The sequence below is a fragment of the Novosphingobium sp. SG751A genome (assembly GCF_013149295.1).
GTDB lineage: Bacteria > Pseudomonadota > Alphaproteobacteria > Sphingomonadales > Sphingomonadaceae > Novosphingobium.
Window position 1 is genome coordinate 1 of sequence record NZ_JABGCB010000022.1, and the last position, 57,671, is coordinate 57,671.

38 protein-coding genes (1 of these 38 running past the window's edge) are annotated in these 57,671 nt (G+C 63.1%); 19 read left to right on the plus strand and 19 right to left on the minus strand.

Features of this window, described 5'->3' with window-relative positions; translation table 11 throughout:
- Window positions 1-277: 277 nt before the first annotated feature.
- On the minus strand, window positions 278-517 hold the full coding sequence (locus FHW96_RS22120) for a hypothetical protein (RefSeq protein ID WP_172342743.1): 240 nt from the start codon (window positions 515-517) through the stop codon (window positions 278-280).
- Window positions 518-843: 326 nt separating this feature from the next.
- Here FHW96_RS22120 and FHW96_RS22125 point away from each other — a divergent pair, with 326 nt between their 5' ends.
- Window positions 844-2,919: an alpha-glucuronidase family glycosyl hydrolase gene (locus FHW96_RS22125; protein WP_253951153.1), complete on the plus strand. Its 2,076-nt coding sequence runs from the start codon at window positions 844-846 to the stop codon at window positions 2,917-2,919.
- 130 nt (window positions 2,920-3,049) lie between these two features.
- Here FHW96_RS22125 and FHW96_RS22130 read toward each other — a convergent pair whose 3' ends face one another.
- The gene (locus FHW96_RS22130) at window positions 3,050-6,001 is read right to left on the minus strand and encodes a TonB-dependent siderophore receptor (protein WP_172342744.1); all 2,952 of its coding nucleotides are present in this window, start codon (window positions 5,999-6,001) and stop codon (window positions 3,050-3,052) included.
- A 289-nt stretch (window positions 6,002-6,290) separates the two neighbouring features.
- Between FHW96_RS22130 and FHW96_RS22135 the strand changes: the two genes are divergently transcribed.
- Entirely contained in the window at window positions 6,291-7,553 is a 1,263-nt protein-coding gene (locus FHW96_RS22135; RefSeq protein ID WP_371815786.1) for an MFS transporter, read from the plus strand.
- Window positions 7,550-9,214 carry a glycoside hydrolase family 43 protein gene (locus FHW96_RS22140; RefSeq protein WP_172342745.1) on the plus strand — a complete coding sequence of 555 codons (1,665 nt, stop codon included), beginning with the start codon at window positions 7,550-7,552 and terminating at the stop codon, window positions 9,212-9,214. Before FHW96_RS22135 ends, FHW96_RS22140 begins: the two co-directional genes overlap by 4 nt.
- On the opposite strand, the gene FHW96_RS22145 is transcribed toward FHW96_RS22140, so the two are convergent.
- On the minus strand, window positions 9,169-10,215 hold the full coding sequence (locus tag FHW96_RS22145) for a LacI family DNA-binding transcriptional regulator (protein WP_172342746.1): 1,047 nt from the start codon (window positions 10,213-10,215) through the stop codon (window positions 9,169-9,171). The two genes, FHW96_RS22140 and FHW96_RS22145, sit on opposite strands and share 46 nt — an antisense overlap.
- An 81-nt stretch (window positions 10,216-10,296) precedes the next feature.
- Window positions 10,297-12,810, minus strand: a complete 2,514-nt coding sequence (locus FHW96_RS22150) for a glycoside hydrolase family 9 protein (protein ID WP_172342747.1) — start codon at window positions 12,808-12,810, stop codon at window positions 10,297-10,299.
- 182 nt (window positions 12,811-12,992) lie between these two features.
- Between FHW96_RS22150 and FHW96_RS22155 the strand changes: the two genes are divergently transcribed.
- The 7 genes from FHW96_RS22155 to FHW96_RS22185 all read left to right on the plus strand — a co-directional run bounded on the left by FHW96_RS22155 (window position 12,993) and on the right by FHW96_RS22185 (window position 21,827).
- Window positions 12,993-14,093, plus strand: coding sequence for a glycoside hydrolase family 43 protein (locus FHW96_RS22155; protein ID WP_371815787.1), 1,101 nt, complete (start codon window positions 12,993-12,995; stop codon window positions 14,091-14,093).
- A gap of 4 nt (window positions 14,094-14,097) precedes the next feature.
- Window positions 14,098-15,549, plus strand: a complete 1,452-nt coding sequence (xylB, locus tag FHW96_RS22160) for a xylulokinase (protein WP_172342749.1) — start codon at window positions 14,098-14,100, stop codon at window positions 15,547-15,549.
- Window positions 15,549-16,856, plus strand: coding sequence for a xylose isomerase (xylA, locus tag FHW96_RS22165; protein ID WP_172342750.1), 1,308 nt, complete (start codon window positions 15,549-15,551; stop codon window positions 16,854-16,856). Before xylB ends, xylA begins: the two co-directional genes overlap by 1 nt.
- Before the next feature lie 261 nt (window positions 16,857-17,117).
- Window positions 17,118-17,807 (plus strand): acetylxylan esterase, encoded by a 690-nt coding sequence (locus tag FHW96_RS22170; RefSeq protein WP_172342751.1) that lies wholly within the window; start codon window positions 17,118-17,120, stop codon window positions 17,805-17,807.
- Between the two features lie 31 nt (window positions 17,808-17,838).
- A complete protein-coding gene (locus FHW96_RS22175) occupies window positions 17,839-19,281 on the plus strand; it encodes a family 43 glycosylhydrolase (RefSeq protein ID WP_172342752.1) in 1,443 nt (480 codons plus the stop codon).
- A 50-nt stretch (window positions 19,282-19,331) separates the two neighbouring features.
- On the plus strand, window positions 19,332-21,020 hold the full coding sequence (locus FHW96_RS22180; RefSeq protein WP_172342753.1) for a carboxylesterase/lipase family protein: 1,689 nt from the start codon (window positions 19,332-19,334) through the stop codon (window positions 21,018-21,020).
- Between the two features lie 72 nt (window positions 21,021-21,092).
- Entirely contained in the window at window positions 21,093-21,827 is a 735-nt protein-coding gene (locus FHW96_RS22185; RefSeq protein ID WP_371815788.1) for a FadR/GntR family transcriptional regulator, read from the plus strand.
- A gap of 40 nt (window positions 21,828-21,867) precedes the next feature.
- Here FHW96_RS22185 and FHW96_RS22190 read toward each other — a convergent pair whose 3' ends face one another.
- Window positions 21,868-23,004 (minus strand): aldose epimerase family protein, encoded by a 1,137-nt coding sequence (locus FHW96_RS22190; protein ID WP_172342755.1) that lies wholly within the window; start codon window positions 23,002-23,004, stop codon window positions 21,868-21,870.
- A 188-nt stretch (window positions 23,005-23,192) separates the two neighbouring features.
- Here FHW96_RS22190 and FHW96_RS22195 point away from each other — a divergent pair, with 188 nt between their 5' ends.
- A complete protein-coding gene (locus FHW96_RS22195; RefSeq protein WP_172342756.1) occupies window positions 23,193-25,529 on the plus strand; it encodes a glycoside hydrolase N-terminal domain-containing protein in 2,337 nt (778 codons plus the stop codon).
- Window positions 25,530-25,605: 76 nt separating this feature from the next.
- On the opposite strand, the gene FHW96_RS22200 is transcribed toward FHW96_RS22195, so the two are convergent.
- From FHW96_RS22200 to FHW96_RS22210, 3 genes are all read right to left on the minus strand, one after another.
- Entirely contained in the window at window positions 25,606-28,269 is a 2,664-nt protein-coding gene (locus FHW96_RS22200; protein ID WP_371815789.1) for a glycoside hydrolase family 3 C-terminal domain-containing protein, read from the minus strand.
- 57 nt (window positions 28,270-28,326) lie between these two features.
- A complete protein-coding gene (locus tag FHW96_RS22205; protein ID WP_172342757.1) occupies window positions 28,327-29,871 on the minus strand; it encodes a tryptophan halogenase family protein in 1,545 nt (514 codons plus the stop codon).
- 73 nt (window positions 29,872-29,944) lie between these two features.
- Window positions 29,945-32,809 carry a TonB-dependent receptor gene (locus FHW96_RS22210; protein WP_172342758.1) on the minus strand — a complete coding sequence of 955 codons (2,865 nt, stop codon included), beginning with the start codon at window positions 32,807-32,809 and terminating at the stop codon, window positions 29,945-29,947.
- 370 nt (window positions 32,810-33,179) lie between these two features.
- On the opposite strand from FHW96_RS22210, the gene FHW96_RS22215 reads away from it, so the two are divergent.
- The 4 genes from FHW96_RS22215 (at window position 33,180) to FHW96_RS22230 (ending at window position 38,043) form a co-directional block, all read left to right on the plus strand.
- On the plus strand, window positions 33,180-33,863 hold the full coding sequence (locus FHW96_RS22215) for a SapC family protein (protein ID WP_172342759.1): 684 nt from the start codon (window positions 33,180-33,182) through the stop codon (window positions 33,861-33,863).
- Between the two features lie 2 nt (window positions 33,864-33,865).
- On the plus strand, window positions 33,866-34,888 hold the full coding sequence (locus FHW96_RS22220) for a cupin-like domain-containing protein (RefSeq protein WP_172342760.1): 1,023 nt from the start codon (window positions 33,866-33,868) through the stop codon (window positions 34,886-34,888).
- A gap of 177 nt (window positions 34,889-35,065) precedes the next feature.
- Entirely contained in the window at window positions 35,066-36,139 is a 1,074-nt protein-coding gene (locus FHW96_RS22225; RefSeq protein ID WP_172342761.1) for an alpha/beta hydrolase family protein, read from the plus strand.
- A 23-nt stretch (window positions 36,140-36,162) separates the two neighbouring features.
- Window positions 36,163-38,043, plus strand: coding sequence for an NPCBM/NEW2 domain-containing protein (locus FHW96_RS22230; protein ID WP_172342784.1), 1,881 nt, complete (start codon window positions 36,163-36,165; stop codon window positions 38,041-38,043).
- Window positions 38,044-38,175: 132 nt separating this feature from the next.
- Here the strand turns inward: FHW96_RS22230 and FHW96_RS22235 are convergent, their stop codons facing one another.
- The gene (locus FHW96_RS22235; RefSeq protein WP_172342785.1) at window positions 38,176-39,747 is read right to left on the minus strand and encodes an alpha-L-arabinofuranosidase C-terminal domain-containing protein; all 1,572 of its coding nucleotides are present in this window, start codon (window positions 39,745-39,747) and stop codon (window positions 38,176-38,178) included.
- Between the two features lie 319 nt (window positions 39,748-40,066).
- Here FHW96_RS22235 and FHW96_RS22240 point away from each other — a divergent pair, with 319 nt between their 5' ends.
- Window positions 40,067-41,119: a LacI family DNA-binding transcriptional regulator gene (locus tag FHW96_RS22240; RefSeq protein WP_172342762.1), complete on the plus strand. Its 1,053-nt coding sequence runs from the start codon at window positions 40,067-40,069 to the stop codon at window positions 41,117-41,119.
- 9 nt (window positions 41,120-41,128) lie between these two features.
- On the opposite strand, the gene FHW96_RS22245 is transcribed toward FHW96_RS22240, so the two are convergent.
- Entirely contained in the window at window positions 41,129-43,042 is a 1,914-nt protein-coding gene (locus tag FHW96_RS22245) for a sialate O-acetylesterase (RefSeq protein WP_253951150.1), read from the minus strand.
- A 443-nt stretch (window positions 43,043-43,485) separates the two neighbouring features.
- Between FHW96_RS22245 and FHW96_RS22250 the strand changes: the two genes are divergently transcribed.
- A complete protein-coding gene (locus tag FHW96_RS22250) occupies window positions 43,486-45,306 on the plus strand; it encodes a glycoside hydrolase family 127 protein (RefSeq protein WP_253951151.1) in 1,821 nt (606 codons plus the stop codon).
- Here the strand turns inward: FHW96_RS22250 and FHW96_RS22255 are convergent.
- From FHW96_RS22255 to FHW96_RS22280, 6 genes are all read right to left on the minus strand, one after another.
- Window positions 45,288-46,607, minus strand: coding sequence for an MFS transporter (locus FHW96_RS22255; protein WP_172342764.1), 1,320 nt, complete (start codon window positions 46,605-46,607; stop codon window positions 45,288-45,290). The two genes, FHW96_RS22250 and FHW96_RS22255, sit on opposite strands and share 19 nt — an antisense overlap.
- On the minus strand, window positions 46,604-47,527 hold the full coding sequence (locus tag FHW96_RS22260; protein WP_172342765.1) for a TauD/TfdA family dioxygenase: 924 nt from the start codon (window positions 47,525-47,527) through the stop codon (window positions 46,604-46,606). Before FHW96_RS22260 ends, FHW96_RS22255 begins: the two co-directional genes overlap by 4 nt.
- The gene (locus FHW96_RS22265) at window positions 47,524-49,152 is read right to left on the minus strand and encodes a thiamine pyrophosphate-requiring protein (RefSeq protein WP_172342766.1); all 1,629 of its coding nucleotides are present in this window, start codon (window positions 49,150-49,152) and stop codon (window positions 47,524-47,526) included. The genes FHW96_RS22260 and FHW96_RS22265 overlap by 4 nt, the downstream gene beginning before the upstream one ends.
- Entirely contained in the window at window positions 49,149-50,126 is a 978-nt protein-coding gene (locus FHW96_RS22270; protein WP_172342767.1) for a TauD/TfdA family dioxygenase, read from the minus strand. Before FHW96_RS22270 ends, FHW96_RS22265 begins: the two co-directional genes overlap by 4 nt.
- A gap of 74 nt (window positions 50,127-50,200) precedes the next feature.
- A complete protein-coding gene (locus tag FHW96_RS22275; protein WP_172342768.1) occupies window positions 50,201-52,636 on the minus strand; it encodes a TonB-dependent receptor in 2,436 nt (811 codons plus the stop codon).
- Between the two features lie 121 nt (window positions 52,637-52,757).
- Window positions 52,758-53,537 carry an IclR family transcriptional regulator gene (locus tag FHW96_RS22280; RefSeq protein ID WP_172342769.1) on the minus strand — a complete coding sequence of 260 codons (780 nt, stop codon included), beginning with the start codon at window positions 53,535-53,537 and terminating at the stop codon, window positions 52,758-52,760.
- A 98-nt stretch (window positions 53,538-53,635) separates the two neighbouring features.
- Here FHW96_RS22280 and FHW96_RS22285 point away from each other — a divergent pair, with 98 nt between their 5' ends.
- Window positions 53,636-54,025 carry a nuclear transport factor 2 family protein gene (locus tag FHW96_RS22285; RefSeq protein ID WP_172342770.1) on the plus strand — a complete coding sequence of 130 codons (390 nt, stop codon included), beginning with the start codon at window positions 53,636-53,638 and terminating at the stop codon, window positions 54,023-54,025.
- The gene (locus FHW96_RS22290) at window positions 54,022-55,371 is read left to right on the plus strand and encodes an MFS transporter (protein WP_172342771.1); all 1,350 of its coding nucleotides are present in this window, start codon (window positions 54,022-54,024) and stop codon (window positions 55,369-55,371) included. Before FHW96_RS22285 ends, FHW96_RS22290 begins: the two co-directional genes overlap by 4 nt.
- Here the strand turns inward: FHW96_RS22290 and FHW96_RS22295 are convergent.
- The 3 genes in view from FHW96_RS22295 to FHW96_RS22305 are tightly spaced (each overlapping or abutting the next) and all read right to left on the minus strand, a layout consistent with a single transcriptional unit that may run on beyond the window.
- The gene (locus tag FHW96_RS22295) at window positions 55,356-55,817 is read right to left on the minus strand and encodes a DUF3237 domain-containing protein (RefSeq protein ID WP_172342772.1); all 462 of its coding nucleotides are present in this window, start codon (window positions 55,815-55,817) and stop codon (window positions 55,356-55,358) included. The genes FHW96_RS22290 and FHW96_RS22295 overlap by 16 nt on opposite strands.
- The gene (locus FHW96_RS22300; RefSeq protein WP_172342773.1) at window positions 55,814-57,499 is read right to left on the minus strand and encodes a CocE/NonD family hydrolase; all 1,686 of its coding nucleotides are present in this window, start codon (window positions 57,497-57,499) and stop codon (window positions 55,814-55,816) included. The genes FHW96_RS22295 and FHW96_RS22300 overlap by 4 nt, the downstream gene beginning before the upstream one ends.
- Window positions 57,500-57,671 carry the final stretch of a DUF3237 family protein gene (locus FHW96_RS22305; RefSeq protein ID WP_172342774.1) on the minus strand. Its footprint extends 311 nt past the window's final position, so 172 of the gene's 483 nt are visible here — the last part of the coding sequence; its start codon lies beyond the right edge, outside the window; its stop codon occupies window positions 57,500-57,502. It lies immediately after the preceding gene.

Genomic DNA, 57,671 nt, shown 5'->3' on the forward strand with positions numbered 1-57,671 from the left:
AATGCTGCATCCAGAGGCCGGACAGACGAGAGCACCTGACTACGTGCCAGATCTCATTTAACGCTTGCTTCTTTTGGGGCGTCCACAGACGACATAGCTCTCGTCCGGCCTACCTTCCCCTATCAAACGCTCCGGTGTGCCGTCCATGTATCAGCCTGGGCTTCTTGGAAGAATAAACCGGTCCGGGCGCAAGAAGGAAGTCCTGCAGGCTGTTTGACAGCACCGAGATAAGCGTCGTCGAGCCGCCTCAGCCGGGCGTGGGGGACGGCAATCGCGCTCAGGAATTATAGATCGCCTGCCGCGCTGCCGGGATCTGCGCCTTCAGATGATCCATGAAGATACGCACCCGATAGGGCATATCCTGACCGCTGTGCAGCACCCAGATGCTGGATTTATCGCCCGATGGTTCGACGCATTGATAATCGGCCAGCAAACGGACAAGGCGCCCGCAGGCAAGGTTGCGCCGCACGGTGATCGTGGGCAAACGGGCTATGCCCGCTCCTTCGACGGCGAACATCCCCCGCGGTCGGCCCCCCTCCGGCCGCATCTTTCACCGGTCTGGCAAGCGCTGAGATTTATTGGAACGGCATCCTGATCGGGAACAACGGGGTTCCGGGACCACCTCCCCCTCCCTGCAGATGCCATGGCGAAACAGCAATCCGGACGGTGGAAGAAGATGCTGGCAACCGCGCTATGATAGCGCTATCTAATGCCCGAGAGAGCAAAGCCTGACGGCATGGCCAAGGTCATGCGGCGTCATTTTGCTCATCCTCCTTGTTGAAACATGCAGGCTCTTTCATGATCCTTCGTATGCCCCTTGGCCTGAGCGCCGCCCTGTCCGCCATGACGCTGTCCGCCATGGCCATGCCCACCATCGCCCGCGCCGAAGACGGCCATCAGCTTTGGCTGCGCTATCCCCCGGCCACCAGCGCGCCCGACCGCGCAATTACGATTACCGCGCCTGATGCACAAGACAGGCCGCAGCTCAAACTGGCCATTGCCGAGTTGAAGCGCGGCCTTGCGCCGCAGGGCGCCCAAGGCCCGATCCGTCTGATAACGCCCGCCGAGGGTTCATGGCCCGCCCGCTATGACCGTCTGGGCGCCGAGGGTTTCGCCCTCTCCAGCCGCAAGATAGGCGCCCGCATAGACACACAGATCGCGGCCAAAACCGATCTGGGTCTGCTCTACGGCGTATTTCATTACCTGCGGCTTGCTCATAGCGAGGCGGATCTGGCCCGGCTGAATGTGGTTTCCTCGCCCCGGATCGCCCTGCGCGTGCTCGACCACTGGGACAATCTGGATGGCACGGTCGAACGCGGCTATGCCGGGTCCTCGATCTGGGACTGGTGGCGGCTGCCCGACTGGCGCGATCCGATCTATACCGAATATGCGCGGGCCAATGCCTCAGTCGGGATCAATGGCGCCGTGCTCAACAATGTCAACGCCAAGGCCGACAGCCTGACCGCGCCCTATATCGCCAAGGCGGCGGCGCTGGCCGATGTGTTCCGGCCATGGGGGATCAAGGTTTATCTCTCGGCGCGCTGGTCCGCGCCCATCGAACTGGGCGGGCTGAAGACGGCCGATCCGCTCGATCCGGCGGTGGCCGCATGGTGGCGGGCCAAGGCCGACGAAATCTATCGCGCCATCCCCGATTTCGGGGGTTTTCTGGTCAAGGCCAACAGCGAGGGGCAGCCCGGCCCGGCCGATTACCACCGCACCCATGCGCAGGGCGCCAATATGCTGGCCGATGCGCTGCGCCCCCATGGCGGGGTGGTGATGTGGCGCGCATTTGTCTATGCCCATGACAATCCGGAGGATCGCGCCAAACAGGCCTATAATGATTTCAAGCCGCTGGACGGCCAGTTTGCCGACAATGTGCTGGTGCAGGTCAAAAACGGCGCCATCGATTTCCAGCCGCGCGAACCGTTTCATCCGCTGTTTGGCGCCATGCCGCGCACCAATCTGATGATGGAAGTGCAGATTACCAAGGAGTATCTGGGCCAATCGACGCATCTGACCTACCTCGGCCCACTGTTTTCCGAAGCCTTGCAGGCCGATACAGGAGCCAAGGGCGCAGGCTCCACCGTGGCGCGGGTGGTGGATGGATCGCTTGATGCGCACCGTCTGACAGGCATTGCGGGCGTGGCCAATATAGGCGCGAACCGCGACTGGTCGGGCTCGATTTTCAATCAGGCGGACTGGTATGCCTTTGGCCGTCTGGCGTGGGATCCCGACCTTTCGCCCGAAAGCATCGCGCGCGAATGGGCGGCGCAGACCTTCTCGGCCGCGCCCAAGGTGGTGGACGCCATCACCGCAATCATGATGCCCTCGCGCGAGGTGGCGGTGGATTACATGACCCCGCTGGGTCTGGCCCATCAGATGAGCGTCTATGGCCATTACGGCCCCGGCCCATGGGTGAACACGCTGGCCCGGCCGGAATGGAACCCGGTCTATTACAATCGCGCCGATACGCAAGGCATCGGCTTTGACCGCACCGCATCGGGCAGCAAGGCCATCGCCCAATATGCGCCCGCCATCACGGCCAGACTGGCCCGGCCCGAAACCACCGATGACAGGGATCTGCTGTGGTTTCACCATCTGCCATGGACGTATCGCATGAAGGATGGGGCCACGCTTTGGGATGATCTGGTGCGCCAATATGATCGGGGCGTCGCCGGGGTGGAAACCATGCAGGTCCAATGGGATGCGCTGAAACCAGACGTGGATGCCGAAAGGTTTGAAAAAACCCGTGTGTTTCTGACCATCCAGCGCCGTGATGCGCAATTGTGGCGCGATGCCTCGATCGCCTATTGGCAATCGCTCAACCACCTGCTCCTGCCCGCGGGCAGCGCACCGCCCGCGCATGATCTGGACTGGTACAAGGCGCTGACCTTTCCCTACGCTCCGGGCAATCCCTAAACCCAAAAGGACGCCATGACGCAAAGGACGGCAAACCTTTACGCCATGGCGCCTTTTGGCGGGCGGAAACCGGCTCGCCCGCCGCGTGATCCGGCCCGAAGAGAGGAGGGGCAGGCCGGATATCGGATCGTCAGTATTTGAAACGCACGCCCGCGCGGAACACCCGCCCGATCTGGTCATAAAGCGCGGGATTGTTGAAGATGTAATTGCGTGCGGGCGAATGGTTGGTCACATTGTCCACCTTGAAATAGGCGGTGATCGCCTTGGTGATGTTCACCGATCCGCCCAGGTCCAGATAGAAGGCGCCCGGCATGAAATTCTGGTCGATGGTGGGGTTGTTGGCGGTCGAGACAGGGCAACTGCCGGCGCTGCACACCACGTAATTGTTGGCAAAGGTGCCGTCGCTGAACCAGCGCTCCTGCACCATCAGCGAGAACCTGTCATTGTCATAGCTTTGCACCGCCAGCCATTTCCAATGCGGCGTGTTGCCCAGATTGGACCCGGCGCTGTCGATGGGGATCGTGCCCGGCAGGCCGGTGTCGGTGATATAGTTGATGACATGGGTGGCCAGCGCGCGCAGCGTGAAATTGCCCGGCAGACCCAGCGGGTTGCGCCAGCGATAGCTGGCCTCGATGTCAAAGCCCTCAGTGCGGATCGAGGCGAGGTTGAAGGGCTGGACATTGATGTAATTCCCGCCCGCCGGATTGTTCAGGTTGAAGGAATTGCAGGTCTGGGGCAGCACGTTCTGATAGCAATATTGCACCATGTCATTGGCGCTGATCGAGGAGATCACGCCATTGAGCTTGAGCTTGTAATAGTCGAACGAGATGTTGAGCCCCGGCATCCACGACGGATTGGCCAGCGCCGCGCCAAAGGTGGTGTTGCGCGCGATTTCCGGCTTCAGATTGGGATTGCCCACCACGCTCTGAATCACCAGCGTGGTCGTGTTGTGGAAGGGATCGAAGAAATTGGGCAGCGTCGTGGTGACGGGCGCGGCAAACATTTCCGACAGGTTGGGCGCGCGCACATCGCGCGATGTCACCCCGCGCAGCCGCAGGCCATCGATGGGCAAATCCCATGTGCCGCCCACCTTCCACGCCGTGACCGTGCCCGATGTGCTGTAATTGGTGACGCGCACCGCGCCATTGACGCTGGCATGGCCCATGGCGTCGGAGTTGATGACCGGCAGGTTGGCCTCGAAAAAGCCTTCCTTCACGCTATAGGCGCCGCCGCCATTCTTGTAATTGCCCGCATACCAGTTGTTGCCCCCGGCCACCAGAACCGGATCGGCCGGATAATTGCCCCCGGCGGGCGTATTGGCAAAGCCCGCGCCATAGGGATCGGCGGCCACACGATAGAATTCATGGCGGAATTCGCCGCCAAAGGCGATGGAGAGCGGCCCCGCCCACAGTTCCACCGGCGAGCCGGAAAAGCTGATGCTGGCCACATCCTGCGTCTGGCGGGTGCGCTGATAGGGGCCATATTGCGGCACGACATAGGCCAGCGCCGCCGCCGAAGGCTGTCCGCCCAGAATGTTGAGCGGTTGGCACCCATTGGCCCGCGCCACCGGATCGCGGCATACAATCGCGCCATTCAGCGTGATCGCGTCAATCGCCTGATTGAAGCGCGAAGTCAGCAGGATGTTGCGCACGTCCACATCGCTGTAATTGGTGCCATGCTCGCCATAGATGTCGTATTTCCAGTCCTTGCCCGCCAGCGTGAAGGTCCCCTTGCCGCCCAGCACAAAGCGATACTGGCGCCTTTCGGTATAGACCTGCGTATTGCCCAGCGCGGCATTGCTGGTGCCAAAGCGGAAGCTGGTGATCCCGGCATTGGTGCAGGCATTCTGCACCAGCGCAGGCACGAAGGGGTTTGCGCACTGGATGGTCAGGCCCGGCTTGTTCATCCCGTTGACCGGCTGGTTATGGGTGTTCACCTTGCCGACATTGACGGTCAGATAGATCTCGTTGCGATTGTCGAGTTCAAAGCCCACCCGGCCATAGGTGTTCAAGCGCTCGATGCTGGATTGCAGCGAACGGCCAGTATCGACATTGCCCGACAGATCGCCGCCAAGGCAAAAGCCCGGATAGCAGCCCGACACCGTGCCCGCCGCATCACGCTGGGGCACGCCGCCCGAGCCGTATTGGAACTGAAACGGATTGCCGCGCGCGTCAAAGGCGATGCCCTGCAGCGGGCCCGCCGTGATCAGGCCGTATTTGGTGAAAGAGATCGACTGGGCCAGATCGCGCACCACATATTGCGGCGATCCGTCATTCAGCACACCGCGGTTGATCTGCGTCGTCTGGGCAAACCAGTCGCGGCCATTGGCCAGCCCGATGCCGAAATCCCCGCCGCCGATGCCGGCCTCATTGCTGTATTCCACGCTGCCGACCACGTGCAGGCGGTCCTGAAGAAAGCTGGTGCCTCCGGCCAGCTGCACCTGATATTGCGCATCATCGCCATAGGTGGTGATGCCGCCCTGCACATTGCCCTTCAGCCCCTTGAAATGCGCGTCGGTGATGAAATTGACCACGCCGCCCACCGCGTCCGAACCATAGGAGGCCGATGCGCCGCCATTGACCACATCGACCCGTTGGAGCAGCAATTGCGGAAACAGGCTGATATCAGGAACGCCGGTGACATTGGCGCCCACCACGCGCTGTCCATCCAGCAGGGTCAGCGTGCGGATGGCGCCCACGCCGCGCAGCGAGAAGGAACTGAGCCCTTGCTGACCGCTCGAGGTGCTGAACGTGTTGACCTGGGTGCCGGTCGAGCCCTGAAGCGAGGGCAATTGCGCAATGGTGGTAAAGACATTGGGCTGCGCATTGGCGGCAAGGCTGGTGGCATCGAGAATAGTCGTGGGCGTGGGCGCCTTGAAGCCGCTGGCGGTGATGCGGGTGCCGGTGACGATGATCTCGCGGTCGCCTTTGGCCGCATCGGGCGCCGAATCGGAAGGCGCGGCCGGGGCCGCCTGCTGATCGGCCATAGCCGCAACCGGCGACAGGCCGATCGCCAGCGCCGCCATGCGCAAGGCCGTGCCGCACAAGAGTGTATTGTGACGCTTCGCTCTTTTCAGGCTCATGTACCCCTCCAAGTCATTTATTTTTTGCTGATGAATATTGGACGAACGTTGTGCGGGGCGCCGTGAGAATGGATATTCCAGCCTCTCTTGACACCCCAAGCTAGTTAACGTTAACATTATTCGTACCGCGCAAATTTATGGCTGTCAACCAGGCGAATTTGGCGTTGTATTTTGGAAAAATCTCTCGATAAGGGAAAGCGATATCGCCATATAATGGGTGGAAACGAGGGGAACTGAGGGATTTTATGTTTACGTTATCAATCAATCTGACAGCAGAGCGGCCAAGGCCGTGATTCCCGCCCTGCTCCGCAAATCGGCATGGCGCAAAACGCGCTGGCTGGTGCTCGCCCTGTTTGTGGGCGCGATGATCATCAACTATCTCGCGCGTTCGGTCATGGGCGTGGCCGCGCCTGTCGTGCTGGCGCAGCAGGGCATATCCAATGCCCAATACGGATGGATCACCGGCGCCATGCAATTGGGCGTCATGCTGCAACCGATCGCGGGCTTTGTGCTGGACCGGTTGGGACTGAAGCTGGGTTTTGCGCTGTTTGCGATTGGCTGGTCCATCATCACGCTAGGCCATATGCTGGCACGCGGCTGGGTCAGCTTTGCTGCGCTGCGCCTCGTTCTGGGCTTTACCGAAGGTTCGGCCCAGCCTGCCGGGCAAAAGCTGGTAGCCGAATGGTTTCCCGCGCGCGAGCGGGGCCTTGCGGGCGGCATCTACAATATCGGTGCCTCGCTCGGCGCGGTGCTGGCGCCTCCGCTGGTGGCATGGGCGGTCTATGCGGGCAGTTGGCGACTGGCCTTTGCCGTGGCGGGGGCGCTGGGACTGGTGTGGTCGCTGCTCTGGCTGCGCTGGTATGCGCCGCTGGGCCGCCATCGCGGCGTCAGCGCGCAGGAACGCGCCGCCATTGCCGAAGGACAGGAAGAGCATCTGCAGTCAGACGCGCCGCCCCCCCCTATTCGCCGGCTACTGGCGCGCCGCAATCTGTGGGGCATCGCCCTGCCGCGCCTGTTGGCCGATCCGGTGTGGGGCATGCTTTCGCTGTGGCTGCCGCTTTATCTCGCGCGCGAGCGCGGGTTTGACATGGCCCATCTGGCGCTGTTCGGCTGGTTGCCCTTTCTGGCCGCGGATCTGGGCTGCCTGTTCGGCCCGGCGGTGGCCAGCCAATTGCAGCGGCGCGGCGTAACCCTGATCGATGCGCGCCGCCTCACCTTTACGCTGGGCGCGCTGATGATGACGGGCATCGGTTTTGTCGGCCTTGTCGCCAATCCCTATGCAGCCGTGGCGCTGCTGTGCCTTGCCGGTTTCGCACATCAGACGCTGTCGGTCACCATCATCACCATGGCCTCCGACCTGTTTCCCCGCAACGAGGTTGGCACGGCGGCCGGTTTTGCCGGTCTTTCGGCCAATCTGGGTGTGCTGATCTTTTCGCTCCTGCTGGGCAGTCTGGTTGACCGGCTCGGCTATTCCCCGTTTTTCATGCTGCTTGGCTGCCTTGATCTGCTTGGCGCCGGGCTGCTCTGGACTTTGGTACGCAAGCCATCATGAACAGCTTTGCCAATCCCGTGTTGCGCGGTTTCAACCCCGATCCGTCCATCCTGCGCGTGGGCCGGGATTTCTATATCGCAACCTCCACCTTCGAATGGTTTCCCGGCGTTCAAATCCACCACAGCCGCGATCTGGTCCACTGGCGCCTGGCCAGCCGCCCGCTTTCCCGCGCCAGCCAGCTCGACATGCGCGGCAATCCCGATTCCTGCGGCGTATGGGCGCCTGATCTGACTTATGCCGACGGGCGCTTCTGGCTGGTCTATACCGATGTAAAGCGCTACGGCCTGACCACGGTGAACGGGGCGCATGGCGCCTCGATGCGCGATTTTCACAATTATCTGGTCGTCGCGCCCAGCATTGATGGGCCATGGTCCGATCCGGTCCATCTCAACAGCAGCGGGTTTGATCCTGCGCTGTTCCATGATGATGACGGGCGCTGCTGGCTGCTCAACATGCTGTGGGACCACCGGCCCGACCGGGGCCGTTTCGGCGGCATCGTGCTACAGGAAATCGACAAGGAAACGCTGCGTCTGAAGGGCGAGCGGCGGCTGATCTATCGCGGCACGGAGCGCGGCTTTACCGAAGGGCCGCATCTCTACAAACGCGATGGCTGGTATCACCTTCTCGTGGCCGAAGGCGGCACGGGATGGAACCATGCCGTGGTCATGGCGCGCAGCCGCTCGATCGGCGGGCCTTATGAAACCCACCCTGACGGCGCTGTGCTGACGGCGGCGGGGCGGCAGGAAGGCGCGATCACCCGCGCGGGCCATGGCGATCTGGTCGAACTGGAGGATGGCAGTCCGTGGCTGGCCTATCTCTGCGGACGGCCTCTGCCCGGACTGGCGCGCTGTCCGCTGGGACGCGAAACGGCGATCCAGCCGATGCGCTGGGACGAGGATGGCTGGCTGCGCAGCATGACGCCCGGCGCGCAGCCGGCCCCCAATCCACCATTGCCCTCCCTGCCGCCATGCCCCTGGCCGGAGCAGCCATGGGACGGCCAATTTGCGCCCGGCCCCCTGCCCGACGATCTGCAATGGCTGCGCAGCCCCGACAGCGGGCGATTGTGGAGCCTTGATGCGCGCCCGCATTGGCTGCGGCTTTATGGGCGGGAATCGATCAAGAGCCATTTCGAGCAGGCGCTTGTCGCGCGCCGCTTTCAGCATTTCCGCTTTACGGCCTCCACCTGCATCGATTTCGATCCGGCCCATTTCCAGCAGAATGCCGGACTGGTATGCTATTACAACAGCACGAAATTCTACTATCTCCACCTGACCCGCGATACGGGCGGGCGCGAATTGCGGATCATGTCGGCCATTCCCGGCATAGGCGCGCATGACAGTCTGGTCGCGCCCGAACTGCCCGCCGGGCCGATCGAATTATGCGCCGAAGTGGACCACCAATGGCTGCGCTTCGGCTGGCGGGCGAAAGGTGCGGATGCATGGGAATGGGCGCCGCAAAGACTTGATGTCAGCGTGCTTTCCGATGAGGTCTCGCTGCCCGGCTATCCCAATTTCACCGGCGCCTTTGTCGCCATGGCGTGTCAGGATCTGTCGGGCGCGGGGCGTCATGCCGATTTCGCCTGGTTCCGCTATGAGGCGCAGGATGATGCGCCCGATCAGTCCGGCTCCGCCACCGAAATGCGCGCGGTGGAATCGCGATAGACGATTGAATGATCGAGCACACAGTCGCTGACCGCGCCCGGCCTCAACAGGGCCGGGCCGGCCTCCTGCGCCACATAGGCCAGCGCCTCGGCGGCCAGACGGCGCAGCGGCTGATGCACTGTGGTCAAGGTCGGCCACAGGGTGACGGCGGCGGCCGTATCGTCAAACCCCACCACCGTCAGCGCGCCGGGGACATCGATCTGGCGGCGGTGCGCCACCGACACCACGGCGGCGGCCATATCGTCGTTGCTGGCGAAAATGGCCGTGGGCGGCGATGGCGCGTCCAGCAACAGCTCGCCTGCGGCAAGACCCGAAGTATAGCTGAAATCGCCCTGCGCCACCCGCACCTCGACCCCGCCGATTTCACGCACGGCGGCATAGAATCCGGCCATGCGCTCGGCGCTGGCGGCCTGATCGGGGTTGCCCAGAATAAAGCCCAGCCGACGGTGGCCCAGATCGAGCAGGTGATGCGTCATTTCATAGGCGGCGCGGTGATTGTCGATCCGTACACAGAGCGCGTCCGAAATCTTGTAGGCCCCCACCGCCGCAATGGGCCGCCCCAACGGCTCAAGCACCGAGAGGATCTTGCGCGATTCGCCCAGCGGCGGGGCAAGGATAAAGCCCGAAAGCCCCGCCGCAGCGAATTGTTCGAGCGCCTCAGGCCCCGGCGCCTTGCCCGCCTCGCCCTTGAGCAGCGAGAGGCGGGCGCCGCGAATGGAGGCCTCCTCGAAAATGCCGGTCAGAAACTCGCTCATAAAGGCGGCGCTGGGGTTGGAATAGATCACCCCCACTTGCAGCTCGGTGGAGGTGACCAGACTGCGCGCGGCGACATTGGGCGTATAAGACAATTCCCGGATCGCCTTTTCCACCGCCTCGCGCGTTTCGGACCGCACGCCTTCCCGGCCATTGATGACGCGCGAAACCGTCATCGCCGAAACACCCGCAAGGCGGGCAACGTCGATGATCGTGGCGCCTCCACCGGAACGATCAGACCTTGCCATGCCAAACCTTTCTACCCGCTATCTGACAAGATCCTTTAAGTAAGGTTCAGCCTTTTTGAAAGCCATCTTGAGCGCCCGGTCTCACTCCTTCGCGCGCAGGCGGTTGGCGGCATTGACCAGTTCGATCCAGGCCGCCCCTTCGGGCACGACATATTCATTCTCGCCCCAGAAAAAGGGCCAGTCCTCGTGGTTTTCGGGAAAGTCGGGCTTGATGATCAACACGCCCGGCACCACGCCCCCCGCGATATAGGAAAAGTCGGCCCGGTTGTTGCCATAGGCCACCTCCTTGGACACCGTGCCCACGCCCGAGACGAAGGAGATGTCCGAGCCGGGATGATGGCCGGTGATGAAGGCCACCCCTCGCCAGACCGCATCGCGCCCAACGATTTCGGGAAAAGCTCCATGCAGCGCATCGGCCACCAGCGCATAGGCCATGACCGTGCCGGACCCGGCCCACCCCCCGGTCGTGATCGGCACGCCAAAGGGATTGGTGCGGGCGATGCGGTCGCTCTCCTCTTTCCACTGGCGCACGGCGGGGATCATCGCCCGGCGATAGGCCGCCGGCATATAGGGCAGCGCCGCCACCGCCGTCTGCGCATTGGGGGCAAAGGCCCGGGCCACCTTGGGCCACAGTTCCATCACGGCATCGGCATAGGCTTTTTTGCGCGTGGTCTTGAGCAATTCTACGGCCGCGGCAAATTTCTCCCAATCCAGCGGGCCGCCCGTGGTGTTGCCATGCGAGAAGAGATCGGGCGCGTGGGACTGCTCCTCCTGCCAAATGCGCTCGGCGGTGGCCAAAGCCTTGGCCGAGAGCGCATCATCCTGCCCCTTGAGCACCCTGCCGGCCGCCGCCAGCGCGGCGATCGAGCCATAATTGAGCGCCGAAACCTTGCTGGTAAAGGCCCAGCGATCGTCGGGCGTGCCGCTGCGCCCATCGCGCATCTCGCCGGGTTTGAGCGCCGGATCATAGGGCAGACCATCGGTCTTGTTCACCGCATCGCCCAGATGCGTGTATTGCGCCACATCGGGTTCGACAATACCGTGGATCGCATGGCCCACCGCATCAAACTGGGCCAGCAATTGCAGCGTGCCATGGGCCACCTGCTGCACCACATCGGGCCGCCCGTCGGGCACATGGATCTCGACATGGCGCCGCGCCTCATCCACGCTGACCGTGTCGCGATCCAGCCCGAAACGCTCGCGCGCGGCGGCCAGCGAGCGCACCACCTGATATTGCGACTGGGTGCGGATGTCGAAATCGCCCGCATCGAACCATCCGCCCACATTCAGCCCCGCAATAGGCTGTCCCGGCTGAAAAGGCGTGTCGGTGGTCGGCCCCTGCCGATACAGGTCGATATGCTCGTGATTGACCGGAGCCTGCCGCGCATCATCGCGATGGGAATCACCATGCCACACGCGATAGGCCTCGTTCACCGAAACGTGATCCATCGCCACCGGGAAATAGACATCATTGGTGGCATGCCAGGCATCGGCATAGACATCATCGGCAATGCGAAAAGGCGCGGTGCGCACATCACCATATTCCAGTTGATACAGGCCCGACTGCTTCACTTCGCTGAAGTCCATCTGCAGATAGTGATAGCGCAGATAATCGCCCCATTCGCGAGGCTGCTCGGACCGCACGATGGTTTGCACGCCATCTGCCCCAATGCGCAGCAGGCGCAGCGGCAGGCGGCGTTGGTCCTGCGCATCCAGTTCCACCGTGGCCAGTTTCGAGGCCGCAGGCGCATAGCCGAGCTGGGAATGGGCGATCACCGGGCGGCGCAGCCATCCGGGGCTGGTCTGGGGCCGGATAGCCCATGTCAGCACCGTCCCGCTTTTGCCCGCAGGCAGCAGCGAGCGCAGCACGAACCAGCCGTTCTGCGCCTGATTGCGGCCATCATAGAGCATGATGGGCGCATCGCCCGTGATCCTCACCCGTCGCGCCGGATCCTCGGGCGCAAGGACGAAATCACGCCCGTTGGCCATGGGCAGGGGTTCGGCCCCCGGCCCTTCGCTGCGCCCGCTGGCGGCATTGCGCTGATCGGTCTGAACCATGGCGCTGACCGGGTGGAGCGGGAAAGTGCTCGCCACACCATCGGCCATAAAGGCATGATGGGAATAGGCCGAGGGCAGGAATTCCAGATTGAACCCGGCCTTGCCCGCCAATGCATCGGGAAGCGGACGGTCGAGCAGGATGCTGACCACCACGGCATCGCCCTGCTGCTGCGCGCGGATCGTATAGGCCCAATCGTAATCGGCATAGCGCAGGCGCGTTTCGATCACGCCCGCCGCGCGGTCCACCTTGCGCGTGACCATGGCGCCGATCGGGTCCCACTGGCCCGGCGTGGCCGAAAGGCGCACATCGCCATTGGTGGCATTGCGCAGACCCTGCTGGATAATCTCGATGCCGCTGATCTTGGAATCGGCAAACAGCCCGTCATACCAATTGGAAAAGGCCAGCACATTGACCCCCGCCGCCTCGTAATAGCCTTTATCACCCAAGGACAGGGCATCGGGCGCATTTTGCGCCCATGCCGGGGCGCCGACGGCCAACAGGCCAAGGCAAAACAGCAATCTGGACTTTCCGGGCATGGCTCTCTCCAATGTTTGCGCTATCATTTATCAAAGGAAAAACGCGCAGTCCACCACCTCCTCCTGCAAATTAGTCTGCGTCGAATGGCGATTTTTGATTGATGACGCCCAACGATAGCGCTATCAAAGAATCATCGTGATGGCCCGCCTCAAGAGGGCCACAGCAAATGAGGATGTCGAACGTGAAGGGAAAGATTTCCACCCTTGGCGCTGCCGCTGTGCTGGCCGCGCTGCTGCCTGCTCACGCCTTTGGCGCCGAAAATGCCCCCGGGAGCCCGGCCACCGGTTTTCGCGACCAACCGCTGGTCAGCAGCATCTATACCGCCGACCCTTCGGCCCATGTCTTTGGCGGCAAGATCTATGTCTATCCCTCGCATGACATCCCAACGCCCATCCCCGACGATGATCTGGGCAACCAATATGCGATGCGCGACTATCGCGTGCTGCGCATGGACCGTATCGGCGGCAAGGTGACGATCGGGCCGGTGGCGCTGGATGTGAAGAATGTGCCCTGGGCCAGCCAACAGATGTGGGCGCCCGACGCGGCCTACAGGAACGGCACCTATTACCTGTACTTCCCCGCGCGCGACAAGGCCAGGGACAAGAACGGCCTGGGCACCTTCCGCATCGGCGTGGCCACATCGAAAAGCCCGATGGGGCCGTTCAAGGCCGAACCAAAATCCATCGCAGGCAGCTATTCGATGGACCCGGCCGTCTTCACCGACACAGACGGCAAGAGCTATATGTATTTCGGCGGCATCTGGGGCGGCCAGCTTCAGCGCTGGGCCAGCGGCAAGTTTGACCCCAATGGTTCGGACACCGACCTTGGCAAGGATGACCAGCCCGCCCTGTCGGGCAAGGTGGTGCGCATGGGCGCGGACATGAAGAGCTTTGCCGAAAAGCCGCGCGATGCGGTGATCCTGGACGAAAACGGCAAACCCGTCCTGACCGGCGACCATGAGCGGCGCTTCTTTGAGGCATCATGGATGTTCAAGCGCGGCGGCAAATATTACTATTCCTATTCGACCGGCGACACGCATTTCCTGAATTACGCGATCGGCGACAATCCCTATGGCCCGTTCAAATACACCGGCCATATCCTGAAACCGGTTCAGGGCTGGACCACCCATCATTCGATCATTCAGGCCAACGGTAAATGGTGGCTGTTCTATGCCGACACCCAGCTTTCGAACAGAAACCATCTGCGCAATGTGAAGGTGACCGAGCTGACCTTTAACGCCGATGGCACGATCCAGACCATCGATCCGCTGCAGGCGCGCTGACCCCATGTTTCTGGGCATAGATATCGGCACCAGCGGAGTGAAAGCCGTGGTGACCGCCAGCGACGGGCGCGTCCTCTCGCAATGCAGCGCAGCGCTCTCGGTTTCGCGGCCGCAGGAATTATGGTCGCAGCAGGCGCCCGATGACTGGGTGGATGCCACGCATCGCGCGGTGCTGGGTCTGGATGCGGGATTGCGTCGCGCGGTGGTGGCCATCGGCCTTGCCGGGCAAATGCACGGCGCCACCTTGCTGGGCGCGGATGACCGCCCTTTGCGCCCCGCGATCCTGTGGAACGATGGGCGCAGCCATGCCCAATGCACCGCGCTGGAAGCCGCCGAGCCGCAAAGCCGCGCGATCACCGGCAACATTGCCATGCCCGGCTTCACCGCGCCCAAGCTGCTCTGGGTGCGCGAGAACGAGCCGGAGATCTTTGCCGCGACCAAAACAGTGCTGCTACCCAAGGATTATGTCCGCCTGGCCCTGACCGGAGAAAAGGCCAGCGACATGTCGGATGCCGCCGGGACGCTTTGGCTCGATGTGGCGCGTCGCGCTTGGTCGGAGGCAATGCTGGGCGCGACCGGGCTGACGCTCGATCATATGCCGCGCCTGTATGAAGGGCCGGAGATCACCGGCCAACTGCGCTCCGAAGTGGCAGCCCAATGGGGCATGGAGGCCGTGCCTGTGGTGGCGGGCGCGGGCGACAATGCCGCGGGCGCGCTGGGCGTTGGCGTGACGGGCGAGGGGCAAGGCATGCTCTCGCTGGGCACATCGGGCGTGATCTTTGTTGCGGGCGACGCGTTCCGGCCCAATCCGGCGCGCGCGGTCCATGCCTTTTGCCATGCCCTGCCCGGCGTCTGGCATCAGATGAGCGTGCATCTCTCCGCCGCCTCCTGCATCGATTGGGCGGCATCGGCCTGTCAGGTACCCGGCCCGGCGGAATTCTTCACCTTGGCCGAAAGCGCAGGGCCATGCGCGGGGCCGGAACTGTTCCTGCCCTATCTTTCGGGCGAGCGCACACCGCACAATGATCCGCATCTGCGCGCGGGCTTTGTCGGACTGAGCCACGAGACCACCACCGCGCGCCTTGCCGCCGCCGTGCTGGAAGGCGTGGGTTTTGCCCATGCCGACGGCATCGACGCCCTGCGCGAGGCGGGCACAAGGATCGAGGAACTGGCCGTGATCGGCGGCGGTTCGCGCTCGCTCTATTGGGGCCACATTCTGGCCAGCGTGCTGGGCGTGCGCCTGCTTTATCTCGAAGGCGGCGAAGTCGGCCCGGCGCTGGGCGCGGCGCGTCTGGCCCAATTGGGCATGGGCGGCGATCCGGCCGACATCTGTACCCGCCCGCCGACCCGCGCCGCCATCGAGCCGGACCTCGATCTGGCCGCCCGCCTTGCCCCGCAACGCCAACGTTTTCAACGCGCCACATGGGCGCTGTGCCAACTTCAGGAGAAATTTTGATGTCTGCCGCTTATTTCGCCGAATTTGACACGGTCCGCTATGAAGGCCCCGATGCCGCCAGCGATCTGGCCTACCGCTGGTATGACAAGGACCGCATGGTCTTTGGCAAGCGGATGGAAGACTATCTGCGCTTTGCAGTCTGCTTCTGGCACACGTTCTGCTGGCCGGGCAGCGATGTGTTCGGCGCGGGCACATTCAACCGCCCATGGCTGATGGGCCCGCAGGATGAGGCCGCCGCCCGCGCCAAGCGCGAGGCCGCCCTCGCCTTTGTCGAAAAGCTCGACCTGCCCTTCTACTGCTTTCATGATGTCGACGTGATGGCGCCTGCCGATAGCATCGGTGCCTTCCGCAAGAGCTTCGCGCTGGCCGTCGATCATCTGGAGGAACTGCAGGCCAAGCACGGCCGCAAGCTGCTGTGGGGCACGGCCAATCTGTTCAGCCACCCGCGCTATCTGGCGGGCGCCGCCACCAGCCCGCGCCCGGAAGTCTATGCCTGGGCCGCCAGCCAGGTCCGCGACGCACTGGAGGCCACGCATCGTCTGGGCGGCGCAAATTACGTGCTGTGGGGCGGGCGCGAAGGCTATGACACGATCCTCAACACCAATCTGGCGGTGGAGCAGGAGAATTTCGGCCGCTTCCTGCAACTGGTGGTCGAACACAAGCACAAGATCGGCTTCACCGGCACGATCCTGATCGAGCCCAAGCCGCATGAGCCGACCAAGCACCAGTATGATTTCGATACCCAGACCGTGTATGGCTTCCTCAAGCGCTTTGGCCTTGAGGGCGAGGTGAAGGTCAATATCGAGGCCAACCACGCCACCCTTTCGGGCCATACGTTCGAGCATGAAATCGCCATGGCGGGGGCGCTGGGCATCCTTGGCTCGATCGACGCCAATCGCGGCGATCCGCAGAATGGCTGGGACACCGACCAGTTCCCCAATTCGGTCGAGGAACTGACGCTGGCCTGTATCGAGATCGAGCGCGCGGGCGGCTTCACCACCGGCGGCTTCAATTTCGACGCCAAGGTGCGCCGTCAGTCGGTAGATGCCGCGGATCTGCTGCATGGCCATATCGGCGGGGTGGATGTCATTGCCCGGTCGCTGCTGCGCGCCGAGGCGATTATCAAGGACGGCCGCCTCGATGCCTTCCGCAATGAACGCTATGCCGGTTGGAGCAGTGATCTGGGCAAGAACATCAAGGGAGGCGATCTGGCCTCGATTGCCGATATGGCCGTGGTCAACAATCTGGCGCCCCAGCCGGTTTCCGGGCGGCAGGAATGGCTGGAAAACCTGATCAACCGCTTCTGACCGGGCTGATTGCGATTCCACGGGAAAGGGGGCCTGCCACCTCCTTTCCCTCTGCCGCCATCAAGGCGGACAATTCTTTTATCATCAGACTATTTATATCTTCGGAATCCACGCTCATCGCGTTTGAATATCCCGAAATAAGCCCAGAAATTTTTCAATAGTCATTAGAATTCCATTTTTGAACGCATAAAATGATAGCGTAACCATCGATTCTCTGGCATTTAATCAGACCAATAAAAGAGCCCTTTCCAGAGGATTGCCATGAAACGAATATCCTGCGCCGCCGCATTTGCGGCCTCGCTGCTGCTCGCCCCGCTCTGCGCCCGCGCCGCCCCGGTTTCTGCCTCGCTTGCCCCCTATTTCGCCCCGGTCACCACCCCCTCGGCCAGCCCCGATCAGGACGGTTTCCTGCGCCGCTGGCTGGTGCTGGAGCCGATTGCCAAGCCCAACCGCAGCAATCAGGGCTTTACCAGCGTCTATGTGCGCGACGCCTTTGCCAAGGCCGCTCTGCCCGGCGGCCCGACTGCCATCCCGCGCGATGGACAGACGATACCCATGGGCGGGCAAAGCCTGCAATGGCATGCGCTGGACGCGGGCCTGTTTGACGCCAAACTGTTCTATCTGGCGCAAGGGCTCGGCAAACCGACCTATGGCGTGATCTTCTGGGCCACCACCATTATCGAAAGCGACCGCGAGATTGCCGACGCGCATCTGGCGGTGGGGTCGAATTCGGCTTCAATGTGGTGGCTGAACGGTGCGGAAACCGCCGCCCTGTTCGGCGACCGGCGGATGGTGGTGGATGATGCCGTCTCGCCGCGTGTCACGCTGCACAAGGGGCGCAATATCCTGCGCGGCGCGATCATCAACGGGCCGGGGCTCAGCGATTTCTGCGCTCGCTTTGTCGATGATGCGGGTCGCCCGATCACCGACCTGCGCATCGCCACGCGCTGATCCGCCCTCCTTTTACACGGAACGGTCCACCATGAAGAAACACCTGATCTCCGCACTCTGCCTTGCCGCGCTGGCCGCAGGCGGCGCCAAGGCCCAGCTTGAGGGCGAGCCCTTTATCCACGACCCTTCGACCATCGCCTTTTCGGACGGCCAATATTACACCTTCGGCACCGGCGAAGGCGGGCTGGTGTCGGCCGATGGCTGGACATGGCACAAGGGCGGCGTGCGCCCCGGCGGCGGCGTCGCGCCCGACACGATCAGGATTGGCGATCGCTATTACGTCGCTTATGCCGTGGGCGGCGGGGGCATGAACGGCGGCCATGCCAGCAATGTCAAAGTGATGTGGACCAAGTCACTCAATCCCAAATCGCCCGATTTTGCCTATCATGACGTGGGCATCGTCGCCTCCAGCGACGGCAAGGAACCGTGTGACGCCATCGACCCGGCCTTCCTCTATGCCGATGGCCATCTCTGGCTCAGCTATGGCACCTATTTCGGCTATATCCGCATGGTCGAACTCGACCCCGCCACGGGCCAGCGCGTGGCAGGCAATCAGCCGGTGGACATTGCCATCGACCTAGAAGCCACCGCGCTGATGTATCGCGACGGCTGGTATTATCTGCTCGGCACACAGGGCACCTGCTGCGACGGACCGAATTCGACCTATAACATCCGCGTGGGCCGTTCACGCAATCCGCTCGGCCCCTATGTCGACAATTTCGGCGTGCCCATGCTGAAGGGCGGCGGCAAGCTGGTGTGGGGTGCGCATGGGCGAGGCCTTGGCGCGGGCCATTTCGGTCTGGTCGATCTGGGCGACGGGGTGGAGAAATTCTCCTTCCACTGGGAAGCCGACATGGACCGTTCGGGCCGCAGCGTGCTGGCCATCCTGCCGCTGATCTGGAAGAATGGCTGGCCGGTGGGTCAGGAGAACCTGCGCCCGGGCACCTATGAGATCCAGTCCGAACGCGGCGGCGCATTGGAACTGGCGGTGGACGAGGTGCGCCTGCCCTTCGATTTCCGCAAAAGCTGGTTCCGCAATCCCGCCGATGGGCCGGACAAGCCGCTGCCCGATCAGACGCTGGAGGAAAACAGCAAGGTCTGGCCCAAGGGGCAAATCGCGGTGGACATGGGCGATTATATGGTCCGCCCGCATCAGCATTGGACCATCAGCCCGGCCCCCGGCGCTGGCGGCTATATGGGCGCGCCCTATGTGAAGATCACGATTGCCGGGACCGAGCGCGCGCTGGCCGCGACGCCTGCGGGCGAGGTCATCACCGTGCCCGCTTTCACCGGCGCGTCCGAACAGCTCTGGCGCATCGACCAGCTTTCCGACGGCACCTATCGCATCATCCCGCGAGGCACGCCCGATCCGCGCGCGCCGCTGGTGCTGGCCGCCGTGGGGCGCAGCACGGCCCGTCTGGTGCGCTTTTCGCCCGACAGCGATGCCGGACGCTGGACCTTCCGCCTGCCCTGAAATCCACAAGAGGCCGCAAAGCGCATAATGGCCCGACCGGAGAGGATATCATGACCCAAACCACATCAGACAGCATCATCACCGACCGGCGCGGCGCTCTGGCCGCCGCCACCGGGCTTGGCATCAGCCTTGCCGCCTCGCCTGCCATCGCCAAACCGTCGGCAAAGGCCCCCGCCATCCACACCGGCGGCGATTGTTCCACCCCGCGTTCCGCCATTGTCCCCACCCGCTATGGTAAGGTACGCGGCTATGTCAGCGACGGCGTGTTCACCTTCAAGGGCGTGCCCTATGGCGACACCACCGCCGGGGCCAACCGCTGGCTGCGGCCCCAACCGCCCAAGGCATGGGAGGGGGAATATCCTGCCCTCGCCTACGGCGCCAATTGCCCGCAGACGCTGCACAGCTTCCGCGCCATCGAGCATACGTTCATCCAGCAATGGACCGACGGTTTCCTGGGCGAGGACATGCTCAAGCTCAACATCTGGACCGGATCGCTGTCAGGGTCGAAGCCGGTGATGGTCTATCTGCACGGCGGGGGTTTTTCCTTCGGCTCGTCCTATGAGCTGGCCTCGCATGATGGGGCACAGATGGCGCGGCACCATGATGTGGTGCAGGTGTCGGTCAACCATCGGCTCAATGTGCTGGGCTTTCTCGATCTGGCCGAATTTGGCGGCGAGGCCTATGCTGATTCCGTCAATGTCAGCATGCTCGATCTGGTCTTTGCGCTGGAATGGGTGCGCGACAATATCCGCGCGTTTAGCGGCGACCCGGACCGGGTGACGATCTATGGCCAATCGGGCGGCGGGTCGAAAGTGACCACGCTGATGGGCATGCCTGCGGCCAAGGGGTTGTTTCACCGGGCAATCGTGCAATCGGGCGGCGGGGGCAATATCCCTTCCGGCGAACAGTCGCGCGATTTCTCGCGGCAGGTTTTGCGCGAACTGGGCGTGGCTCAGGGCGACATGGCGGCCTTGCAGAAGATGGAGTGGCAAAGGCTGTTCGAGGCGGGCAATGCGGTTGCCACGCGGATCAATGGGCCGATGCGCCCCGGCGTGCTGCAACCGGGCGGCAGCGCCAGCCCGACCCCGCGCGTGGGCTGGGCGCCGACGATGGACATGCGCAACATCACCTGCCGCTCGTTTCACGATGTGGCGCCGCCCGCCGCGCGCGACATCCCCGTCATCATCGGCAATGTCAGCGAGGAAGGCACCAGCCTTGGCCGCAACCCCAGCGAGGCCGAATGGCGCGCGCAATTGGCTGAGGCGCTGGGCGGGGCCAAGGCCGATGCGCTGATCGCCGCCATGAAAAAGGCGCATCCGGAAAAGGCGATCCGCACGCTTTCCTATGGCGTGGGCGGCCTGTCGGGGCGCAACAATGTGAACCGCATGGTCAAGCTGCACCATGATGCGGGCGGGGCGCCAGCCTATCAATATCTGTTTCAATGGCAGACACCGATCCTAGACGGCATTGCGGGCGCATGGCATACGGCCGAACTGGCCTTTTGCTTCGACAACACCAAAATCTGCGATCAGGCCACCGGCAACACGCCCGAGGCCCAGAGCATTGCCCGCAAGATGGCCGGTGCATGGGCCGCCTTTGCCCATACCGGAAGGCCCGATCAGCCGGGGCTGGCATGGGGCCCCAGCGATCCGGCGCATTGCCAAACCATGGTGTTTGACACCCAATGCCGGATGGAGAACGACCCCGAAGGCGCGGCGCGCCGCCTCCTGCTGACCTAGGCCTGACGGGGGCGCACTGGACAAAGGCAGGAAAACCGCCATAGGCTGCGCCCTGCGGGAGGGTCCTTGGCGGTGAAGCAAAAGCCAGTGCAGGAGTATCAGGCAGCGGAACGGGTGGATAAGGCGCTGAGGATTCATGGCTCTATTGCCCGCGATTTGGGCATTGCCATTGTCACCGGCCATTATCCGCCCGGCCATATCCTGTCCAGCGAAGTAAATTTTGCCCAGCAAAACAACATCTCGCGCACCGCCTATCGCGAGGCGATCCGCATTCTGGCCGCCAAGGGGCTGGTGGAAAGCAAGCCCAAGACGGGCACGCGCATCACCGATCCCTCGCGCTGGCATATGCTGGACCCCGATGTGCTGGCCTGGACCTTTGAAGGCGAGCCGACACAGAGTTTTATCGACGACCTGTTCGAATTGCGCATGGTGATCGAACCGGCCGCCGCCGAACTGGCCGCGCGCCGCCGCACCGGTCAGCAACTGGCGCAAATGGGCCATGCGCTGGAGGAAATGGCGCGCCACGGTCTGGCCACCGCGGCCGGACAGGCCGCCGACCAGAGCTTTCACAGCAACTTGCTGAGCGCGACCCGCAATGCTTCGCTGATCTCGCTGGCCAGCTCGATCGGCGCAGCGGTGCGCTGGACCACGATCTACAAGCAGCGCAAGCGCAAATTGCCTCGCGATCCTGTGCCCGACCATCGCGTGCTGTTCGATGCGATTGCCGATGCCGATCCGGCCGCTGCCCGCGCCGCCATGGTGCGGCTGATCGAGCTGGCGCTCGAGGACATCGGCCTTTCGATTTAGGCGAGGATGGCGGCACCCGCCCGGCGCCGCCATCTGCTGCTCATTTCGCCATCGACACGCGATAGATCATCGTATGGGCATAGGGGTGCTGCGCATCGATGCGCGCCGAACCAAAGGCGGGCTGGTTGGGCGTATCGGGGAATTTCTGCGGCTCCAACGCGATGCCGTCGCCCATGCGATAGATGTGGCGGTTCTTGCCCAGCATCGTGCCATCGATAAAATTGCCGGTATAGAACTGGACCCCCGGCTCGGTGGAAAGCACTTCCAGCACCCGGCCCGAGGCCCGGTCGGCCAGACGCGCCAAGAGCTTGGGCGCCTTGGTCAGCCCCGCATCGATGGCGAAATTGTGGTCATAGCCGCGCGCGATCGCCAATTGCTCGTCATGCCCGTCGCGCAGGGCCTGACCCACCACGCGCCCCTTGCGGAAATCAAAGGGGGTGCCCGCCACCGCGCGCAATTCCCCGGTGGGGATCAGCGCGGCATTGACCGGCGTGTAATAGGCAGCCGGAATGGTCAGCATCTCGTCCATGGCATCGCGCGGCCCGCCCTCGCCCGCCAGATTGAACAAGGCGTGATTGGTCATGTTCACAATGGTCGGTTTATCGGTTTTGGCGGCAAAGGCGATGGTCAGATTGCCCGCCTCGTCCAGCGAATAGGTAACCGTCGCATCCAGCGTGCCCGGATAGCCGCTATCGCCATCGGGGCTGATGTGGCGCAGCACCACCGAGGCCACCTTGCCCGAAGTCACGCTTTCCACCTTCCACAACTGGCGGTCGAAACCCTTGCCGCCGCCGTGCAGGCTGTTGACCCTGTCATTGAGCGGGAGTTGGTAGGCCTGCCCGTCCAGCGTGAATTTGCCGCCCGCGATCCGGTTGGCATAGCGCCCCACCGTAACGCCGAAAAAGGACTGGCGCGCCTCATAGGCCCCGGCGTCGGGCAGGCCGATGACGATATCCGCCGATTTGCCATGACGGTCGGGCGCCATGAATTTCTGCAGAGCGGCGCCATAGGCCAGAATGCGCGCCGAAACCCCATGACCATTGGCCAGCGTGATCGCCTCGACCGCGCGCCCGTCGGCCAACCTGCCGCCATCCTCACGCCGGGCCGTGGCGGCCTGCGCCGCGCCCGACAGAGTTGCCGCCACCATGGCCGATCCGACCCAATGTTTCCAATTCATCACATGCTCTCCATGGTTCTTTTGCTTAATTTATAATCATACTATATGAAATCTCAACAAGATCCGATAAAATTCCATTTATTCCATAATATTATGATTTTATAATAACTTATTTGATCAATTTATGCTGGATGATTTTCATAATCGTCGCTATATAATCTGACTTATTACGACAATAGGACCCGAGGATGACCTTCAGCCGCCGCGAATATCTGGCCGCCAGCGCTTCGTTACTGGGCCGGCCTGCCATGAGCGCCCTGCCCCGCAAGACTGCGCCAGCGCCCATCCCCGAAGAGCACCGCCTATGGTACACCGATCCGGCCAAGGTCTGGACGGAGGCGCTGCCGATCGGCAATGGCCGGATCGGCGCCATGATCTTTGGCGGAACGCGGCAGGAACGCCTGCAACTCAACGAAGATACGCTGTGGAGCGGCGGCCCCTATGATCCGGTCAATCCGCAGGCCGCCGAAGCGGTGGCGCAGGTGCGCGCGCTGATCGCGAAAGGCGACTATGCCGCCGCGCAGGCCCTGGCCAATGCGGCGATGATGGGCCGCCCGCTGCACCAGATGGCCTATCAGACGCTGGGCGACCTGTTGATCGACATGCCCTTTGACGGCCCGACTGATGCCTATCGCCGCGAACTGGACCTTGACGCCGCCATAGCCACCACCCGCTTTGCCGCAGGCGGCATCCCCGTCGAGCGCGAGATCTTCGTCTCGCCCGCCGATCAGATCATCGCCCTGCGCATGTATGCCAAGGGCGGCCTGATGCCCCCCATCACGCTGCGCCTGCAAAGCCCGCAGATGGCCAAGGCCGAGGCGCAAGGCGACAATATCTTGCTCTCCGGCCAAGGCGGAGCGGCCGAGGGCATTTCCGGCGCGCTGCGCTTTGCCGCCCGCCTGCGCGTCATCGCTCCGGGGAGCACATGGCGCGCGCAGGGCGACGCCCTTCATGTCGATCCGGCCCGCGAGGTCATCCTGCTGCTGGCCATGGCCACCAGCTATCGCGGCCCCAAAGACGTATCGGGCGATCCGCAGGCCATCACCGCGCATCAGATGGCCGCCGCATCGGCCCTGCCCTTTGCAGCTCTGCGCCAACGCCATCTGGCCCAGCATCGCCGCCTTTACCGCAGCGCCGCGCTGCAACTGATGCCGGGCAAGGGCGCGGCCCTCCCCACCGACCAGCGCATCGCGGCCAATGAGAGCGAGGACGACCCCGCGCTGGCCGCGCTCTATTTCCATTATGCGCGCTACCTGCTGATCTGCTCCTCGCGCCCCGGATGTCAGGCGGCCAATCTGCAAGGCATATGGAACGACAAGACCAACCCGCCATGGGGATCGAAATATACGATCAATATCAACACCCAGATGAATTACTGGCCCGCCGATCCGGTGGGTCTGGCCGAATGTTTCGAGCCTTTGCTGCGCCTGACGCGGGAATTGGCGCAAACGGGCAAGGAAACGGCGCGGCGCATGTATGGCGCGCGCGGCTGGGTGGCCCATCACAACACCGACCTGTGGCGCGCGACCGCGCCCATCGACGGCGCGGCATGGGGCCTGTGGCCGATGGGCGGCGCATGGCTGTGCAACATGCTGTGGGATCGCTGGGATTACGGGCGGGACCGGGCCTATCTGGAGTCCATCTATCCGCTGCTGCACGGGGCCTGCCTGTTCTTTCTCGACACGTTGCAGCCCTCGGCCCAAGGGCTGGTCACTTCCCCTTCGATCTCGCCGGAGAACCAACATCCCTTTGGCGCCTCGGTCTGCGCCGGACCGGCCATGGACCGCCAGATCCTGCGTGACCTGTTTGCGCGCACGGCCATGGCGGCAAGGGAATTGGGCAAGGACGATGATTTCGCCGCGCAGCTTTCCAAAGCCCGCACCGCGCTGGCGCCGGACCGCATCGGCAAAAGCGGGCAATTGCAGGAATGGCTGGAGGATTGGGACGATGCCGCCCCCGAACCCCATCATCGCCATGTCTCGCATCTCTATGCCCTTTATCCCAGCCAGCAGATTGCGCCCGACACGACGCCCGATTTGGCCCGCGCAGCCCGTGTCTCGCTGGAAAAGCGCGGGGATGAATCGACCGGCTGGGCCACGGCATGGCGTATCGCACTGTGGGCCAGGCTGGGCGATGGCGACAGGGCGCATCGCATTCTGCGCTTTCTGCTGGGCCGGGGCCGGACCTATCCCAACCTGTTCGACGCCCACCCCCCGTTTCAGATCGACGGCAATTTCGGCGGTTGTGCGGCCATGGCCGAAATGCTGATCAACAGTCGCGAAGGGATGATCCATCTGCTGCCCGCCCTGCCCTCGGCCTGGCGCGAGGGCGCTGTCAGGGGGCTCATCGCACGCGGCGGGGTGCGGGTGGATCTGGTCTGGCGGCAGGGGATGCTGGCCGAAGCGATTTTGACCAGCGCGCGGGCGCAGGACTGCACGATACGACTGGGCGAAGTGTCGCGCGGGATCCGGCTGACGCCGGGGCGGGTGCTGCGGCTCAAAGGCTCTCATCTGACGCCTGCCTGAAAAAGGAGGCCGGCAGCATTGCGCTGCCGGCCCTTCAGTCGTCCCCCCTGGGTCGCCGGGGGATTGAGCGGGGGGATCAAAGCGGAAGATCGGCGGATTTGGCCACATCGAATTCGCCCGTAACGCCGGGCAGGCCGCTGTCGGGCTGGCCGCCGCCAAGGGTGAGCTGGTAATGCCCGGCAAGCACCTGACGCCGCCCATCGGCCGTCACCGCCGACAGATCGCGGGGCGAGAGGTCCAGCGTAATCTGGCGGCTTTCACCGGCTTTGAGCGAAACGCGCTGGAACCCGCGCAGGGCGATACGCGGCGCGCCGGGCAATTGCGGAACCTTGAGATAAAGCTGCACCACCTCGTCGCCATCGCGCGCGCCGGCGTTGCGCACCTGCGCGGTTACGCGGATGCCCTTGGCGGCCTCGCCATCCACCGGCGCGATCTGCGGCGCGGAATAGGCAAAGCTGGTGTAGCTGAGCCCATAGCCGAAGCCATAGACCGGGGTGCCCGTGAAATAGCGATAGGTGCGGCCCTGCATCGAATAATCGTCAAAGGGCGGCAGATCCTTGACATCGCGATAGAAGGTCAAAGGCAGACGCCCCGCCGGATTGGCCGCGCCCGACAGCACATCGGCCACCGCCAAGCCGCCCGACTGGCCCGGATACCATGCCTCCAGAATGGCATTGGCATTGTCCTTGGCCCAGCCCAGATTGATCGGACTGCCGTTCATCGTCACCACGGCCAACGGTTTGCCCGAAGCCTTTGCCCTGGCCAGCAATTCGCGCTGATCGGCGGGCAGTTCGAGCGAGGTCTTGTCGCCCCCGTCAAAGCCCTCGATCTTGATCGGCATTTCCTCGCCTTCCAGCTCGGCGGTCAGCCCGACCACGGCCAGCACGACATCGGCATCCTTCACTGCGCGGGCCATGTCGCCATAGGTGTCATGCGAAATCCGCTTCCAGAACATGCCGGGCGAGGCCGCGCCGCCGCCCTCCATGTCGAAATGCATCTTGTAGCGCTGACCCTTTTTCAGATCGACATCGACAAATTCGGGCCGCTCGCCCCACAGCGAGTAGCGGTCGGATTTGACCGTCAGCTTGCCGTCAATCTCGATGGCACCCTTCACCGCCGTGACGGCAAGACGATAAGTGCCGGTTTCGGGCGCCACGAAATAGCCGTCCCATACAACCTTATAGGCGTCGGCCACCTGCTTCAGTTCCGAAGCCTTGGTCAACAGGTTAGTCTCGGTGCGGGTCACCACGGGCTTGGCGGCGAATTTACGCTCGCCGCGCTGGGCGTTGGGGTCGATCGCGTTGTAATAGGCCGCGCGCAGGCCCGGCTTGCCATCGGGCGTGACGAAATGGCCATCAGGCACCAGATCGCCATCGGTGATCGAGGACGAGAAAGGCACATGGACAATCGTCGCCTTGGGGAAAGCACGGTGCAGGCCGTCGAGCACCGAGACCGGCGGGGCGCTGGCCGCCGAGGAATAATTGCCGCGCAGCACACGCGTGGCATCGGCCAGCGGGCCCACCACGACAATCTTCGAGTTGGGCCGCAGCGGCAGCAATCCGTCATTCTTGAGCAGCACCATGCTCTGCGTCGCGGTTTTCAGCGCCAGCGCGCCATTCTGCGGCGTGCCGATGGCGCTGACCGGCACCATCGAGAGCTGACGCGCGGCAAGGCCCGGCAGGTCCCCATTGCGATAGCGGGCCGAGAACAGGCGGACCAGCGCGCGGTCAAGATCGGCGTCGGTCAGCAAGCCCCGTTTGAGCGCAGCCATATAACGCTCGCCCAGCCCCTTGGCCTCGCCGATCGTGCCGGTGTGGCATTCATTGTCGACGCCCGTGCGGAAAGCCGCCGCCACGCCCGCGGCCGGATCGGTGGCATATTTGTGATGATCGGCGATATCGACCACCGCATCGCAATCCGACACGACATAGCCGTTAAAGCCCCATGCCCCGCGCAGATGATCCTTCAACAGATCATTGCTGGCGCAGGCAGGCTGGCCGTCGATACGGTTATAGGCGCACATGATCGAGCCAGCGTGCCCCTCGACAATCGCGGCGCGGAAGGCGGGCAGATAGGTGTCCTCGAGATCATGGCGCGAGACAAAGACATTGGCCGCATGGCGCGTCGATTCCGGACCGGAATGAACGGCAAAATGCTTGGGCGTGGCCACCACATCGGGCAGATCGGGATTGTCGCCCTGCATGCCCGTCACAAAGGCGACGCCCATATGCGCGGTCAGGAAAGGGTCCTCGCCATAGGTCTCCTGTCCCCGGCCCCAGCGCGGATCGCGATAGATGTTGATGTTGGGCGACCAGGTATCCAGCCCGGTGCCGATCTTGCCCAGATGGCCGGTTTCGCGGCCCAGCGTGTGGAGCGCGCGGACCTCGACGCTGATCGTGCGCGCCACATCATGGATGAGCGGCGCGTTGAACGTGGCGGCAAGACCTACGGGCTCGGGAAAATTGGTGGTGGGCACCGCGCCGATCGCGCCATGCAGGCTTTCCGTCCACCAGTTATAGGCCGGGATATTCAGACGCGGGATCGCCGGGGCCACATTGACCAGTTGCGCCACCTTTTCCTCGGTGGTCAGCTTGCCCACCAGATCGGCGGCCATCTTGTCGGCCTGCGCCACCGGGCTCGCGCTTTGGGCCAAAGACGTCTGCGGCAGGGCCAGCAGCAGGGCGGCGGCAAGAGTGGCGCGCGAAACGGGCACGCGCGAAGCATTCAGAAAATGGGACACACAATTCTCCCCTGAGGCATGATCGGATGGCGGGGCGCCGACATGGCGCCCGGGCGATCACACCGGCTGAAGTCCGTATTGGGCTATTTTTTCAATCAGATCGCGATGGCGCGGCAGGCGCGAAAGCAGCTTTTGCGTCATATCGCGGTTTTCGCGCAGCGCGCGCGCGGCCTCCTGCGCCTCGGGCCGCAGATGCTCGCGCTCGACCTCACTGCGGAAACCCATGCCATAGAGGACATATTGATAGGAGGCGGGCGGGAACACCTCGTCCACCCGGTCGAATTCGTCATGGAACCAAGGCGGCTGATAACGCCACAGGTGCAGCAGATCCTGCAACCGCTGCGGAATGCTGGCCGGGTCCATATTGTCGCGCCAAAAGGCGGTGTCGCGCCGCTGGCTCAGCACATAATGCAGTTTCAGGAAATCGATGATCCGCCCCCAGCGGTAATGGGTCTTTTCATTGAACCGTTCGGCCACGATGTCCATCACCTCGCGGTTCACCGGCATCTGTTCGGCGATCAGCTTGGCCGAAAGCTCGATCAGCATGATGGCCGAAGCCTCAAGCGGTTCAAGAAAGCCCGCCGCCATGCCCACGGCCACGCAATTGCGTTTCCAGAACGTCTCGCGGTGGCCCGCGCGGATCCTGATCTTGCGCGCGGGCAGATCCTTGGCGCTCGGCCCGAGATAGGCGCGCAATTCGGCCTCGGCTTCATCATCGCTGATATGGCGGCTGGAAAAGACATGGCCCACCCCGCGCCGCGTGGGCAGGCCGATGTCCCAGATCCAGCCCGCCGACTGGGCGGTAGAAATCGTGTGGGTGGCAATCGGCGTATCGGGCGCGGGATAGGGCACCTGCACCGCCAGCGCCGTGTCGCAGAACAGGATATGGCTGCAATCGCGAAAACCCACGCCCAGCGTGCGGTCGAGCAGCAGGCCATGCGTGCCGGTGCAGTCGATGAAAAGATCGCCCTCGATCTCGCCCGCCTGCATCGTCACGATGGATTTGATGTCGCCGTTTTCGTGCTGGATCACATCATGCACATCGGCGGGCACATAGCGCACGCCGAGCTTTTCCGTACAATGGCGCTGCATGAAGGGGGCGAATTTGCCTGCGTCCAGATGATAGGCGTAATTGGTCAGCGCCTCATATTCGGCGGTGCTGACGGTCTTGGGCGCCAGGCCTTGGTCGCACACCTGCCCCTGCGGGCAGACCGCATCGCAAAAGCTCTCATTGCTCTCCGCGGCCAACCAATGCGGCACCAGATTCATCTGGCCAAAACGCTGGGGAAGGACGAGCGGGTGGTAATAGGCGTCATCCGGGGCGCCGGTGGTCCATTTGGCGAAAAGCGCGCCCTGTTTGAAGGCCGCATCGCATTCGCGGAAGAAGTCGGTTTCCGAAACACCGACCTTTTTCAGGGTCTGGCGCATGGTGGGCCATGTGCCCTCGCCCACACCGATGATCGGGACATCGGGCGATTCCACCAGCGTCACGGTGAAATCCTTGGGCATGCGCCCCTGATGCCGGGCGGCGATAATCGCGGCGGTCAGCCAACCGGCCGTGCCGCCGCCCACGATCACCACATTGCGCACCGCGTGAACCATTCCCCTGCTCCGATGCTTGTTATGATGGCGGGCGGCGCCGAAAATCCCGGCGCCGCCCTTGCCTTATGTCCGATTAATAGTGGAAGCGGGCGCCGAAAACAAACCGGCGACCATAGGACCACGTATCAAGCGGCTGGTTCGACCAGCGGCCATAGGTGCTGTAGGTCGAATTGTTGAGGTTGGTGCCCTCGACAAAGACCGTCACCTGTTTGGTGATGTCATAGCTGGCGCTGGCATCGACCTGGACCTGTTGGTTCACATTGACCGGTTCGGCGCCAAAGGTGCCGCCCTGCGTCTGGCCCAGCGTCAGGAGATAGCTGTCGCGCCAATTGACAGCCACACGGGCCTGAATGCCGTGCTTGTCATAGAAACCGACAAAGTTGGCCGAATTGGCAAGGCCGGTGATCGCAAAGGCCGCACCCGAAATGTCGGATGTGTCGAAATTGCGATTGGTCTTGACCAGCGTGGCATTGGCGTTGAAGCCGAAGCCGCTATCGCCGAACACGTGCTGCAACGCGATTTCCACGCCCTTGACCACGCCGTCCGGCCCATTGATCTTGCCGTTGACCTGGAACTGGGCAACCTGCCCGGTGAAGGGATCGGTCACGCCGTTGATCGACTGGGTGCTGACCCCGCCCACGATGAAGTTCGAGATATACTTCAGGAAGCCGTTGACCGCGAAATACGAGTTCTTCTTGTAGTAATACTCGGCCGCAACGTCAAAATTATCCGACAGGTAGGGCTTCAGGCTGGCATTGCCGCCCGATGCGGCAAGGCTGCCCTTGCGCATCGTGCCCAGCGTGATGTTCGGCTTGAGATAGCTGAGCGCAGGGCGCGTGAGCGTGCGCGAGGCATCGGCGCGCAGCGTCAGCTTGGAGGTCACCTCCAGCTTGGCATCGAAACTGGGCAGCAGATAGTTGTAGTTGGTGGTCTTGATGATCGCCTGCTGCGGCGTGTACGAACCCACCGTGATCAGCGTCGGGTCGGTCGTCACGGTGATCAGGTTGGCCGGCAGCGTGCCGATGGCCGAAGCCTCAAGATGGGTGAATTCATCGCGCAGGCCCGCCGAGAAGTGGAACGGCATCCCGGCCAGTTCGGCATCCATCGCCACCTTGAACCAACCGGCCCACGTCTGTTCCTTCACGCCCAGCACCGTGCTGGGATCAAAGGCGGGCGCCGTGCCCACACCCGTGGGATCAAGCAGCTTGTAGACCGCATAGGGGTCATACTTAATGAGCGCGGGCGCCACATTGCCCGAATAGCCCGGAATGAAGCCCGAAGTGTTGATCAGCCCCTGATAGATGCCGGCAGGCAGCGGCGCGATCGAACCGGTGCGGCCCGAGGGCGCGCCATAACCGGCATAGCGGGCGAAAGTGCCGTTGACGAAGGTGTTCTGGCTTTCCTGATGGAACTTGTCCTCCGAATAGCGGACGCCGAAATCAATCTTCAGATTGTCCTGCTGCCACCTGCCCCCGGCTTTGAACTGCTTGACCAGATCGGTGTAATAGTTCGCGCCCCGCACGATCACGTGGTTGCCGATCAGGGCCTGATTGGTGAAGGCCGCCGCATTGCCGGCCGGGCCCACATCATGGATGCTGGGCAGGTAATTGGCGCTGCTGCCCAGCATGGTCGCGCCGGTGTTGGCGCCCAGAATGGTCGAATAGCGGGTGCAGACACCATTGGTGCAGGGCGTGGACACGAAGGAGCCGTTCGGATCGACATTGCTGCCGCCATAGCCGATGTCCATATTGTCATTATAGCCGTTGTTGCCCGGATTCAGCACCGAGCGCGACAGGGCGGCGTCAAAGTCGAATTTCAGATTGTCGGTCGCTTCCCACTTCAGGTTGGCGCCCACCATGTTGGTCTGGTTGATCGTGCGCTGAATGCCCGCGTTGAAGTCCATCGGCGTGCCGAACTGGTTGAAGTCGGTGACGGTGCCGTTGGAATCGAACTTCACATTACGCAGGTCGTCGCCGTTGAACCAAGCGCCATAGCCATAGCTTTGCGAATGGATGACCTGGCGGCTGAAATTGTCGTCGATGGTCAGCAGCAGCTTGTCATTGGCCTGCCACTGGAAGGCGATGCGGCCATCGATGCGCTCGTCCTGCGTGGAGACCTGATTGGCGCCGATCTGCTGGGGAAACCAGCCCACCTTGTTCCAGTTGGCCGCATTGGAAAGCTGGGCATCGGTGCAGGCCGCATTGACCTGACAGGTGTTGAACTGCTTGCCAATCCAGCCGGGGATGAAGACCTGATTGGATGTAGTATCGGCGCGGCGATAGGCCACATAGCCGAGCAGACCCACCTTATCATCGGCAAACGTATTGCTCAGCAACAGCCCGCCCGAAGGCACCACCTTGCCATTGCGGTCCTGCACCGAGCCGGAGGCCTTGGCCGCCATCTGGAAACCGGTGCGGTCAAACGGCTTGGGCAGGCTGACGTCCAGCGTCGCGCCGATGGCGCTCGATCCCAGCGTCACGTCGGGCGTCTTGTAAACGCTCATCCGGCTGACGAAATCGGAACCGATCGTGGTGAAATCCACCCCGCGATTACCCGAAGCGGTCGACAGGTGGCGGCCATCGAACTGGGTATCGTTAAAATCGCCGCCAAAGCCGCGAACGGTCACGCCATTGGCCTCGCCGCGCTGGCCCGAACGCTGGATCGAGATGCCCGGCAGGCGCTGGAGCGAGTCGGCCACGTTCGAATCGGGGAATTTACCGATATCTTCGGCCGAAATCGCATCCACCACGCCCGATGCGGCGCGTTTGATATCCATATTGCGCTGAAGCGAGCCGCGAATACCGGTAACGATAATTTCGGGATCCGACGCATTGGGCGCCGCATTGGGCTCGGCCGCATAGGCCGGCCCGGCCATGGCAACCGCCAGCGCACCCATGCCGCCGGCGATCAACCACTTTGAAACTAATGTTTTTGCCATATCCTCTCCCCTTGAAGTCTGTTCTGGCGGCTCCCCCGCCCCGGGGGCGATGACACCTGTGCATTTTCCCGCCGACCTTCTTGCCGGATTGTCTGCGGATTCCTGCTGAATCATGGACACAACCGTTCGACACGGCCTGCTTGCCTGACAATTCACTCTCCAGCCGGTGCTGTATCGTCACCTTGCACTCTGCCTCTAGCGAAGTTAGGTAGCGCTATCAAGCCCAATTAGTCTGGGTAATCATCGAGTGCAGATGGTGTTGCGAATTACACACACATAAAGCGAGCAAAATGGGCATAAATGCAAAGTCTGCTTGCCCGATTGCACCGCTTTCCCGCATAGTTAGCGTAAACGAAGGGAGAGGAAATTGGTGGAAAAACTTGAAGCGCTCAACAGCGTGACCCATCACGATCTGCGTATTCATCCAATGACAGGAACCCATCCCCATTTTGTCCAGATTACGCTGATTGAAACAGAAAAAGCGGCTTCATGCTGTCCGCTCTTCTTTGCCAAAAGCCCCGAAACGGGCCGGTTCGGACTGGGCGCCCTTTTCGGCTTTGCCGCAGGAGAAGTGCTGGTTGAAGGCGCCAATGAAGCCAATGCCGCGTTTTTGCCCTGCAATATCCAGCGTCAGGGGTTTTTTGCCGATGGTGCTGATATTGTGGTGGATTTGGCCGATCCCCGCTTTGCCCCGGGCGGTACGATCCCGCTGTTCAACGCCGATGGCAACCCCAGCGACGAGATGCGCCTGATCCAGCGCGCGGTGGGCGTGATGGTGCAGCATACCCCACAAACACAAGCATTTATCGAGGAAATGCTGCGGCTGCGCGTCATCGAGCCGGTCGATATCACGCTCAATTTCGACGATGGCGCCAAGGTGTCGCTTGAAGGGCTCTATACGATCAGCGGTGACGCGCTCAACGCACTGGCCGATGAAGATATCCTCGGACTATTCCGCAAGGGCTGGCTTCAGGCAGCCTTGACCATTCGCGGCTCGCTGCAACAGGTGGCCGTGCTGGCACGCCGTCGCAACGAACGACTGGCGGGCGCCTGACCATGACGGCGCGGTTGCGCGAATGGGCCGCCGAGGACCCCGCCTTGTCCGACCCCGCGCGGTTTCGCGAGACCGTGGCGATGGCCGGAGAGCCGGTGGTGATTCGCGGCTATGCTCAGGACTGGCCGTTGCAGCGCGCGGCCCGGATTTCCGACCTTGCCGCCTGCGACTATCTGCGCCGCCATGACAGCGGAAAGCGGCCGCAGGTGATGCTGGGCGATCCGGCCATCGAAGGGCGCTATTTCTATCGCGACGGCCTCGACGGGTTCAATTTCGAGCGAATCGAGATGGGCATCGGCGAAGCCTTGCAGCGCATGCTGGACTGCGCGGCCGACCCGGCCCTGCCCTCGGCCTATCTGGGATCGCTGGTGGCCCCGGCCTATTTGCCCGGCATAATCGCCCAGCATCAGCCCGCTCTGGTGCCGCAAGGCGTGGCCATGCGGCTTTGGATCGGCAATGCCTCGCATGTGGCATGCCATTATGATGGCTACGAAAATTTTGCCTGTGTGCTGGCTGGGCGGCGGAGTTTCACGCTTTATCCGCCCGATGCGATCGGCGATCTTTATGTCGGCCCGATTGATTTCACGCTGGCGGGCCAACCAGTCAGCATGGCGGCCGGCGATCGCGATCACCCCGAACGCTATCCCCGCTTTGCCCGCGCCGAGTCGCGCAAACTGGTGGTGGATCTGGAACCGGGCGACGCGCTCTATCTGCCCAAATTATGGTGGCATCAGGTCGAGGCCACCGCGCCTTTCAACATCATGGCCAACTTCTGGTGGGACGCCTTTGCCATAGGGCCGGATGCGCCGATGCTGGCCATGCTGTTTGCCATGATCACGCTGGGCGAAAGGCCGCAGGCGGACCGGGAGGCCTTTCGCGCTTATTTCGACCATTTCGTGTTTCGGCCCGACGGGCATCCGCTGGCCCATTTGGCGGAGGAAAAGCGGGGCGTGCTGCGCGATCTGGCCGGGGGCGGCTATGGCCAGATTCGGGCGATGATCATGCGCGCCCTGCGCGGGCAATAAGCATCCGCTTGACAGAAATGCATGGTTATTTAGTCTGATTATAAATCATCCGTATTCGCCTTTGCCGATGCCAATACCGCGATGATTCGCACCACCTCCGCCTTTATTCTCATTATTCTCAAAGGATGATGTCGGGCGGGGCACAAAAATACTAAACAGACAAATCGGGAGAAGCCCATGAAACGCTCCGCCCTGCTGTGCACGCTCGCGCTGATGACAGCGCCCGTGCAGGCACAGGTCAACACCGCCGCGCCGGCGGCCGTTGCCGGCGCCCCTGCCACCACGGTGCAGACCATTACCGTACACGGCGCCGCGCTCGAACATGCGCTGGAAGGCGACAGCGCCGACCGTGAAGTTCTGGTCGTGCTGCCGCCCAGCTATGGCCGCGACAGAAACCGGCGCTATCCGGTGGTCTATGCGCTGCATGGCTATTCCATCGGCGCGCGCCAATGGACCGGCGAGATCCATGTGCCGCAGGTCATCGAAAACGCCTATGCGCAGGGCGCGCAGGAGATGATCTTCGTCTTTCCCGACAGCAAGACCGCGCATAATGGCTCGATGTATTCCAGTTCGGCCACCACGGGCGATTTCGAGACTTTCATCTCGCGCGATCTGGTCGCCTATATCGACGCGCATTACCGCACCATCGCCCTGCGCGAGAGTCGCGGCCTCGTCGGCCATTCGATGGGCGGCTATGGCGCCAGCAGGATCGGGATGAAACATGCCGATGTGTTTGGCGCGCTTTATCTGATGAGCCCCTGCTGTCTTTCGGCACGCGGACTGTTCGGCGTCTCGCCCGAGGCGATGCAGGCCTATGCGGCCATGAAATCCCCCGCAGATTCGGCCGGCCTGTCCTGGGCCCAGCGCGGCACACTGGCCGCGGCCGCCGCATGGTCGCCCAATCCCAAAAACCCGCCGCTCTACCTCGATCTGCCCATGGCCGCAGATCCCGCAGGCGACTACAAACAGCGCGAGGATGTGTTGGCCAAATGGGCGGCCAATGCCCCGCTCTCCTTTGTGGATCAATATATTGGCCAGTTGCGCCGCTATGCCGCCATCGCCATGGATGTGGGCGACAAGGACGGTCTGAAGGCCGATACCGCCCGGCTGCACGATGTGCTGGACAGCTATGGCATCGCCAACAGTTTCACCATCTATGAAGGCGATCACACCAACCGCGTCGCCTTCCGTTTTCAGGATCAGGTCGTGCCCTTCTTCAGCCAGCACCTCATGTCTGGAAAACGCCCGTGAGGCGCGCGGTGAAAACCGGCCTGATGCTGGCCGCCAGCCTGATTGGAACCGGACTCCACGCGGCCCCGGCCCGGACCGATCCTCTGGCCCCAACGGCGCAATGGAGCGTCACCGCGCGCGGTCAGGCCCCCCTGCCCCCGATGGGCTGGAACAGTTGGAACGCCTTCAACAGCGACATTGACGAGGAAAAGCTGATGGCGGCAGCCAAAGCGCTGGTCGATACCGGGCTGGCGGCCAAGGGCTATCGCTATGTCGATATTGACGATGGCTGGTGGCTCAAACGGCGCCGGAATGATGGGCGCTTGCTGATCCGCACCGCCGCTTTCCCCTCGGCGCAGACCGGCGACGGCAACACCAGCTTTCGCCCCCTGACCGACCGGTTGCATAGGATGGGGCTGAAGGCGGGCATCTATTCCGACATTGGCCGCAATTCCTGCGGTCAGGCCTACACCGCCGATTTCAAGGGACAGCCCGAAGGCAATATGGCCGAGCGCGAGGTGGGCCTGTATGACCATATTGATCAGGACATCGGCCTGATGATGGGCGAATGGGGCTTTGATCTCATCAAGATCGATGGTTGCGGCATCCGCGCCATGTCGAGCGAAAACAAACTGGTTTCCTCGGGCCAATATCGCGCGCTGGGGCCGCTGATCGATTACGAAAACCTCTCGCGCACCGATATTCCGGCTGTGCGCGATCTTTATCGGCGGGTAGGTCTGGCGCTGGCGCGCACGCGGCCGGCCAATGATTATGTGCTCTCCATCTGTCTGTGGGGCGCGGCCGATGTGCGCAGTTGGGCCAAGGAACTGGGCAATATGTCGCGTACCAGCGAGGACATCTCGCCCAATTGGGAGCGGATGCTGCACAATCTCGATTCCGCATCCCGGCGCGAGCTTTACGCCCATCCCAACAGTTGGAACGATCCCGACATGCTCTATGTCGGGACGGGCGAGTTCGATACCGCCCATATTGAGGAGGCCCGCTCGCATATGGCGCTCTGGGCGATGCTCAACGCGCCGCTGATCATCGGCTATGACATGCGCAAGGCCACGCCCGAATTGCTCTCCATTCTGGGCAACAGCGCGCTGATCGCGCTCAATCAGGATGCGGGCGGCAATCAGGCCGTGCTGGCCTATGATGGCGACACCGCGCAGATTTTCGTGAAAACGCTGGCCGATGGCGGCAAGGCGGTGGCGCTGCTCAACCGCACGGGCGCGCCGATCGATGTCAAACTCACCGCCGCCCATCTCAAATTGCGCGAGGACAGCGGGATCGACCTGACCGACCTGTGGACCGGGGCGCAGAGCCGTTTCACCAAGGAGGTCAACCTCCATCTGGCCGGGCATCAGACGCTGGTGTTCCGGGTTTCGGGCGCAAGGGCGCATCCGCAGGGCCTCTATCTCTCCGAAATGCCAGGCAGCGTGAACCCGGCGGTGGACGGCATTGCCGAGCCCATGGCCGATCCGATGATCCATCGGGGCCTACTGCCCTGGCGCAACACGCGCGGCGATGGCGAACATCCGATTTATGGCGGATGGGGCGGCGCGCGCGCTGATGCCACGCCTTATGGCATGAGCCTGCGCATCGGCGGGGTCAATTTCTCCAGCGGGATCGGCGCTCTGGCCAATTCGCGGCTGGAGGTGCGCAATGCCGGTTATCACAGCTTTGCGGCCAGAGTGGGCGTCGATGATTCCGCCCTGTCACCCGGTGCGCGCGTGCGTTTCGAAGTCTTTGCCGATGGCCGCAGCGTGGCCCGCAGCGGATGGATGAAGCGCGGCGACCAGCCGGTGGCCTTGAACGCGCCGGTGGAAGGCTCGCGCATCATCGAACTGGTGGCGCGGGGCGATCGCGGAGATCTGCAGAATGTAACGGTAACATGGGGCGCGGCCGCGCTTGAACGCTGATCCTTTCGTCCAATCCGAAAAAGGCCCGATGCGCGGATCACGCATCGGGCCTTTCCTGTTATTGCGGCGGCCGCAGGTGAGAGAAGCGCAGCCGCCGCAGGCGTGGACCCAGATCCACGCCTATTTCTGTCCTCAATCCAGCCGCACCACCGTGACCGAACGCGCGGGCAGCTCCAGCGTAAGACCGCCCGCCTTGCCCTTCACCGAAACCGGCTTGGGGGCGACCACGGCGGGCGCGTCAAACGTGTTCACACTGTCCACCTTGGGCGCGGTCAGGACATCGCCTGTGGCCGACTTATAGCCCGACAAATGGATGCTGGCGGGCGTTTCGGGGTCTATATTGACCAGCGAGAGCCAGAGATGCCCCTGCGCATCGCGCGCCGCCATCGCGTCCAGTTTCGGCATGGCGACCGCGCCGCGCACATATTCGCCCGCGGCAAACTGCACCGGCACAAAGCGCGCATCCTGAAACGGCACATACATGCGATAGACATGATAGGTGGGCGTCAGCACCATCTTCGCGCCATCGGTGAAGATCATGGACTGGAGCACATTGATCATCTGGGCGATATTGGCCACCTTCACCCGGTCGGCATGGCGGGCAAAGATATTGAGGTTGATCGCGGCCAGAATGCCGTCGCGCAGGCTGTTTTGCTGCATCAGAAAACCGGGATTGGTGCCCGGCGTCGGCGTCAGCCATGCGCCCCATTCGTCCACGGCCAGAAACACCTTCTTGGCCGGATCATATTTGTCCATGATAGCGGTCTGCGTGGTGATCAACTGATCCATCCGCAGCGTGTCCTTGATGACCGCCGCATAATCATCCAGCCCGAAGCCCGTGGCCACCCGATGCGGCGGCCATGCCCCGCCGATGGTGTAGCTGTGCAGCGAGATACCCTCGATGTCCCAGCTGTAGACATGGCCCTTCCACGCCTTCATCACTTCTTCGGTGTAATCCAGCTTGCCCCCGTCCCAACCCACGGCGATGCGCTTCATCTTGTCCTTTTCGCGCTGGGCCGGGTTGAAATTGCGGATGAAGTTGGTGAATCGCTTCATTTCCTCGACATAATGGTCGGCCGACATGGCGCCGCCGCAGCCCCAGTTTTCATTGCCAATGCCCAGCAGCGGCACTTTCCAGGGCCCGGCATGACCATTGGCGGCACGCTCCTTGGCCAGCGTTGTGTCCTTTTCGGCGGTCATATATTCCACCCATGCCGAAGCCTCGGCGGGGCTGCCCGATCCGACATTGACCGAAACATAGGGGTCGGCGCCGATCTGCTCGGCAAAATCCATGAATTCATGCGTGCCAAAGGCATTGGATTCGGGCACGCTGCCCCAATTGGTGTTGACCTGAACGCGGCGCTTGTCGGCCGGGCCGATACCGTCGCGCCAGTGATATTCGTCGGCAAAACAGCCGCCGGGCCAACGTACATTGGGCACCTTGATGGCCTTGAGCGCGGCCACCACGTCGGAGCGGATGCCGCGCACATTAGGAATGGGCGAATCCTTGCCCACCCAGATGCCGCCATAGATGCCGGAGCCGAGATGTTCGGCAAACTGGCCGAAAATATTGCGATCGATGACATCGCCCGGCCTTGCGGCCTCCACCGTCACCTCCACCGGCGCGCCCGCCATGGCCGGGCCTCCCGCCATCAGAGCCGCACCCGCCCCGGCCAGAAAGGCTGAGCGCAAAGCGGCGCGCATCATGGTCTTTTCCACAAGCATTCTCCCCAAAAGGACTTTTGATTTTTTTGGCTCGGCGCCCAATAGGCACAGGCCGACAAAGCATCATGCGATCAAGGATCTCTCTCTTTCGCAAAACGCCATGCTCATCTGCCCATGCTGCTGGCAGCTATGCCTCTCAGTATTTGCCGATGTCGGCAGGCATCGTTTCGTCCGACTATTGATAGCGCTAACTTTAACAAAACCGCCCGCCGGCGCAAGCCCCAATCGTGCCGGTCGTGCATCTCATGTTGCATTGCGCGAGGGCTCGCGCCAAATATCCCGAAAGGATAAGTATGACATGAAAGAACCTCGCCTGCGCCGCCGTCAATCCGGTCGCCCCACTGTCAATGACGTTGCCCGTCTGGCCCAATGTTCGCCGATGACCGTCAGCCGCGTCATCAACGGCAGCAGCGGCGTGCGCGAGGATACGCGGGTGGCCGTCGAGGCCGCGATCAAGGAACTGGATTATGCGCCCAACAAGGCCGCGCGCAGTCTGGCCGGCGTGTCGCAGATCCGGCTCGCGCTGCTCTATGTAAACCCGTCGGCGGCCTATCTGACCGAATTGCTGATCGGGGGAATGGACGCGGCCAGCCGTCTCGACGCGCATCTTGTGATCGAACGCTGCGATGTGGGCGAGGACAAGGAAGGGCTGATCAACAAGCTGACCGCCAGCGGCATCGACGGTTTCATCCTGCCGCCGCCGCTCAGCGATGATGCCGAATTGCTGGCGCTGCTGCGGCGGCTGCGGGCTCATGCCATGCTGATCGGCCCCGGCCAGGCCGCCGCCCATCACGGCGCGGTAATGATCGACGATTATCAGGCCGCGCTGGACATGACGAAATATATTCTGGCGCTGGGCCATCGGCGCATCGGCTTTATCATCGGCAATCCGGCGCAATCGGTCAGCGCGCTGCGTCTGGCCGGTTTCCGCGACAGTATGCTCAATGCCGGGGTGCCGGTGGATGAGGCGCTGATCCAGCAAGGGGAATTCACCTATCGTTCGGGCATGGATGCGGCGGCCAAGCTGCTGGCGATGAAGGAGAGACCCACGGCAATCTTTGCCTCGAACGACGATATGGCCGCCGGTTGCGTGGCAGCGGCCCATCGCATGAGGCTGGATGTGCCGGGCGATCTCACCGTATGCGGCTTTGACGATACGGCGCTGGCCTCCACCATCTGGCCCGAATTGACCACCATCCGCCAGCCGATCCGTGAAATGGCCGAAAACGCCATCGACCTGCTGGTGCAGGGCATCCGGCTGGAGCGCCAGAAACAGCCGCGCAAGCCGCGCCATATCTCGCTGGACTATACGTTCATCCAGCGCGAATCCGACGGCCCTCCTCCCGCCTGACGCGCCCTTTCACGGCACAACGGGCAGGGCAAAGCCCGGCACCGGGATCTGGCGCGTGTCAAACAGATTGACCACCGGACTGTCGGCCCAGGCATAGCGCACCTGTGCCACCGGCTTGCCGTCATCGGCCAGAACCACGCTGTCGCCATCCGTGCGCGCGGCGGCATAGCGGCATTGGCCCGCGCCATCGCACAGTTCGAAACCAATCGGACCGGGCGCGCTCCACGCCTGTAACCCGCCCTCGATGCCGGAAAAACGGATGCGCAGGCCGCCCGTCTCGCGCCGCACCTCCACGGGCATGGGCATCGTACCCCCGCGCGCGGCCAGAGCCAGACGCTTGCCCAGCAAGGGCTTATTGGCGGGGTGAATATCGGTGCGTTCGCCAATATCGATGGCGCTGACCAGAGCGGCCTGCGGATCATCGACGGCGACGCGGCGCTGGTCATCGCGCAACGCGGCCCATGTGGACGCGCCGGGCGTCTGGCGTACCGGGCCGTAATTGGCCAATTGCACGATCTCGACCGCCAATTTCGCGCCAAATTGCCGCCGCCATCCCGCGATCAAGGCTTTCAGGCGATCGGCATAACCAGGCGTATCGACATCGCTTTCCCCCTGATACCACACCGCACCTTTCAGCGCGAACGTGCCAAGCGGGGCGATCATCCGGTTGTGCATCACGCCGATGCCCGCATTGGCGTCCCATGGGGTGCGCGGCGGATTGGCCCCCGCGCTCGAAATACTAAAGCGCCAGCCCTCGCCCAGCGGCATGGTTTCCCCGCCCGCAATGCGCAGCGCCAGCTTGTCCGCGCTGCTCGCAAAGCCGCCATTCCCATAGGTGTTGGTCACGGCCACCATGATCTCGTTGACGCCTTCGTGCAGATAAGCGGGCGGCAGACGATATTCGCGCTGATAATCCCAGCCGAAACTGTTGCCCACCACGCGCCCGTTCACATAGGTCACATCCATGTCATCCAGCACGCCCAGCGCCAGCACGGCCCCGGCGGCGGCCTGTTCGCGGCTGAGCGTCACCTGACGGCGCAGCCAGACCGTGCCGAGCGGCTTGGCGGCCAGCGGCGTGCCTTCCCATGCCAGCCAGCCCTGGATCGAGGGCACCGGCTGCCAGTTCAGCGTGTCGGGTTGCAGCCATGGTTGACCGCCCCCGGTAGCGCCGCGATACCATGTCTCCCAGCGCGGCGAGAAGGCGGTGACGGCGGCCAGAGGATCGCTTTCAAAGCGCTTGATCGAGGCCATCTCCGCGCTGCCGTAAAGCGCCAGTCCGGCCTCCGGGGTCAGCCATGGGCGGATCTGCGAACCGCCCCAACTGGAATGGATCGCCCCCATCGGCACTTTGAGCGCCTTGCGCAGATCGCGCAGCATGAAATAGCAGGCCGCCGAAAAGCCGGTAACGCTGTCGCGATCGGCCGATTGCCATGCCACGGACCGGGCAAAATCAACCTGCGGGGAAAAGGAAATGGCCTGCGGGATGGTCAGCAGGCGCAATTGCGGGTCGCGGGACATCGCGGCCTCAACCCCGCCATTCAGCGCCCGCGCCACGGGGAATTCCATATTCGACTGCCCCGAACACAGCCAGACATCGCCCACCAGCAGATCATGCCGCACGAGCCTTTCGCCGCCCGCCTCCACCGTCAGATCGACCGGCGCCTCTGATGCCTCGCGCGCGGGAAAGGTCAGGGTGAAATGGCCGGTCCTGTCGGCGCGGGCCTGCGCCTGCGCGCCGCCGAGCGATGCCTTGACCGTCGCACCCGGCATGGCGGTGCCGCCGACCACCACCGGCACCTCGCGCTGGATCACGCCATGGTCGCTCCACACCGGCGACAGGGTGAGCGACGCCGCCTGCGCCGCGCCGCCCGCCAGCGCCGCCCCAAGGATCGTGGTCAGCCGCCCATACCTAGCCATTCTCATCGCATCATCTCCGTCAGGGAGGAAAGGCTGTCGCGGCGCGATCAGACGGGAACAGGCCGCCATCCGACGCTCAATCTGCACCCATTCACCGCTGTGCCGCGAAACTGCGGCAAAAGCCGGCCTTCCGGCAAGCCGCGGGCACATCAGACATCCGTCCCACCATTTTTCTGATAACGCTATCCTAGTAACACTCCCCGCGAACGGCAAGAGAGAATGCAGTCATTTTAGGGCTTGGTGCCCATTGGCAATCAGGGTCTTGGAGCCATGGATTTTAGCTGATAGGATAACGCTACCTTTTTAAAATCGAGAACAAGGGGAGAGCCTTGACCCATCCGACCTGCTGCAACGGACATTCCCGGCGAGAGATACTGGCCTCGGCCGCCACATCGGCCATTGCCCTCGGTCTCTTGCCGACAGGAGCGGGCGCGGCGACCAAGCCTGCCATGCCCAAACCCGGCAAGGGCCGTCTGCGCCCCTTCGATCTGGCCGATGTCGAACTGGGCGAAAGCCCCTTTCTGCATGCACAGAGGATGACCGAGGCCTATCTCCTGCGGCTCCAGCCCGACCGGATGCTGCACAATTTCCGCGTCAATGCCGGATTGCCGCCCAAGGCGCCCGCCTATGGCGGATGGGAATCCGAGCCGATGTGGCAGGACATCCATTGTCAGGGCCATACGCTGGGTCATTATCTGTCCGCCTGTTCGCTCGCCTGGCGCTCCACGCGCGATGTGCGTTTCCGGCAAAGGGTGGACCATATCGCCGCCGAACTGGCCGAATGTCAGAAAGCATCCGGCACAGGTCTCGTCTGCGCCTTTCCGGAAGGGGCTGGGCTGGTCGCGGCACATCTGCGCGGGGAAAAGATCACCGGCGTTCCGTGGTACACGCTGCACAAGGTCTTTGCCGGATTGCGCGACGCCGCGCTGCTGGCCGACAGCGCCCTCTCGCGCGACGTGCTGATCCGTCTGGCCGACTGGGCGGTGATCGCGACGCGCCCCCTGTCCGATGCGCAGTTCGAGGCGATGCTCGATACCGAACATGGCGGCATGAACGAGGTTCTGGCCGATATCTATTTCATGACCGGCAAGGAGGATTATCGCCTGCTGGCCCGGCGCTTTTCGCACAAGGCGATCCTGACGCCGCTTGCCGCCGGTCGCGATCATCTCGACGGGCTGCACGCCAACACGCAGATCCCAAAAATCGTCGGCTTTGAACGGGTTTATGACGTGACCGGCGACCAGACCTATCGCGATGCCGCCCAATTTTTCTGGAATACGGTGGTCAATAACCGCTCTTTTGCCACGGGCGGCCATGGCGACAATGAGCATTTCTTTCCCATGGCCCATTTCGACCAGCATGTCTTTTCCGCCAAGGGTTCGGAAACCTGCGGCCAGCATAATATGCTCAAGCTGACGCGGGCCTTGTTCCTGAACGATCCCTCGGTCGATTATGCCGATTATTACGAGCGCACGCTTTATAACGGCATTCTTGCCTCACAAGACCCCAACAGCGGCATGGCCACCTATTTTCAAGGCGCCAGGCCGGGCTATATGAAACTATACCACAGCCCTGAGGATTCTTTCTGGTGCTGTACCGGCACAGGCATGGAGAACCATGTCAAATATCGCGATTCCATCTATTTCCACGATGGTCTCGCGCTTTACGTCAATCTGTTCATCCCATCCGCCCTGCATTGGCGCGAGCAGGATGCGCAACTGGTTCAGACCACGAATTTCCCCGAAAGCCCGGTGACCCATCTGCGCTGGAAACTGAAACGCCCCGCAGCCCTGAACCTCAAATTGCGCCATCCCGGCTGGAGCAGAACCGCCGCCGTGCTGGTCAATGGCAAACAGGTGGAGTTCTCGACCACACCGGGCCGCTATATCGAAATCGCCCGCACATGGCGCGATGGCGATGAGGTCGAACTGCGCCTGATCATGGAGCATGGGACACAGAGCGCCCCCACCGCGCCCGATATCGTGGCCTTTACCTATGGCCCGCTGGTTCTTGCCGGGGCCTTGGGGCGCGAGGGACTTGACCCTGGCGCCGATATTATTGTTAACGAAAGGAAATATGGCGAATATAACAGCACAGCCTTTGCGGTGCCCACCATCGGCGGCCCGGTGGAAACTCTGCCGCAGAGGATTAGCCCCGGCGCCGAGCCGCTGGAGTTCACGATTGCGTCAACCCGGCAGCAACCCCTGCGCCTGATCCCCTATTACCGCATCGCGCATGAACGCTATGCGACCTATTGGCGGCTGGGATAGGTCATGGCGCGGGGCCGGGCGGACTCTGACGGCAGAAAGGCGGCGCGCAGAAAGCACAGGCCCGCCAGAACCGGCGTGACCGCGATGATCAGCATCGAATAGCGCACCGCCAGAGGGCCATATTCCGCCGCCAGCCTGTCATTGAGCAGGCCCACGGCGCTCGGCCCCACGACATTGCCCAGAAAGCTGGCCCCGAACAGGATCACCGAAATCGCCAGCGCGCGCTGGCCCGGCCGGACGACATTCATTGTCGCGGCATAGATCGGCCCCTGATGGATCAGCGAAAGAAAGCTGGTGGCGACAAAGCCGGAAAGCCAGAGAGAGCGGACATCGCCCAGCAGGAACAGCGCCTCGGCGGGCCCGGCCAGAATGCAGGCGATGGCGGGAATGGCCATGCGCCAGCAGTCGCGATGGGCTGGCAAGCGATCTATCAGGAAACCTCCCGCCAGCACGCCGGCCGCACCGACAAAGCCGCGCACCGGCCCCACCGTCCCGGCCACCTCGGCAAGGCCCATGTGGTGCACGCGGGCAAAGAAGGTGGGCGTCCAAGCCCCGGCCGCCCAGACATTGGCCCCCATCAGCGTGACACCCAGAAACACCCAGCCAAACCAGCGGTTGCGGAACAGGTCCGCCACATCGCCAAGGATCGCGCCCCCCGTCATCGCGCCGCCGCGAGGACGGGCATCGCCCCCATGGCTCTGCCGCACAGGCTCGCGCACCGTGGCGATGAAGAGCAAGGCCACCACCAGACCCGGCGCCCCCATGGCCAGAAACATCGCCCGCCAGCCATAATGCTGGGCCACCCATCCGGCGATGGGAAAGAAGATGATGAAGGCCAGCGAATTGGCCGTGCCGAATATGGCCATGGCCAGCGGACGACGGCGGGGCGGGACCAGATCGGCGATGATCGAATTGGACGGCGGCATGGCGCAAGCCTCGCCCGCGCCCATCAGAAAGCGCGCCATCGCCAATTGCCAGACCGAGCCGACAAAGCCGGTCAGCGCGGTCATCAGGCTCCAGAAGGCCAGGCCGAAGGTGATGATGTTGCGCCGGTTATAGCGATCCGCCAGCCAAGCGATAGGCACACCAAGCACGGAATAAAGCAGGACAAAGGCCACACCCGTCACCAACCCCAGCACCGTATCGGACGCGCCGAATTCGCGCTTGACCAAGGGCAGTGCCAGCCCAAGCAAAGCCCGGTCGAGATAGTTGAAAACCGCGATCAGCGTGAGCAACGCCAGCGGCCAGCTCGCTTTCCACGGCCAGCCTGCCTCTTTCTCCTGAGCAATGGCTTCGCTCATGGCTTCTCTATCCCCATTTGAGCCGTCAGTCGGTGATCTTCATCCATGCGCTGCCCCAGTTCAAGCAGGCCCGGATCGGCGCGCGGTGCCAGCGCGGAGCGTATCCACAGGCGTAAAAGCAGGCGGGAATGACCGGCGCGGTCGGCAAAGGGGATGCGGCCATGCAGCCAGCTCCAGTTGTGCCAGAACAACATGTCGCCCGGCATCAGGTCAAACAGGTTGCGCGCTGCCAGCCGACCGGCAACCGCCTCCATACACTCAATCGCGGCGGCCAGCACGGGCGACAGATCCTCGCCCCGCTCATGGGCCGCGCGACGCAGAAAATAGCCGTTGAAGGCCACCTGCGCCCTGCGCCCGCTTTGGGGCATGAACAGGATCGGCAGGCGAGGGCGAAGCCTTTGCCGCGAGGCCAGAGCCGGGTTGGTGCTCCAATAATAGCCCTTTGCCAAGGCGGGAAGATGCTGCGGCGCCTCATCCAGCAGCGCGCCATAGAGATCGCGGGCCGACAGCAGCAGGCTTTCCCCGCCCGTCGCGGCCGCCCGAAAACAGCCCAGCGCCAGAATATCATGCAGATCGGTATGGGGCCGCAGTTCAAGGTCGGAATGGGTTCCGCGCGCGGCCGGATCATCGCCCCGGCGTTCCACGCGGGCCACCCTTTCGCCCTGCGGAGACTGGATCGCCAGCGTGCCCAGCCAGCCGCCGATCCGCGCAAGGACCGAGGCAAACCGCACCTCGCCAAGCGCGGCAGGGTCCAGCCCGCGCAGCAGGATCGCCCCCGGACCGCGCGCGAAATTGGCCGTGATGTCATCGCGCAGATCGGCCAGAGCCTCCTCCCGCCCATCCAGCAAAGCCTGCACCTCCCCGGTGGTCAATGGTCGGATGGGCGGGCGCTCCGCCTGCGGGGACAGAAGCTCTGTCACAGCCGCGAAGCTCGGGTTTCCTTGGCGGTCATGAATTCCAGCAGCGCGGGCCGGCCAGCCTGCGTGGCGGCGACCCCGCGCCGGATCGCATCGCCGATCTGCGTGGGGTCGGTGATCCTCTCGCCATAGCCGCCCAATGCGCGGGCAAAATCGGCATAATGGCCGGAAATGGCGGTGGCTTGATAGCGCTGCGTGGCCACCGGCATCTGGTCCAGCTCGATGGCCATGGCCGAATTGTTCAGCAGGATCGAGAGGATCGGCAGGCGTTCGCGCACGGCGGTCTCAAAATCCATACCCGTGAAACCAATCGCCGCATCGCCCCAGACATTGATGCAAAGCCGGTCCGGGCAGGCCAGCTTGGCCCCCATGGCCAGCCCCAGCCCATAGCCAAGCTGGGTGGATTTGCCCCAGCCGATATAGCTGAGCGGGGTGATCGATTTCCAGAAAGGGGTAAGCTGATCACGCGGCGAACCGGCATCATGGGTGATGATCGTATTGGCCACATCCACCGTGCGCTGCAATTCCCACAAGACGCGATAGGGGCTGATCGGCGCATCCCCACTCTCCAGCAGCGGCAGCCATTGGGCAAGCCATGCCTGCTCAACCCTGGCGATTTCCTCGGCCACAGGGGCGATATCGCGCGGCGCGGGCAACAGCTTGCGCACCTCGGCAACCAGCATGACCAGCGTCAATTGCGCATCCCCGATCAGCGCCGCCTCGCAAGGCACGCCCTTGTTGATGTCGGCCGGGTCGAGCGTGGCATGGATGATCGGCACATGGCCGGGCATGGCCACGCCAAAGGCAGTCTGGGCAAAGCTGCAGCCGATGCCGAAGATGAGATCGGCACTGTCGAGGAAATGACGCAATTGCCCCGGTATCGCCGCCCCACCCGAACCAAGCGCCAGCGGATGCGTCTCGTCAAAGGCACTCTTGCCCTCAAGGCTGGTGGAGACGGGCGCCGCCAGCAGTTCGGCCAGTTCGCGCAATTCGCCGTAAGCATTGGCCCAATGCACCCCCTGCCCGGCATGGATCACCAGCCGGGGCGCATCGACCAGCCGCCGCGCGACAGTCGCCACCTGCGCGGGATCGGGGCCATAGCGGGTGGAAACCACAGGCGCATAATCCAGCACCTCACCCACATCCTCGGCCAGCACATCCCACGGCATTTCCACCAGCGCAGGCCGCCGCCGCCCGTTGCGCAGGGCGGTGAAAGCCCGGCGCAGGATGGCGGGCGTATCCTGCGCGCGCAGGATCGGTTCGGCAGTTTTGGTGATATCGCGCATCGACCGGCAGGCGTTGTAATTGTCGGGCACATGGGCCAGCGCCCGCGCATAGCCCTGCGGCAACACCAGCACCGGCACGCTTTCGGAAAAAGCCTGCGCCACGCCGCCATAGGCATTTTCCGTGCCCGGCCCGTGCTGCATGGCAAAGACGCCCATCTTGGCCCCCCGCGTCATGCGCGAATAGGCGTCGGCCATATGCAGCCCGGTGCGTTCCTGCCGCACGATGATGGTGCGGATATCCTCCTTGGCGGCAGCCTCCAGCACCGCATTGCGCGGATAGCCGAAGAGGACATCGACGCCCTCGATCTTGAGGATGCGCGCAATCGCGGTGCCAACCTTCATGGTCTTTCCCCTGCCGGGCGCGCGGCCAGATCGGCAATGCCCATGGGCCGCTCGCCGATCACGGTGGTGCGGATCAGATGGCGCCGCTCATGCTTGAAATCATGCACGCCGCGATGGAGCGTGAAGCGGTTGTCCCACACGATCAGCGTGTCTTTGCGCCATTTGACGCGGCAGTGATAATGCAGATGCTGGGCAAGGCTTTGCAGATAGTTGAGCAGGGCGCGGCTCTCCTCCTCGCTCCAGCCGACGAAATGGCGGAAATAGGCGGTGGTGGCAAAAAGCGCGCGGCGGCCGGTTTCGGGATGGACGCGCACGGCGGGCTGGATGTTTTCCAACTGATCCTCGGTAAACCCGTGGCTCTCGCGCAGGCGCAGGCGCTTTTCCGGCGGCAGTTTCTCATTCTTGCTCCACACATCCTTGGCCGAATAGAGCACCTGCAACCCGTCGAGCAGCGCCTTCATCCCGTCCGAGAGATGTTCATAGACCAGATAGGCGTTGGAAAAGGCCGTGTCGCCGCCCCATTGCGGGCAATCGAGCGCGCGCATCACGATGCATTTGGGCGGTTGGGGCAGGAAGGGGCTGTCGGTGTGGAAATGCTCAAAGCTGGGCACGACATTGACCGGCTCCCACACCTCGCGGCGGACCTCCTGCATCAGATTGTCGTCATTATAGGTGGGCGCCTGAGGCAATTCGGTCAGTTCGCCGAAATGGCGCGAGAAGGCCTTGTGCTGTTCCGGCGTCAGATCCTGATCGCGAAAGACGATGACGAGGAAGTGCTGAAAGGCCAGCATGATCTCGTCGAGCACTTCGGGCCGCAGGGGCTGGCGCAGATCAACCCCGCCGATCTCACAGCCGCAGGCGCCGCTGATTGGTTCAACCGTGATATGGCGAAATTCGGGCATGGGCAGCCCGGCGACAATCGGCAGTCCGGGCGCCACGCCGGGGGCCGTTTGGCTGGAAAAGGAAGTGGCCATGAGGGATCCTCCCGCAAAATGGGATAAAGGGTGGGGGCGTTGGATGAGGGGGCGCCATCAGAGGCGCCCCGGTTTCAGAAGCGGCGCTTGACCGTCACTGCCCATGTGCGCGGTTCGGCAGGCGTGCCCTGGATCGAATTGGTCGATCCGCGATTGTCGAAAATATCAGTGTAATAAAGCTTATCGGTCAGGTTGCGCCCTTCGACCGCCAGTTCCCATTCCTTGCCCGCGGTCTGATAGGCGATGCGGGCATTGACCAGCGTATATCCCGGCACCTGTCCGAAAATGTCCTTGCCCCCGGTGGCGGCGTCGACATTGTTGGCATTGCGGTTGAAACTGTCGATATGGTTGACATCGACGCGCGGGGTGATGGTCCCCATGGTGCCAAGGCTCCAGTCATATTGCAGGGCAAAGCTCCACTGCCATGGCGAGATATACTGGCCCTTGTCCTCTGTGCCGATGCCGGAGGTGACGGCGGCAGCGCTGACGGAATCATATTTGAAATCGAGATAGGCGAGCGATGCCTCCACCGTTAGGCCGGGCACGGGTTGCAGCCGCATTTCGGCCTCCAGCCCCTTGATCGTGGCATTGCCGGCATTGATCGGCAGCGAACAGGGCGCGGCCGGAACGCCGGGCAACGGGCAACTGGCCACAGTCACCAGAATATCGGTGTATTTGTTGATGAAGCCGGAGAAATTCATCCGCAAGCGGCGGTCGAACAGATCCGTTTTCAGACCCACTTCATAGGCGTTGAGCTTTTCCGGGCTGTGCGGCAGGGCCTGCGCCGGAAAGAAGGGCCGCGGATTGATGCCGCCGCCGCGAAAGCCAGTGGAGAACTGGGCATAGCCCATCACATCATCGTTGAAACGATATTGCAGCGCCGCGCGATAGTCGAACCGGCTGCCGTTGAAACCCCCGACCAGCCCGTTGAGCGCCGCCAGCGAAGGAGGCACCGCACCGCCCGTGGATGATCCCGGCACGCCAAAGCGGCCGTAATAGAACGTCTTGGACTGATCCGTATAACGGATGCCGCCGATCACGGTCAGGTTCCTGATCGGGCTGATATCGGCATTGGCAAAGACCGCCTTGGTGGTGGCGGGGACTGAATCGTCCTCGATGAAATTGAGCGTGGTCAGTTCGATCCGCGCCTGATACCGGCTGCGCTTGTAGAAATAGAAGCCGCCCACCGTCAGGTTGGCCAGATCGCCGAATTTGGCCGAAAGGCGCAATTCCTCACTGAACTGCTTGTTATAGATGTTGTTGGCCTGAAGCGAGGGGTTGAGCGGCGAACCGTCGCCCGTGGAATAGGTGCCGTCGAACTGGCGATAGGCGGTGATCGAGGTCAGCTTCAGATTCGGCGTCAGCGTGGCGTTGAGCGTGCCCGAAATGCCCCATGTGTTGAGCGCGGCCTTGAGCGGGGCCTGCCAGGGGGCCGAACCGTCGCGCGGGGCGGTGTCGGTGTAATTCTCATAATTGATATAGGGGCTGTTGCTGAACGTGTCCTGCGCATAGGCGCCAAAGGGCGAATAGCTGACGAAGGGCGATCCGGTGGCATTGCCATAAACATTGCCGTTGAGCACATAGGCTGCCGCAGGCGGGCTGGCGATGCCGGTCAGGGTCGAGCCCGGATTGGCGTTGCGCCCAACATAGAGCAGGGTCGATGGCGTGGGCTCGCTGTTGTCGCGGGTGATGTCCACGGCAATGTCGGCGGTCAGGAAACTGGCGGGTGTCCAGCGGAAGGCCGCGCGGCCCGCGACATAGTCCTTGCCCCCTTCGGTGCCCAGTTTGCAACTCGATCCGGTGACGGAACTGGGCACCGTGCCGCCCGGATGGGTGCAGGCATAGTCATAGCGGGTGACATAGCCGTCCTTGTGAACCCCCACCCCGGTCAGGCGCATATAGAGTTTGTCGGGTGCGATAGTGAAATTGGACCCGCCTCGGATTTCGACGCGGTTGAACGCGCCATAGGTGGCCGAGATATAGGCATCAGGATTGCCGTCGGGCTTTTTGGAATAAAGCTTGATCGCCCCACCGATCGAATTCTGACCCGCCAGCGTGCCCTGCGGCCCGCGCAGGATCTCCACCCGGTCCAGATCAACCAGATTGAGCAGTGACCCGTGCATCGTGGGCAGATAGACATCGTCGATATAGAGGCCAACCCCCGGCTCGAGCGCGAAATTGGTGTCGCGTTGGCCCACGCCGCGGATATAGGCCACGACCGAGGGGCCGAAACTGGCCGCCGCAGGGCGCAGCGTCACGTTGGGCGCGCTCGATCCGATATCGGCGATATTGGTGGCCCCGCGCTGCTCCAGCATGGCCGAATTGACGGCGGTGATGGCAATCGGCACATCCTGCAGCTTCTGGCTGCGGAATTGCGCGGTAACGACGATTTCGGGCGCATTGTCCTTGGCCTTGGCCTGTTCTTCGGCATGGGCCGCGCCGCCGAAAAGCGCCATGGCCAGAGCAGCCGACGAAGCGTAAACGAGCACCTTCCCCTTGCGGTAGTTCATTGCCCTCTCCCATTTTTCCCGGTTTTTTTGCGCCGGGTTACGGGGAGCAACGATAATGTTGAGCAATCAACTTTCAAGCATCTTCCACTGGGCAGAACCACAATTCCGTATTTTGGAATTCTTAGTCCACTCCGCCCTGCCCCATCGATGCCTGCGCGCTGAGGCTTTCCCCCGCCTCGCGCACGGCCAGCACCAGATCATCCTCGGCATGGAGCAGATAGCGTTTGGACGGCATGGTCACACCGATGCATCCCAGCACCAGCCCTTCGGCACCGAAAACCGGGGCCGCAATGCCCGCGATCTCGATATCGGGGTCGTAAAAGCGCGAAACGCCCGCTTCGCGCACCTCGCGCAAATCCTTTTCCAGTTCACTGCGCGGATCGCGCGGGCGCCCGGTCAAAGGGCCAAAGCGCGTTTCGCGGATGATCGCCTCCATCTCTCCGCCGGAGAGAAAGGCCAGAATCGCTCTGCCCAGCGAGCCCCAGGGCAGGAGAATCTCGCCGCCCCTTTCCACCGCAAAGCGCAGCGGATGCGGCGTCATAACCACATCGGCAATGGTCGCGCGGCGGTCGGTGGGGTTATAAGTACACAGCACCGCCGTCTCGTGCCAGCGCTCGACCAACCCTTCGAGCAAGGGCCGCGCCGAACGGATGACATCGAACCGCGCCACCAATTGCGAGGCCAGCGCATAGAATTCGCGGCCCGGCCGATAGGTCTGATGCGTTCCGCGTTCAACCAGCCCGGCCCGCACCATCACCTGCAACAGACGGTGGACCGTGCTGGCGGGCAGCCGCGCGCGCGCAGCCAGATCGCCAAGACTGAAGCGGTCCGGCCCATGAGCCACCAGTTTGAGCAGATATGCCAGCCTGTCTGCTGCTCCCGATGGAACCTCGCGCATCATGCCTCCGAGAATTATGTTGATCTATCAACTTAGGCAGTCAAAGATGGTTCGACAAGAATACAATGGGAGAGCAGATCGCCATGCAGCCACATGCCATCATGGAGAACTATATAGCCGCCTTCAACCGGGGCGATGAGGCCGCCTATGGCCGATTCTATGCGCCCGATGTCGAATTGCGCAATGGAACCGGCATCATCCTGCGCGGCGTAGAGGCGATTGTTGCCTATTATCGCAAGGCGCGGGAGGATTTCCATCGGATGATGACGCTGCGCGCCGCTCTGGCCGGGGATTGCGTCATTGCCGCCGCCTTGGCCTCGGTTTTCACGGCAAGGCGCGACGGCGTGGAACTGTCGGGCCGGACTATGCTGGCGGGCGATACTTATTCCATTGAAAGCATGGCTCTCTATCAAATGCAAAATGGCCTGTTCCGCAGGATCGAGGCCGTAACCCTGTCGCGCAGACATGGCCCCGTTGGAGAGGCTGCATGAGCGCGGCCCAGCCCCCGCGCCGCCGGACTCTGCTGGTGCTGCTGCTGCTCACCTGCACGCTCAATTTCGCCGACCGGGCGGTGTTCTCCGCGCTGGCGCAGACAATCAAGGCCGATTTGCTGCTCACCGATCTGCAACTGGGCCTGTTGCAGGGGCTGGTCTTTGCCGCGCTTTATGCGCTGGCCGGATTGCCGATCGGTCTGCTGGCCGAGCGTTTTTCGCGCAAGCGGATCATTGCCGCCTGCACCATCATCTGGTCGCTGGCCACGGCGGCCACCGGCATGGCTGGCAGCTTTGCCGCGCTGGCCGTCAGCCGCCTTGGCGTGGGCATGGGCGAGGCAGGCTTTGTTCCCCCCACCGCCTCGCTGGTGGCCGATATCGCCCCGCGTGAAAAGCGCGCTTCCACCTTTGCGCTGGTGATGCTGGGCACGCCCATCGGCACGTTGCTTGGCGCGATGCTGGCCGGGCATATTGCCATGCTCTGGCATTGGCGCACGGCCTTTCTGCTCTTCGCGCTCCCCGGCTTTATGGTGGCGGGCCTGCTCCTGCTGCTGGCGCCGGAACCGGAACGCGGGCGCTATGATGCCGGTGCCAAAGGCGGCAAGGCGCCCCCGGTCGGCGAATTCCTGCGCGAGGTGGCGGGCAATCCCACCCTGCTCTGCGTGATCGCCGGGGGCAGTCTGGCTGGCTTCGGCATGACCTCGATTTCGCAGTTTCTGGCGGTGTTTCTGGCGCGCACCCACCATTTGGGCGTGCGCGAGGCGGCAGCCAATTTCGGCCTGATTTCGGGCCTTGCCATCACCTTCGGCCTGATCGTGGGCAGTTTCGGCACCGACTGGCTGGCGCGGCGCGATGCGCGCTGGCCCGCATGGGGCGCGGCGTTTGGTCTGACGCTGGCGCCGCCGATCTACTGGCTGGCCTTTCATGCCGCCTCGCTGGGCGCAGCCTTTGCGCTGCTGCTGGTGGCAGGCGCGTTCCTCCTGCTGTTTTACGGGCCGACCACGGGCATGATCCAGAACCTCCTGCCCACCCGTATGCGCGCCAGCGGGGTGGCGCTCTACACCCTGCTCTATACGCTGATCGGGTCGGGTCTGGGGCCGGTCTTTGTGGGCTTTGTCTCGGACCGGGCGGCACGGGCCGCCTATGCGGGCCAATATGGCGTGGATTGCCCCGCAGGCATGCCCGCCCATGGCGCGCTCGAGGCCATGGCGGCCGCCTGTCGGCAGGCCTCTGCGCAGGGGTTGCAAAGCGCGTTGTCGCTGGCGGTGCTGGTGTTCTTTGCGGCGGCGCTGTGTTTTCTGGCCGCCGCGCCGGGGTTGCGCCGGATCGCTCAGGCCAGGGCGTAATAGCGAAAGAGCGTGCGGTCCGGGTCGGACCGCCGCTCTCCCCCGCCCACGATCACGGTGCGGTTGAGCCAGTCATGCGGCCCGACGGGCACACGGAAATAGGGCGTCAGCTTGAAATAGGAAGGCTGGTCCTCGCCCGCGCGCGGGCGGACTAGATAGCCTAGGTTCTGGATATAGATCATCGTGCCGTCATCGGCGCGCAGCAGATAATGGGCGCGCAGTTCGATAGTGCCGTCCTCGCGCGCGGTGGCATAGTCAGCGCCCGAATGGGGCACCACGCTGCCCGTCAGGCGCGGTCCGGTGATCGTGCCGCCGATGGCGGGCGTATAACCCTGATGCCCGCCGCCGGGCAAAGGGCCAAACAGCGTGCGATCCGCGCCGAACAGCACCTCGATGTCGAACACATGCTCAAGGCGGCAATCGGCAAGGGTGGGCTGCAATGTCATGGATGCTCCGATGCGGGAATGAAGGGCAGGATCAGCCGCGAGGCCATGGCACCGCCGCCGTAAAAGACATGATGGCCCGCGTTGCGCGTGTCCTGATGTTGAGGGAAAGGCAGCATGAGGCCCGGTTCAGGCCGATAGATGTCGTGCCCCGCAATCACCAGTCGCAGGCTCTCACCCGCTTCAAAGCGGACTGAGAAGGGCCACAGTTCGATCTCGACCGGAACGATTTCGCCCGGTTGCAGCCTTTCCTCGCGATCGTGGCGGTGCACGGGGCGCTCGAACGTGGAAAGCGCTTCGTCCAACTCGCGATGGCTGACCCTTTGCCAGCCCAGCGCGACCGGCCCGTTTTCATAAAAGGCGTAGAAGGTGAAGCCCACCTCCTGCCCCGCGGCATCCAGCTTTTGCAGGGCGATGAACAGATCGGCATCATCACTTCCCTCGGCTTCCACCCAGAGGCGCAGGGCGGCATGGCCGGTGATTTCGGTGGGCCGGTCAAAACGGATCGTGAAACGGGCCTCGCCATGGACGGCGTCCTGCCGCAGGCTTGATGGCGGGGGCACGGCATCGCACAGGACGCCCCGCGCCGAATCGAGAAACAGTTCGCGATAGGCCGTACGCGCGGGCGGCCATTCCTGCTCGGCCCGCTCCTGCTGCGCGCCATGCCTGTCGCGTATCTCGATCCGCACCGGGGGCCATGCGGCCAGAGCGGTGGGGCGATCAAACAGGAAATGTTCGAAAAAGGCAGCCTGCCGGGCACGGCTTTCGGGGCAATAGTAATGCGCCCATTTCTTCCGGCCATGGATGTCCAGCCACTTTTGCGGGCTGCTCATCCGGCCCCATGCCTCGATCGTTCCGCGCAGATGCAGCCCCTGATCCGACCAACTGGCCACGACATAGGCGGGCTGGGTGATCGCGGCCAGATCATAGGATTTGGACAGCCAGTAATCGTCGATCAGCGGATGGGCGCGGACATTTTCCAGCGTATCCTCGGTCCGCCCCAGCGAGAAGCGGATATTGTCCGAGGCGCGCGGCAGAAAGCCGGTTTCGGGAATGCCGCCATGATAGGCAAATTCGCGATACCAGTCGGAAAAGCCTTCCCATGGATTGATCGCGGCCAGCGCGGGCGGATGCAGGGGCGCGACCAGATACTGGATCGCGGCCAGATAGGACACGCCCGTCATTCCCACCCGCCCATTGCACCAAGGCAAACCGGCCAGCCATTCTATCACATCGGCACAATCCAGCGCCTCCTGCGCGCCATTGTGATGAAAATCACCGCCCGACAGCCATGCCCCGCGCGGATCGACCACCGCCACGCCGACACCATGTCCGGCCCAGAACAAGGGATCGGGCGCCTCGAAAGCGGTAAGATCGGAAAGCCAATCCGGGTCCACCCCGGAGCGCGGCCAGAACACTCGATTGGTCAGCGCATGCTTGCCGTAAGGCCCCCATGCCAACAGGATCGGCACGCCTTGCTGCGCGCCCTCGGGTCGGTAAAGGTCGGCAAAGATCTCCACCCCATCGCGCAGGCGGATGCGATGGTTACGCTCGATGGTCAGCCCGCGCTCGTTCCATCGGGCAAAACTGGTGGGCGGCAGGGGGGGCTTGTGCGTCGCGCTGTGCGGATCGACGCCGGGGCGCATCAAAACCGGATAGGACGGCGCCACCCAACCGCCCGCCATTCACATCACCACGAAATAATGAATGCGATTGGCATTGGGCACTTTTTCCGCAACGCCCACAAACACATGCTGGCTGAGCCATTCGTGCGGTCCGGCGGGGGCATCGAAACGCGGGGTCACGCGCATATAGTAATCGTCAAAGCCGACCGGTTCGTTTCGGCGCATCTTTTCC

Bases quoted from the DNA above. Each gene is read 5' to 3' on its own strand.
- FHW96_RS22125 (WP_253951153.1), top strand. From the start codon at position 844: ATGACGCTGTCCGCCATGGCCATGCCCACCATCGCCCGCGCCGAAGAC.
- FHW96_RS22275 (WP_172342768.1), bottom strand. From the start codon at position 52,636: ATGAACTACCGCAAGGGGAAGGTGCTCGTTTACGCTTCGTCGGCTGCT.
- FHW96_RS22150 (WP_172342747.1), bottom strand. From the start codon at position 12,810: ATGCCCGGAAAGTCCAGATTGCTGTTTTGCCTTGGCCTGTTGGCCGTC.
- xylA (WP_172342750.1), top strand. From the start codon at position 15,549: ATGTCTGCCGCTTATTTCGCCGAATTTGACACGGTCCGCTATGAAGGC.
- FHW96_RS22245 (WP_253951150.1), bottom strand. From the start codon at position 43,042: ATGAGAATGGCTAGGTATGGGCGGCTGACCACGATCCTTGGGGCGGCG.
- FHW96_RS22130 (WP_172342744.1), bottom strand. From the start codon at position 6,001: ATGAGCCTGAAAAGAGCGAAGCGTCACAATACACTCTTGTGCGGCACG.
- FHW96_RS22180 (WP_172342753.1), top strand. From the start codon at position 19,332: ATGACCCAAACCACATCAGACAGCATCATCACCGACCGGCGCGGCGCT.
- FHW96_RS22175 (WP_172342752.1), top strand. From the start codon at position 17,839: ATGAAGAAACACCTGATCTCCGCACTCTGCCTTGCCGCGCTGGCCGCA.
- FHW96_RS22120 (WP_172342743.1), bottom strand. From the start codon at position 517: ATGTTCGCCGTCGAAGGAGCGGGCATAGCCCGTTTGCCCACGATCACC.
- FHW96_RS22295 (WP_172342772.1), bottom strand. From the start codon at position 55,817: ATGACATTGCAGCCCACCCTTGCCGATTGCCGCCTTGAGCATGTGTTC.
- FHW96_RS22235 (WP_172342785.1), bottom strand. From the start codon at position 39,747: ATGCGCGCCGCTTTGCGCTCAGCCTTTCTGGCCGGGGCGGGTGCGGCT.
- FHW96_RS22205 (WP_172342757.1), bottom strand. From the start codon at position 29,871: ATGGTTCACGCGGTGCGCAATGTGGTGATCGTGGGCGGCGGCACGGCC.
- FHW96_RS22240 (WP_172342762.1), top strand. From the start codon at position 40,067: ATGAAAGAACCTCGCCTGCGCCGCCGTCAATCCGGTCGCCCCACTGTC.
- FHW96_RS22250 (WP_253951151.1), top strand. From the start codon at position 43,486: ATGCCCAAACCCGGCAAGGGCCGTCTGCGCCCCTTCGATCTGGCCGAT.
- FHW96_RS22300 (WP_172342773.1), bottom strand. From the start codon at position 57,499: ATGGCGGGCGGTTGGGTGGCGCCGTCCTATCCGGTTTTGATGCGCCCC.
- FHW96_RS22270 (WP_172342767.1), bottom strand. From the start codon at position 50,126: ATGGCCACTTCCTTTTCCAGCCAAACGGCCCCCGGCGTGGCGCCCGGA.
- FHW96_RS22225 (WP_172342761.1), top strand. From the start codon at position 35,066: ATGAAACGCTCCGCCCTGCTGTGCACGCTCGCGCTGATGACAGCGCCC.
- FHW96_RS22265 (WP_172342766.1), bottom strand. From the start codon at position 49,152: ATGAAGGTTGGCACCGCGATTGCGCGCATCCTCAAGATCGAGGGCGTC.
- FHW96_RS22145 (WP_172342746.1), bottom strand. From the start codon at position 10,215: ATGGCAAGGTCTGATCGTTCCGGTGGAGGCGCCACGATCATCGACGTT.
- FHW96_RS22290 (WP_172342771.1), top strand. From the start codon at position 54,022: ATGAGCGCGGCCCAGCCCCCGCGCCGCCGGACTCTGCTGGTGCTGCTG.
- xylB (WP_172342749.1), top strand. From the start codon at position 14,098: ATGTTTCTGGGCATAGATATCGGCACCAGCGGAGTGAAAGCCGTGGTG.
- FHW96_RS22280 (WP_172342769.1), bottom strand. From the start codon at position 53,537: ATGATGCGCGAGGTTCCATCGGGAGCAGCAGACAGGCTGGCATATCTG.
- FHW96_RS22195 (WP_172342756.1), top strand. From the start codon at position 23,193: ATGACCTTCAGCCGCCGCGAATATCTGGCCGCCAGCGCTTCGTTACTG.
- FHW96_RS22210 (WP_172342758.1), bottom strand. From the start codon at position 32,809: ATGGCAAAAACATTAGTTTCAAAGTGGTTGATCGCCGGCGGCATGGGT.
- FHW96_RS22285 (WP_172342770.1), top strand. From the start codon at position 53,636: ATGGAGAACTATATAGCCGCCTTCAACCGGGGCGATGAGGCCGCCTAT.
- FHW96_RS22140 (WP_172342745.1), top strand. From the start codon at position 7,550: ATGAACAGCTTTGCCAATCCCGTGTTGCGCGGTTTCAACCCCGATCCG.
- FHW96_RS22220 (WP_172342760.1), top strand. From the start codon at position 33,866: ATGACGGCGCGGTTGCGCGAATGGGCCGCCGAGGACCCCGCCTTGTCC.
- FHW96_RS22190 (WP_172342755.1), bottom strand. From the start codon at position 23,004: ATGAATTGGAAACATTGGGTCGGATCGGCCATGGTGGCGGCAACTCTG.
- FHW96_RS22255 (WP_172342764.1), bottom strand. From the start codon at position 46,607: ATGAGCGAAGCCATTGCTCAGGAGAAAGAGGCAGGCTGGCCGTGGAAA.
- FHW96_RS22230 (WP_172342784.1), top strand. From the start codon at position 36,163: ATGCTGGCCGCCAGCCTGATTGGAACCGGACTCCACGCGGCCCCGGCC.
- FHW96_RS22170 (WP_172342751.1), top strand. From the start codon at position 17,118: ATGAAACGAATATCCTGCGCCGCCGCATTTGCGGCCTCGCTGCTGCTC.